The sequence below is a fragment of the Autumnicola musiva genome (assembly GCF_031846585.1).
GTDB classification, from domain to species: domain Bacteria; phylum Bacteroidota; class Bacteroidia; order Flavobacteriales; family Flavobacteriaceae; genus Autumnicola; species Autumnicola musiva.
Window position 1 is genome coordinate 1 of sequence record NZ_JAVRHK010000017.1, and the last position, 57671, is coordinate 57671.

Here is a 57671-nt window from a genome sequence, read left to right on the forward strand (position 1 = left end):
AAAATTGAAGAAAAGCAGGAGGGATCCTGCTTTTTTTGGTACAAATAATAGGATTATTCGTTACTTGTTTTAGATGTGTTTTTTCTGAGCAATTCTCTTCTTTCTTTATGTCTTGCCATTATGTTAATTTTTTTAATACTTTTGAAGCTTTAACAATCTAACTTTATAAAATGAAAAATTTAATTTTGGCAGCAATGCTGTTTTTTGCAAGTTTAAGCTTTATGCAGGCTCAGGAAGTCGATTTTGGACTTTCTGCGGGATACACCAGTATTACCGGAAGGTCTTCAAGTTCCACTTCTTCTATGGTGACTTCGGCGAGTTCTTCAGGATTTAATGTTGGGGCTTTGGCTGATTTTTCAATTTCTGAGAATTTTCATTTACAGCCGGAGGTGAATTTTGCAATTGCTGATGATGTTAATTTTCTGATAATTCCTGTGTTAGCACAATATTACATTGGTGATTCGCAATTCTATTTACAGGCTGGCCCTCAGGCAACCTTTCTTCTGGAAGACACTATGGGGATGTTGGATAATTTTGGTTTAGATTTAGCTTTTGGAGCAGGATACCACATAAATGAAAATTTCTTTCTACATGCAAAATATTCTTTTGAAATTACTAATCGATTATCTAATGATTTTATAGATATGCTGGAAAGCGAGGGGCAGGATGCTGATTCCGGATTTGATGCTTTCACTGTTGGAGTGGGGTATAAATTCTAAAACTCATATTATATTGTTATTAAAAAGCGGGCAGAAGCCTGCTTTTTTTATGAATGAAAATTGATACCTTTATATTCATGAAAATACTTATTATCAACGGCCCAAATTTGAACTTATTGGGCACCCGGGAACCTGAAATCTATGGAGGTAAAACTTTTGAAGAATATTTTTCCCATCTACAGTTTAAATTCAGGAAACTGGAACTCTCTTACGTGCAAAGCAATATGGAGGGGGAGATTATAAACCAATTGCACAGCGCAAATAAAGAATTTGATGGTATTGTGATGAATGCCGCTGCCTATACACATACCTCAGTGGCCATTGCCGATGCAGTAAAAGCCATTGAGATTCCGGTAGTAGAGGTTCATATTTCCAATATCCATGCCCGGGAAGAGTTCAGGCATAGGTCCTATATATCTCCTCATGCGAAAGGAGTAATTTTTGGTTTTGGTTTAAAAGGTTATGATCTGGCAATAGAAAGTTTTATAGAAGAAAAGGCATGAAAAAAGCTTATATAAACTGGAGCAGTGGAAAAGATGCTGCGCTTAGCTTGTATAAAATACGCCATGGAAATGAATTTTCTGTGGAAAAGCTGGTTACCACGGTTAATACAGAAGTTAATCGTATTTCAATGCATGGTGTCCGTATGGAATTGCTACACCGGCAGGCAGCCAGTTTGGGATTACCGCTCCAGCTAATTCCATTAAATGGGGCGGTTTCTATGGAAGAATATAATACTTCTATGAAAGAGGCAACTTACAGTCTTTTAAATAAAGGTTTTACCCATAGTATTTTTGGCGATATTTTTCTGGAAGACCTGCGGGAATATCGTGATGAACAATTGGAACTTACAGGATTGGAAGGTGTTTATCCGCTTTGGAAGGAAAATACCACAAGCCTGATGCAGGAATTTTTGAAGCTTGGTTTTAAAGCTATAGTTGTTTGCACTAATTCTAAGTTGCTGGATGATTCCTTCTGCGGAAGAATAATTAATGAGGATTTTATAAAAGATTTGCCTGAAGAAATAGACCTTTGTGGAGAAAACGGAGAATTTCACAGCTTTGTTTTCGACGGACCAATTTTTAAAAATCCTGTAGAGTTTTCAGTAGGAGAGAAGGTAGAGCGGAAATACACCGCAAAAAGTTCAAAAAAAGATAATTGTTTTAAAGATGAAGAGCATGACTGGGATACCGAATTTTGCTATTGCGACCTTCTTCCGGAGTAAACTCTTTTAGTGTATAAATACCTTTAGAACTCCCAACTCCAGAATTCAGATTTGCAGCTGGAACTTCAAACTACATACTTGAAAAACCACCCCGGCCTGTGGCCACCCCTCCTTGAAAAGTAGGAGAGCTGTAATAATAACAAAAATCCCGAATAACTATTAAAGTTTTCCGGGATTTGGTGTTTGTCTAAAGTTAAAGTCTTAGATATGAATTACTTCATCATAAGCTGCGGCTACTGCTTCCATAACGGCTTCACTCATTGTGGGGTGAGGGTGAACCGCCTTTAAAACTTCATGACCTGTAGTTTCCAGTTTTCGGCCTAATACAGCTTCAGCAATCATATCGGTAACGCCGGCGCCAATCATGTGGCAACCAAGCCATTCTCCATATTTTGCATCAAAGATCACTTTTACAAAACCATCAGATTTTCCTGCAGCCTTCGCTTTTCCTGAAGCTGAAAACGGGAATTTTCCAACTTTAATTTCATAACCGGATTCTTTGGCCTGTTTTTCAGTCATTCCAACCGAAGCAATTTCAGGAGTAGCATAGGTACAACCTGGAATATTACCATAGTCTAACGGCTGAACCTTCATACCCTTTATTTTTTCCACACAAAGAATACCTTCCGCAGAAGCAACGTGCGCCAATGCAGGGCCATGCACTACATCTCCAATGGCATAAACACCATCAGCATTGGTCTTGTAAAAATCGTCTACTACAATCTTATCTTTTTCGGTTTTGATTCCCAGCTCCTCAAGACCAATATTTTCGATATTTGTTTTAATTCCAACTGCAGAAAGAACAACATCGGCTTCAAGTGTTTCTTCACCTTTTTTGGTTTTCACTTTAGCTTTAACTGTTTTTCCGGAGGTATCCACACTTTCCACAGAAGAATTAGTCATGACCTTAATTCCAGCTTTTTTCACGCTTCTTTCAAACTGCTTGGAAACTTCTTCATCTTCCAGGGGAACAAGATTTGGCAGAAATTCCACAACAGTAACTTCGGTCCCCATAGAATTATAGAAGTGGGCAAATTCAACCCCAATAGCACCAGAACCTACCACTATCATAGATTTTGGTTGGGTCTCCAAAGACATTGCTTCACGATAACCAATTACTTTTTTCCCGTCCTGCTTTAGATTTGGCAATTCCCGGGAACGTGCGCCGGTAGCAACAATAATATGATCGGCCTCGTATTCTTTGGTCTTATCATCTTTTCCTGTTACGGCAACTTTTTTACCTTTCTTCAGTTTTCCAAAGCCCTCAATAACGTCAATTTTATTCTTTTTCATAAGGAATTGTACTCCCTTACTCATGCCGTTTGCCACATCACGACTTCTTTTAACTACAGCACCAAAATCTTTGTCGGCATTTTCCAATTTTAGACCGTAATCATCAGCGTGCTTAAGATAATCAAACACTTCAGCGCTTTTAAGAAGTGCCTTTGTTGGGATACAGCCCCAGTTAAGGCAGACACCACCAAGGTTTTCTTTTTCAATAATAGCTGTTTTAAAACCTAATTGCGAAGAGCGAATTGCGGTTACGTAACCTCCCGGGCCACTACCTAAAATTATGACATCGTATTTACTCATTTTAGTAATTTTTAGTGAGGGTTTAGAAGTTGCGAATTTAAGTAATTATAGCTTAAACTAAAAGGAATATGGCCTGGGTTTCCTTCAGCAACATAAGTAATGATGACTTTAGCTAAGGAAGGGCTATCATAAAATTTCCTATTGAATTATTCCTGTTCTTCTTGTTCAGAATAGAAAGTAAAAAAGGACCTATTATTAAAATAGGTCCTTATCATATTATAGCCAAGCCAGATTTATTTTTCAGGCTCTAATCTAAAAGCTTTTAAAACAGCTTCCATATTCTCTGGGTCTACTTCTGAAGAAGCAAAGGTATCTGATGGCACAACTACGATTCTGAAAGTTTGTCCTTCTGTGTAACCGGAATCAAGATTACTTAGATCGTAATTCCCCTCAATATAAATTCCAACATCTCCCACTGTATGGTTATAAACATACTGAATAGTTCCTTCTTCCAGAAAGAAGTTTTGTGGAATTAAACTCCAGCCATCTAAATCACCTCCATTTTCATCTTCAAGTATTTCCAGCCTGTACACCAAAACAGCATCTGCATCAGGATTTATAGTCTCTACATCTTCTGAAATATCTATCTCTACATAAAAACGATTTATATCTTCCAGATAATCGAAATTAACTGTCTCTTCAAAAGTATAACCTAAGCCATCCAATCCATCTTCGCCTGCAGGCCCTTCCGGTCCTCGCGGTCCTACTTCTCCATCATCTGAGCATGAAACAAATAAAAAGCTGCTCAGGAATAAAATTGATAATATTTTTCTCATAGTTATAGGTGTTAAATTATTTATCAAATTCAATACTTGCCGAATTTACGCAATATCGTTGCCCTGTATCGGTAGGGCCGTCATCAAAAACATGTCCTAAATGGCTGCCACAGTTAGCACATAGAATTTCTGTTCTAATCATACCAAAACTTTTGTCCTGTACGTATTCCACTTTACCTTCAATGGCTTCATCAAAACTTGGCCAGCCACAGCCACTTTCAAACTTGGCATCACTTTCAAACAGTTTAGTATTACAGGCCGCGCAGCGATATTCCCCTTCTTCAAAATGAAGATTGTATTTACCACTGTGTGGGGCTTCAGTCCCTTTTTCACGTAACACACGATATTGTTCTTCGGAAAGTTGCTCTTTCCATTTTTCTTCTGGTTTTTCTATAGCGTATTTTTTCATTTTTTATTGATTTTTAGCGGGTACAAAATCCATGGCCACTCCGTTCATACAGTATCTTTTTCCGGTAGTTTCTCTTGGTCCGTCATCAAAAACGTGGCCAAGGTGGCCTCCGCATTTGGCGCAATGTACTTCATCCCTGGTATAACCAAGCTTGGAGTCACGACCTAAAGATACACCTCCCTCTATAGGGCGGTCAAAACTTGGCCATCCCGTACCGCTCATAAATTTATATTCAGTTTTATAAAGCTCGTTTCCGCAGGCAGCACATACGAAAGTGCCCGGTTCTTTAATTTTATTTAAATCACTTGAAAAAGCAGGCTCTGTTGCAGCTTTTCTTAAAACCTGAAATTCAGCACTGGTCAATTCCTGTTTCCATTCTTTTTCTGATTTGCTGATTTCAAAATTTTCTGAAGATTTCTTCTTCTGGGCATTTCCGTTACAACTCATCATTAGCGTTGCAAGGAGTAAGAATATAAACTTTCTCATAGTTTTTAATATTTAAAGTACAAAGATTATACCGCGATGAACGTTGTGATTCTGTTAATAAGATCAGGGATCTTACAGATTAACGATGGTAAAGTTTGATATTGCTGTTTTTCAGTTTTTTACGATGCTATTTGTCAGGGTTTTTGGAAAAGTAGAAATATTGTTCAAAAAAAATAATGGGTTAAAACGCGCTGTTGAGTAATTAACCAATTGTTCTTCTTTTTATTATGAAGAAGATTGAGTAGGGCTTCTGGTATTATTATTGAATGCTGGTATTTGTTAAATCCTACTTAAACCCCTCAGGAAGAAGTTGCTGCTTTTGTAATTTTAACAAAAATAAATTCCAAATTATGAGAATCAAACCAATACTTGTTACAATAAGTGCAATGCTGCTAATGATAGTGGCTTGTAAAACCAATCCATTTACGGGAGAGAGAAATCTCAATTTTGTTTCTAACGACCAGTTGTTTCCATCCTCTTTTGAGCAATATAATCAGTTTCTGGATTCAGCCGAAGTATTACGAAACACTCAACAGGCCCAAATGGTTAAAAATGTAGGACAGGAAATAGTTACTGCAGCCGAAAGATATTTAAACGCGAACGGCTATCAGGGTTTTATGCAGGACTTTCAATGGGAATTTAGCCTTGTAAGAGATGACCAGGTAAATGCCTTCGCGATGCCGGGGGGTAAAGTAGTGGTGTACACTGGCATCCTGGATGTTACCGAAACCAGAACAGGACTTGCGGTAGTTATGGCTCATGAAATTGCCCATGCTCTGGCTGATCATGGTGCACAAAGAATGAGTGCTGCCCAGTTACAACAATTAGGAGCGGTAGCGGGTTCTGTTGCTTTAAGCGGCAAAAGTACTCAAACGCAGCAGATTTTCGCACAGGCATACGGGCTTGGTTCACAGGTGGGGGTAATGCTTCCTTTTAGCCGTGGCCATGAGGCCGAAGCCGACAGGATTGGCTTAACTCTTATGGCAATTGCGGGTTATGATCCTGATGAGGCTGCCGATTTATGGAGGAGAATGGCAGCGCAAAGTAGTGGTCAGGCTCCGCCGGAATTTCTTAGTACGCACCCTTCCAATCAGTCAAGAATTGAAAATCTTACTGCATGGGCACCTGAAGCCAAAGCAGAAGCAAAAAAATATGGGGTAACTTCCTTTTAATATCTAATTATTAAATTGTTTTAATATTGAAAAGCTGCCTTTTACGGCAGCTTTTTCTATTTTTAGCCTTATGAAACATCTTCCTAAGGGCAGCAAGAAGCTTTTAAATGCCTGGGCTTTCTATGATTGGGCAAATTCTGTCTATAGTCTCGTAATATCTTCGGCTATTTTCCCCATTTTTTATGGAGCGCTTACCATCGTAAAAAATGCTGATGGACGAATTGTTAGCGACAAAATAAGTTTCCTGGGAATTAGTTTTAATAATGATAGCCTTATAAGTTATGTAACTGCCGCTGCTTTTCTGGTGGTTTCTGTTTTAAGTCCTTTTCTATCCGGAATTTCCGATTACGTGGGGAACAAAAAGAATTTTCTTAAATTTTTCTGTTATCTTGGTGCCTGCTCGTGTATTGCTTTATTCTGGTTTAACCTGGAATACCTATGGTTTGGCTTGCTTGCTTATTTCCTGGCGCTTATTGGATTTTGGGCAAGTCTGGTTTTTTACAATTCTTATCTTCCGGATATTGCTTATCCCAATCAGCAGGATAAAGTTAGTGCCAGGGGGTTTTCCATGGGCTATATTGGAAGTGTAATTCTGCTTTTGCTCTGCCTTATTATGATATTGAAATATGACTGGTTTGGGTTTGAAAGTGAAGCTTTGCCTACGCGTCTGTCTTTTGTGCTTACGGGAGTCTGGTGGATTATATTTAGTCAGTACACCTATTATTACCTTCCGAAGGGAAATAAAAAAGCCCCGCTCACACGAAATGTCCTTTTTAACGGATTTAAAGAATTGAAAAAAATCTGGTATTCGCTGAAGCATAATGTGCAGCTTTACCGCTACCTGATTGCTTTTTTTGTTTACAGTATGGCGGTGCAAACAATTATGCTTATCGCCACTTATTTTGGAATTGAAGAGTTGGATTGGGGAGATCAGGATCCCACTACGGGATTAATTGTTAGTATTTTGCTTATTCAATTGGTGGCTGTTATTGGAGCTACTTTAACCTCCAGGCTGGCGATAAGAATAGGGAACATAAAAACCTTGATCTATATAAACCTTATCTGGATAGCCATTTGCGGGTATGCTTATTATATAGTCTCCCCGCTTCAGTTTTATTTTGCAGCTGCCTCGGTTGGTTTGGTGATGGGTGGAATTCAATCCCTGTCACGTTCTACCTATTCTAAAATGCTGCCAAAAAATGCCATAGATACTGCCAGTTACTTCAGTTTTTATGATGTTTCTGAAAAAATTGGAATTGTTATCGGAATGTTCCTTTACGGGATAGTTGCCGAAATCACCGGCAGCGTAAGAAATTCTATTCTATTCCTAGTGGTGTTTTTTATAGCCGGGGTCATCTTGTTGCTAAGGGTTCCGAAGAAAGAAACTAAAAATGAAGCAATATGAATGTCGCCGGATGAGATTACTTCGCCGCTAACAATGCCGTTGAGGTTATCATTTCGTCTCTCTGTAAAAATGAAGAGATACTCGGTAAACTTAATAACGGAATTCTTATATTAGTGATAATAACATTTTGGTACAATGGCGATCAGGGAAAAATTAATTAATGAAATCCAGCTCTCAAAAAATGAGGAGCTGTTGGAAGAATTATATCAGTTCTTGCATAAAGAAAACAAGACAGAAAATGTTTATGAATTGTGTGAGGAACAAAAATCAGCAATAGAGAAATCATCAGAACAAATTCAAAACGGTGAATATTTGACCAATGAACAGGCCAATCAGGAAATCGAGAAATGGCTAAACGGGTAATTTGGTCAAAATATGCTCAGGAGAACAGAAAAGATATTCTTGAATATTGAAACAAAAGAAATAGGTCCAGACGATACAGTAGAAAATTAAATCAGCTTTTTGTTGAAGCGGTAAAATTAATTGCCCTTTATCCTGAAATTGGTAAACTTACAGATCACCAGAACGTAAGAGTCAAAATTGTTCGTGATTACCTCATATTATAAAAAATAGAAATAAATCGTATAGTACTTCTAAGTTTTTGGAATAGCCGGCAAAATCCTGAGAAATTAAAGGAATCATCTCTATGAAAAAATTGCCACGCTCCGTTTCATGTAGTTTGCAATTACATTAACATAGTTAATGTGAAGCGCCGGCTGAAATTGTCCTTTACGGAGCGAAAGCTGAAGCAATCTGTTGTTGATTGTTGAGATTGCTTCGCCCCGTTTACTGCACTCGCATTGATAATTTGCTAATTTGAAGAAACACTCCCCGAGCCGGAAACTTTAAAATCTTCTTTCGCCGGATTCCCTTTATAAGTGATATCTCCGGAGCCGGAAACTCTTGCGGTTAACTTTTCTGAAGCGTATACCATAAGGTCGCCGGAGCCAGAAACTACAGCTTCTACTGTGTTGGCACGAAGCTCATAAGCTTCAAAATCTCCCGAACCGGTAACTTTGCACTTAAAGTGATTTGCGGTTCCTTTTAACACAATGTCACCGGAGCCGGTTACGCTGCCTTTTAAACCCCGTACCTCCAGGTTAAGGTTCATATCTCCAGAGCCGGTTAAAGAAGTGCTAAAATTTGAAGCGATAATCTTATCTGAATTCCACATATCGCCAGACCCTGTGAGTGAAACTTCTTCCAGGTCTTCAAAAGGTACGGTAATTTTAATCTCATTGTTTCCCGAAGGCCGCAGGTCAATTCCTTCTTCTACTGAAATTTTTAATTTTCCCCCCTGTACTTCGGTAAGAATATATTCCTGAAGATTGCTCTCGGCTTCCACTGTAAGTTTTCCCTCGCGGCCACTTACCAGCTCTACATTCATGGAGCCTACCAGCTCTACATTCATGGAGCCTACCAGTTGTACTTCATCATATTCTGAAGTGGAACGCTCTTTAGTTACCATTTTCCCGTTTCCTTTTATTTTTTCATTTCCCCACCATTGTGCGTTTGCTGAAGTAAAACCTAGAAAAATAGTTGCTAAAATTAAAATTGTTTTCATAATTGTAATATTTGATTGATGATTAATGTTGATTTATTGTTTTCTAAAAGAGACACTTCCATAGCTGGTACTTATATTTACATGATTTCCACTGCTGACTGATAAATGATACCCCTGATAGGTTTTCCTGGTTCCGGATTCGTGTCTTTTACTCACTTCAAAATCATTCACGCCATTCACATCCCCATAAGAGGTGGTAATATTAAAACTGAAAGGCTGTGCCTCATCATACCCGATTTTTATGCCGGTGTAATCACTTTCTATTTTAACTTCTTTCATGCCTTTCACCAGTTTTTCTATGGAAGCAGAGCCATAATCCAGATCCAGTATTACCGATGTAAAAACCCTGCCGATTTTAGTGGTTAAATAATCACCGTTTCCTTTGAGCCTTCTTACTTTTTCAATGCTAATGCTGCCGTAGTCGCAATTAAAAGTGGCATCTTCAACTTTTAAAATGTTAGAGCTGGTATAATCGGCATTAATGTTAAGCTTACCGGCTTCCTCTATTACATAATCTGAATAATCCGCATTTATTTCGGCATTTTTTACATAGCCAATGTGGCTGTTTCTGGTGTAATCAAAATTGATATCATTGGAATTCCCTCTTAATTCACCTATGTCTATTTTTCCGTAGTCACAGGAAATTTTCGAGTTTCCCAGGAGGCGGTCCAGGTAAATTCCACCGTAATCATTGCTTAGATTTACATTATTTCGTGCAGGGGCTTTTATAACATAATTTATCTGCATATTTACATTATTGCTGCTCCCAAATAACTGATTCCACCAGGATTGATCTTCCTTTGAAAAATGCGTTTTGGCACTCACTCCAGCCGAGGACTGGCTAAATTCGATATTAATGTTATTCAGCTTTCTTTTCACTGCTTCTTCATCATTCCCGTTGGTCTCAATAAATACTTCAATAACCACGCGGTTTTCGTCCCAGGTTGAAATATCTATATTACCGTAACTATTATCTATCATAAGGCTTGATGTTGCCGAAACCTTAAATTCCTTCGAAATCTTTTTCTTTTCGGTATGCTTATCTTTAAATTCATTATTGGAGAAAGCAAGGCTGGGAGCGATAATAGCCAGAAAAAACAGTTTATATAATGTTGTTTTCATGATTTTGATTTTTGATTGATCTAATTTCTTCAATTTGGGATAAAACGTTGTTTAATAAATCTATACGCTGCTGGAAATTGTTGATCATGGCATGGATTACCCTGTTATCCTTTCCGCTGTTTAAAAGATCTGTTTTAAGTTTTTCATATTCGGCGTCCAGTTTTTCCATTTGTTTTAGTGCATCTTTTACAATGGCGCTGGTTTCAGGGGAATTGATTTCCTGGATTTCCTTCAGCTCATTTTCAATTAAAGAGGTATAAAACTCCTGGGTCTGTTTCATTTCAGGAGAAACACTGGCCAGCTCTCCGGATTTATCCAATGCTCCGGAATTAAGAATATTTCCAGCCAGAAAGAATACAAGTGCAAGGGCTGCCGCAACTCCAATAAAAGGAGCCCAAAGGCTTCTTACTTTTGTTTTCTGTTTAGCTGAAGCGTTGCCAGAATTAAGCTTCTCCAGGAATCGTTCTCTGTGGCCTTCTTTAGGTTCCGAATGATCCAGGTTTATACCTCTGAACAGATCTTCTATATTATCATTCTTCATCATTTGTCAATTTTTTACGGAGACTTTCTTTAGCGCGTGAAATTGTAGTCCTGCAGTTAGCATAACTTATATTCATAATTTTACAAATCTCTTCATAGTCATAACCTTCAATTAAATACAACGTAAGGCACATCCTGTAATTTTCCTTCAGGGTATCTAGCTTTGTGAGCAGCAATCGTACTTTTTCGCTGGTATGCTCTTTATCTATAATGTAGCCGTCTGAATCATCCATTTTATTTTTAAGTTCATCATTGTAAGCCACTTCTTCATATTTCATTTTCCTGTTATAAACATTTACGCACTTATTAACCACAATTCTTTTTAACCAGGCTCCAAAAGTGGATTCTCCCTTAAAACTGTCAATTTTAGTAAAGGCGTTCAGGAAAGCCTCCTGCATAATGTCTTCGGCTTCAGCCGAATGTTTTACTATTCGCAGTGCGGTGTTATACATTGCTTTATAATAGCGATCGTAAATCTCCATTTGTGCACGCTGGTCACCTTTACGGCAAGCGGAAACAAGATTGTTAATATGTGTGATGGTTGGTGTCAAAAATTCTTGTTATCTATTTATAAAGATAGTGGTGATTTCAAATTGTTACACTTAGGAGAAAAATTCTTTTCAGAAAAGCATGGCATAAGAATTGAATAATTGTTATAAACTTGTTGTCCCCTTTGCTAATTGCCCGCTAATAAAGGGTTGGGGGCAAAACAAAGATGAAATAAAAATTCAAACTGTGGTGACAGTTTGACCTAAAATAAACTATGGCTAAAACAAAATTTAATAATCTTGACAACTTGTCATTACAGGGTATAGACGAAGATGCGGAACTTATACCTTTGATGACTCCTGAAGATGAAGAAGAAATAAACCGGGAAGATCTTCCTGAATCTTTGCCAATATTGCCCTTAAGGAATACTGTTTTGTTTCCGGGAGTGGTAATACCAATTACTGCGGGAAGGGATACATCTATAAAATTAATTAATGAAGCCAATAATGGAAATAAAATTATAGGAGTTGTTTCCCAGAAGGATGAAGAAGTAGAAAATCCTTCTGTTAAGGATATCAATCGTATTGGTGTAGTGGCCAGGATTCTTAGGGTGCTTAAAATGCCCGATGGTAATACCACCGTGATAATACAGGGAAAGAAGCGCTTTAAGATTTCTGAAATAGTTAGTGAGGAGCCATATCTTAAGGCAAGTATTGAAGAAGTGCCGGAGGCACGACCTGCAAAGGATAATGAGGAATTTTCAGCAATTACCGATTCTATTAAGGAACTTGCCCTTCAGATTGTAAAAGGCAGTCCAAATATTCCTTCAGAAGCTTCTTTCGCGATTAAGAATATTGAAAGTTCTTCATTTCTTATCAATTTTGTTTCTTCCAATATGAACCTTTCCGTAGAGGAAAAGCAAAAATTGCTGGAGACAAACGATCTTAAAGAGCGTGCGCTTGCTACCCTTAGATATATGAATGTTGAATTCCAGAAACTGGAACTCAAAAATGATATTCAAAGTAAGGTGCAGAGCGATATGAGTCAGCAGCAGCGCGAGTATTTCCTTCATCAGCAAATGAAAACTATTCAGGAAGAACTTGGCGGGGTTTCTCATGAAGATGAAATAGAGGAAATGCGCATTCGTGCGAAGGAAAAAACATGGAATGAAGATGTGCAGACGCATTTTGAGAAGGAACTTTCCAAAATGCAACGTATGAATCCGCAGGTGGCGGAATATTCCATTCAGCGGAATTACCTGGATTTATACCTGGATTTGCCCTGGAATGAATTCAGCGAAGATAAATTCGATTTAAAAAGAGCAAAGAAAATACTTGATCGTGATCATTACGGGCTAGACGACGTAAAAAGAAGGATAATTGAATATCTGGCAGTTTTAAAACTGCGTAATGATATGAAATCTCCAATTTTATGTCTTTACGGTCCTCCGGGAGTTGGTAAAACCTCTCTTGGAAAATCTATCGCGGAAGCCCTGGGGAGGGAGTATGTAAGAATTTCCCTTGGTGGTTTACGGGATGAAGCTGAGATAAGAGGACACCGTAAGACATACATTGGCGCTATGCCCGGTAGAATTATTCAGAGTTTGAAAAAGGCCGGAACCAGTAATCCTGTTTTTGTTCTGGATGAAATTGACAAACTTAGCATAGGAAATGCCGGGGATCCCTCTTCAGCCTTACTGGAGGTTCTGGACCCTGAGCAAAATAGCGATTTCCATGATAATTTCCTTGAGATGGGCTTTGACCTTTCCAAGGTAATGTTTATTGCAACCAGCAATACGCTGCAAACAATTCAGCCTGCCCTACGTGACCGTATGGAAATTATTAATGTAACTGGCTATACTATTGAAGAGAAGGTGGAAATTGCCAAAAGGCACCTACTGCCCAAGCAGTTGGATGAACATGGTATGACCAAGGAAGATATTAAAATTGGTAAGCCCGAACTGGAAAAAATAGTTGAAGGTTATACCCGGGAATCTGGTGTTAGAGGTTTGGAAAAGCAAATTGCCAAAATGGTAAGGTATGCTGCCAAAAGTATAGCAATGGAAGAGGAGTATAACAAAAAGGTGAAGCAGGAAGATGTTATTGAGGTATTGGGCAGCCCTAAACTGGAGCGTGATAAATATGAAAATAACGATGTTGCCGGAGTGGTAACAGGTCTCGCCTGGACCCAGGTTGGCGGAGATATACTTTTTATTGAATCTATTCTTTCTAAAGGAAAAGGCAATCTGAATATTACCGGAAACCTTGGAAAGGTTATGAAGGAGTCGGCAACTATTGCCATGGAATACATTAAAGCCAATGCTGAACAGCTGGGAATTATTCCATCAATTTTTGATCAGTATAATGTTCATATTCACGTGCCGGAAGGAGCAACACCAAAGGATGGTCCAAGTGCCGGAATTACCATGCTAACTTCTTTAGTTTCCCTGTTTTCTCAGAAAAAGGTAAAGAAGAGCATTGCCATGACGGGGGAGATTACATTGCGTGGAAAAGTTCTTCCCGTAGGAGGAATTAAGGAAAAGATACTGGCGGCGAAAAGAGCAAAAATCAAAGAGCTAATTTTATGTAAGGAGAATGAGCGGGACGTGAAAGAAATTAAGGACGAATATCTAAAGGGTCTTAAATTTCATTATGTAAATGAAATGAGTGAAGTAATAGATATTGCGATTACGCGGCAAAAGGTTACCAATGCAAAAAACCTGTAAACTGTCTTAAATATGCATAAAGGCCCTGTATTGTAAAGATGCAGGGCTTCTTTGTATTATTTTTTCCAGTTTAAAAAAGAGAAGGACAGGATTGCTAAAACAGGAAGCTAATTTATTCAGCTTAAAATTTCCTTGCTCTTTTAATTCCTTATTTTTGTGCATTCATTTATAATATGAATTTATGAGTAATAAAATAACCATTGCCATAGATGGCTTTTCTTCAACAGGAAAAAGCACTATTGCGAAACAATTAGCTAAAGAATTAGGTTATATATATGTTGATACCGGTGCCATGTATCGCGCAGTTACATTATATGTAATGCGCCATCTTTTTGTGACCGAATCTAAATTTGATGAAGAAGCCATTCTACGGCATTTACCATTTATTAACCTAAGATTTGTTTTTGATGAAAAGCTTGGCTATGGTGAAATCTATATGAATAAAGAAAATGTTGAAAAGGAAATCAGGCTTATGGAGGTTTCCAATAATGTTAGCAAAGTGGCAACCGTTTCTAAAGTAAGGGAGATGCTGGTAAAACAACAGCAGGAAATGGGGAAAGATAAAGGTGTGGTAATGGATGGCCGTGATATTGGAACCGTGGTATTTCCTGATGCCGATTTAAAATTATTTATGACCGCTTCTACCGAAACCCGTGCAGAAAGAAGATATAAAGAATTGTGTGAGCGGGGGGAGAATGTTGAATTTGATGAGGTACTTAAAAATGTAAAAGAACGGGATTATATGGATTCCACCCGTGAAGACTCTCCTCTTATTATGGCTGAAGATGCTATAGAAATTGACAATTCTAAATTAACTCTGGAAGAACAGTTTGAAAAAATTGTAAAACTTGCCAAAGATAAAATTGCGGCGGCACAAGAGTAGCAATTTGCCAGGAATGGAAGAAAATAGACTTTCCAATGCGGTGTTGTACCTTATGGCAGCCGGAGCAGGATTGGTGGTAGCCAACAACTATTATAACCAGCCTTTGCTTAATTTAATTGCCGAAACATTTAAGGTGTCGGAATCTGAAGTGAGCAATATTCCGCTTTTCACGCAGCTGGGTTATGCTTTCGGTTTATTATTTATTGTTCCATTGGGAGATAAATTTCCGCGGAAGAAAATGATCCTGATAGATTTTGTTGCAATTATAACTTCATTGTTAACCGCGGCGGTGGCACCTTCATTACTCATGCTGGGAATTGCCAGTTTTTTTATCGGCTTTTCCTCGGTAGTACCGCAGCTTTTTGTTCCCATGGCGGCACAATTGGCAGATGATAAACAAAGGGGAAGGGCTATAGGGATAGTGATGAGCGGCCTGTTAATTGGTATTTTAGGAAGCAGGTTTTTAAGCGGGATGATTGGGGAATATTTTGGCTGGCGCATCATGTATGTAATAGCCACAGGCCTAATGCTTATTTATTGGCTGTTACTGAAGTGGAAACTGCCCGAATTACAACCCGATTTTAAAGGTTCTTACACTGCCCTAATGAAATCTATGGCCCGTTATTTTAAAACCGAAAGTGATGTTAGGTTGGCAGCAGTTCGCGGTGGCCTTGGGTTTGCCGGTTTTAGCGCCTTTTGGACTACTTTGGTTTTCCTAATGGAAGAATCCTTTAATTATGGCAGTGGGATGGCAGGAGCCTTTGGGTTACTGGGAATAGGAGGTGCACTTGCAGCTACCTGGGCAGGAACATTAAGCGATAAAATAAACAGGAACAAGCTTATTACCATGGCCACCCTTCTAATGATTGGCTCCTGGATGATATTTGGGATTTCAGGCAGCTCATTGTGGGGCCTAATGCTGGGTGTTTTATTAATTGATATGGGGCTGCAATCCCTGCACATTACCAACCAAAATATCATTTTTTCCAAACATCCTGAAGCTCGTAATAGAATTAATACCATTTATATGGTGGGATATTTTATTGGAGGAGCGGCGGGAACAATTTCAGGGGCTTATGCCTGGGAAATGTATGGGTGGACAGGAGTTGCCGGCATTGGTCTTATATATTCCCTGTTAATTCTGGTTTTCCACCTGGCTTTCAAAAAACCAGACTTTTCAAAAGAGGTTTAAATGTCAACTTCAGTGGTTTGATATTAATAAATTAAGTTGTATTTTTGCACTCCTTTTTGGCAATTATCCGGAAGAACAAAAGGGATTGATAATCAAATACTATAATCACTTCTGTGTATTTTTAATTGCAGGACTTCTTCCGAAGAAACACGGGATACAAATATTTTAATCAGCAATGGCTGAAGAAACAAAAAATCAAGAAACTCAGGAAGAATCAAACACACCTGAAGTTCAGGAAGTAGCTGGAATGGCTACAGATTCACAACCTGAAGCTGTAGAGCAACAACAGGATCCTGAGCAATTCCTAAAAGAATTCAACTGGCACAATTATGAAGAGGGGATAGACCCAATTGATGACCAGAAGCTGGAAGAATTCGAAAAACTGGTAGAAGAGAATTTCGTAGATACTTTAAATGATGAGGTTGTTACGGGAACTGTGATTAATATTACAGATCGTGACGCGATTATCGATATCAACGCGAAAAGTGAAGGGGTTATTTCTTTAAATGAATTCCGTTACAATCCAGACCTTAAAGAAGGAGATGCGGTAGAGGTTTTAATTGATGTTCGTGAAGACGCTACAGGCCAATTAATCCTTTCTCACCGTAAAGCCCGTGTAATCAAGGCTTGGGAGCGCGTAAACAAAGCGCATGACGAAGGTCTAATCGTAAACGGATTTGTAAAATGTCGTACCAAAGGTGGTATGATTGTAGACGTATTTGGAATTGAGGCGTTCTTGCCAGGTTCTCAAATAGACGTAAAACCAATTCGTGACTACGATGCTTATGTAGGAAAAACAATGGAATTTAAGGTTGTAAAAATCAACCACGAATTCAAAAACGTTGTTGTTTCTCATAAAGCGCTTATCGAAGCCGATATTGAAGAGCAGAAGAAAGAAATCATCGGTCAGCTTGAAAAAGGTCAGGTACTTGAAGGTACTGTTAAAAACATCACTTCTTATGGTGTGTTTGTTGACCTTGGAGGTGTTGACGGACTTGTGCATATTACAGATCTTAGCTGGTCAAGAATCAACCATCCAAACGAGATTGTTGAGCTAGATCAGAAACTTAATGTGGTAATTCTTGACTTTGATGAAGCTAAGACAAGAATCCAGTTAGGTCTTAAGCAGTTGAGTCAGCATCCTTGGGAAGCGCTTGACAATGAGCTTAAAGTTGGAGATAATGTAAAAGGTAAAGTAGTTGTAATCGCAGATTATGGTGCATTTATCGAAGTTGCTGAAGGTGTTGAAGGTCTTATCCACGTTTCTGAAATGTCATGGAGCACTCATTTGAGATCTGCTCAGGATTTTGTAAATGTTGGAGACGAAGTTGAAGCGCAAATCCTTACTTTAGACAGGGAAGACCGTAAAATGTCTCTTGGTATCAAGCAATTGACTCCAGACCCATGGACAGATATTACTTCTAAATATCCTGTAGGTTCAAGACATTCAGGTATCGTACGTAACTTCACCAACTTTGGTGTGTTCGTAGAGCTTGAAGAAGGAATCGACGGATTGATTTATATCTCTGATCTTTCATGGACCAAGAAAATCAAGCATCCATCAGAATTCACCAATGTAGGTGATACTTTGGAAGTGGTTGTATTGGAACTTGATGTTGAAGGACGTAAACTAAGTTTAGGTCACAAACAAATCGAGAGCAATCCTTGGGATAAATACGAAGCAGAATTTGCCGTAGGAACTACTCATACTGCTGAAATTTCTGAAATCGTAGACAAAGGTGCTACTATCGACTTTAATGAAGATATTACCGCATTTGTTCCACAGAGACATCTTGAAAAAGAAGACGGAAACAAACTGAAGAAAGGGGAATCTGCAGAATTCCAGATCATTGAATTCAATAAAGAATTCAAGAGAGTGGTAGCATCTCACACTGCTGTTCACAGAGAAGAAGAGCAGAAAATTGTTAAGCAGGCCGCTAAAAAAGCCGCTGCTCAAAACAATGATAAAACCACTATTGGTGATATGAATGCCGATCTTCAGGCATTGAAAGATAAAATGGAAGGAAAATAATCCTCATTTTTATAAACATAAAAAGCTCTCCGGGAAACCGGGGAGCTTTTTTATTTTTAAACTATTCTTTCTCTATAGTTACCTGTTCATAATACAAGCCGGGGCCATCGCAAATTTGCCAGTCGCTCAACAAAGTCTGGCTTTCAAGATCAAGATGCAGATATTCTTCAGGTTTCCCGGAACAGCTTCCTATAAGGCCATTTTCGCGATTATAAACCAGATGATAGAGAATATGGTTGGAATTATTTTCCTGTTCAGAAATACTATAGGTTCCTGATGCTTCCTTTACTTCATTATTTCTTTCCCTGGTTTTTTTAAAAGCACCATCTGCATAAAAAATATAATTTTCCTGCCAGGCCATTTTATCTCCTCTTGTTTGAGAATCTTGAAGACTTCCGGTCATCATTACTAATTCCCATTTCTGAGGAAAGCGGGTAAGGCTTAAGCTGGCAATTAACACTTCTTCCTCTTCGTCTCCACATGAAATAAAAGTTAATAACAATAATAATATGAATGGATTTTTCATCATTTTGATCTAATAGTGTATTAGAAGATGATGAAATTGTTAAAAGGTTGCGTGTTATTCAGATAAAAATTGGTTATCTGCCGGATCAGAATTAATTGGCTAAGATTTTTTCAGCAAGCTCCGTTTAACTAAGCACTTATATTTCCCTGAATATGTAAAAACTATAAGGCTTAATATAATTAGCCAGTCTTCAAAAAATCCCTGCACAAAATATCAATTGGATCGTGATAAGGCAAGATTAATTTCTAATGTTTTAAAAATAGTTTAAAAGTTGTTCCTTTCCCCACTTCGCTTTGTACTTCAATTTTCCCGCCAATGGCCTCAACCTGATTTTTAGTAATAAACAAGCCGATTCCCCTCGCTTCTTTATGGCGGTGGAAGGTTTTATACATTCCAAATATTTTAGTGCCATACTTTTTGAGGTCTATTCCCAGGCCGTTATCTGAAATGTTCAGAATAATAAAATTTTCATTTCTTATGGCAGAGAGTTTAATGTAACTTTGTCTTTCATCTGACCTGTATTTTATCCCGTTGGTCAGGAAATTAAGAAGGATACTTTCCATATAAGCCGGAATTGCAACAACATTAAATTCAGCATCTACTTCGTTTTTGATCTCGATATCTACTTCTTTTGCAAGTGCGGAAACACTGCGTAAAGCTTTATTAACCGCTTCTCTTAAATTAACCTGGATAAGGTTTTCTGAAGTTTTGGTGTTGATGAGTACCACTTCATTTAGATGAGAAATTGTTTCTTCAAGATTTTCTGAAGCGGTTCCCAATAATTGAAATATCTCATTTTCAGTTGCCTCAGGTTGCTCCTGATTATATAACTGCAACAACATTTTTAAGTTTCCCGAGTGGGAACGCAAATTGTGGGAAACAATATGAGCAAAATTTTTCAGGCGCTGATTTTGTTCTTTGGTGACCTCCAAAAGAGATTTTATTTCCTTTTCAACGTTTTTTATTTTACTAATATTCGTAGCCACACCTAAATATCCAATTACCTCTTTGCTGCTCTTTATTGCAGTCATAGTAAGTTGTACGGGAAATTGACTGCCATCTTTCCTAATGTAAGTCCATTCCCGCGTGTCGTGTTTTCCACTTTCGGCTATTGCAGAAAGAATATTAAAATCTTTAGGAGCCAGGTGGCCGGTTTGCTCCAGTTCCTTTTTTCTAAGCTTTAGTTCCAGCGGTAAATGCAAGAGCAGGGGAGAAGCCTTTCCAATTAAATCCTGTCTGGAGTAACCAAGCAGGTTTTCAGCACCTTTGTTGAAATTGGTAATAATTCCGCCGGGATTGGTACTTATAACACTTACCTGTGTACTGGCTTCTAAAATTCCTTCAAGCTGTGCAATGGCTTCCTTTAGTTTTCTTTCTGCTACTTTCTTTCCGGTTACATCTATTATTTGTGAAATAAAGTAAAGCGGATTTTCATTTTTGTCGCGTACCAGTGAAACAGAAAGCATAACATAGAGAATATTACCGTTTCTATGGAAATATCTTTTTTCCCATTGATAATGTGCTCTTTTGCTATTTAAAAGTTCTTCCCTTAATTGCAGGTCGGAATACAGATCTTCAGGATGTGTAATTTCCTGAAAGTCGAGTTGTTTAAATTCTTCTTCAGAATAGCCTATAAGGTCACACAATGTTTTGTTCACTTCAAGCCATCGCCCCTTAGTGTCGAGAATAGCCATTCCCACCGCAGCATTTTCAAAATTTCCCCGAAAGGCTTCTTCGCTTATTCTTAGTTTTTCTTCGGTTTGTTTCCGTGAAGTAATATCGTGCATGGCTACTACCGCACCAAGAATATTGCCTTTGTTATCAGTTAACCGGGATCCATTAACATTTACTATTTTTGAATCACCGTTTTTTTGTTTGATAAGGATTTCCTCATTTGCTATTTTTCCGTTTTTCAGAGCTTTAACTAATGGAACTTCTTCCTCTTCCATGGGAGAGCTTTTATCACCAATTTTATAGACTCCGTAATTTTTTGAGTATTTTGAAGGAATAGTTTCTTTAGGAGAAATTCCGTGCCATTCTTTTGTAGTTTTGTTGAAGAGGGTGAGTTTTCTATTTTCATCACAAGCCACAATACCTACATCAACACTATTTAAAATTGTTTCCAGTAATACCTGTTTTTCGTGGTTTTCCCGCTCTATAATTTTAAGATTTGAAATATCGGCAGTGTGCATCAAAAGGCCTCCTACCTGGCCGGCATCGTTGTACCAGGGCCTTATTTCCCAGCTTAACCAGGTTTTGTCTCCATTTTCGGTTATAAAAGAATCTTCGTTGTTGCTTTTTACAGCACCTTTAAGACATTCCCTGTGAATTTGTTTCCATTTTTTGCTGATATTGGGAAAAATCTGGTAATGGTTTTCACCAATAATATTTCTCTTACCAATTTTATAATCTTTTAACCATCTTTGAGAAGCTGCAATGTAGTTCATACTGCTGTCAAACATGGCTATTGCAGTGGGAGCCTGTTCAATAAATAACCGGTTTCTCTCAAATTCCTTTTTTCTCTGAGTGATTTCTTCATGAAATCCGGTCATCCATTCAGGTTTACCATCGGCAGTCCAGCTTACAACTTTTCCTTTGTCCAGCACCCAAATCCATTCACCGGCTTTGTTAAGCATGCGTGCTTCACTTTCGTAAATTTTTGTTTTACCCGCAAAATGCTCCCTAAGCAAAGCATCACATTTCTCTTTATCTTCAGGGTTCGAAAATCTTTTCCAGGTGTATGGTGAAGTAGGTTGAATTTCTTTAAGACTGTAGCCAAGAACATTCGCCCATTGTTCGTTAAAAATGGTTTCCCCCGTTTGAATGTTCCACTCCCAGGTGCCAATGTTTGTACCTTCCAGAACATGCTCGTACCTCTCCAGAGTCTGGATTAGCGGTAATTCAGGTTTTTTAAATTTGGTAACATCAATAAAGCCGGCTAAAATCAATTCTCTTCCGCAACCGGCATATTCAAGATGTAAAAAGGTACCCTGCAGCCATATGGTGTAACCGGTAAAATGTTCAAACCTTAGAAGTTCAGAAAATTGTTTTTCATCATTTTGAAGATGTTTCTGAAATTTTTCAAAATCTTCAGGAAAAATATGTTTTTGCCAATCCTGAAATGAACGTGTGTCTTCTTCAGAAAAACCTAAAGCATAACATAAATTGGGATTGATCCAGAATTGGGCATAATCATTTGCATCAATCAGCAAAATGCCATCCCTGGCTTCATTTTGGGTAAAATTGAAGATATCAGGATTTTCCCTGATTACTTTCAGCAATTCATCTTTTAGTTGTGCGGCAGGAGATTTGCGGCGTGGGGGAGTAGGTACAGACATTAGATTTGGGGAATCTGAATTTGTTGGTAAAAATAAAAAATCCTTTGAACAGACCAAGCATTTCATAATTTATAAGCATCGCATAGAATTCAGCAGAAAAAAATATTACTTTTGCGTTTTAGTTACTTCATTCTTAAGAGAAAATATGAGTCAGAAAGTCTTATTGAATTCAAAAGAAATAGACATCATATTACATCGTTTGGCCTGCCAGCTGGTGGAGAACCATACCGATTTTAAAGAAACCATACTTATTGGTATCCAGCCCCGTGGAGTATATCTTGCCGCGAGAATTGAAAAAATATTAAAAAAAGAATACCAGATAAGCGATATCAAAAATGGCCAGCTGGATATTACCTTTTACCGGGACGACTTCAGGAGAAGTAATAAACCTCTTGAAGCAAATAAAACAAAAATAGATTTTGTGGTGGAAGATAAACGGGTGGTGTTTATAGATGATGTGCTTTACACCGGAAGAAGCATTAGAAGTGCTTTAACCGCAATACAATCCTTTGGCCGACCCAGAGAAATTGAATTACTCACTCTTATAGACAGAAGGTTTAGCAGGCATTTACCCATTCAGCCAGATTATAACGGGAGGCAGGTTGATGCCATAAATGAAGAAAAAGTAAAAGTAAACTGGAAAGAAAACGAAGGTGAAGATATAGTTTACCTGATTTCAAAATAAGCAGAAAATGAGCAGTGAATTAAGTGTAGATCACTTATTGGGGATAAAATATCTTAACAGGCAGGATATTGAACTTATTTTTAAGACTGCCGATCATTTTAAAGAAGTGATTAACAGGCCCATCAAAAAAGTCCCTTCGCTTCGGGATATAACCATTGCCAATCTTTTTTTTGAAAACAGCACCCGTACCAGGCTTTCCTTTGAACTTGCAGAGAAACGCCTGAGTGCCGATGTAATAAACTTTTCGGCGGCATCTTCTTCAGTAAAAAAAGGAGAAACACTTATAGACACCGTTAATAATATACTTTCCATGAAAGTGGATATGGTGGTAATGCGGCATCCAAATCCCGGGGCGGGAATTTTCCTTTCTAAACATGTTAATGCCCGGATAATCAATGCAGGGGACGGGGCTCATGAACACCCTACCCAGGCATTGCTGGACTCTTATTCCATCAGGGAAAAATTAGGTGGGGTAAAAGGAAAAAAGGTGGTTATTGTGGGTGATATTCTGCATAGTCGGGTAGCACTTTCTAATATTTTCGCTTTAAGGCTTCAGGGGGCGCAGGTAAAAGTTTGCGGCCCAAGAACTTTAATGCCCAAACATATCGAATCTCTGGGAGTAGAAGTAGAGACTAATATGAAAAAAGCTTTGGAATGGTGCGATGTGGCCAACATGCTTCGGGTACAAAATGAGAGAATGGAAATTAGCTATTTTCCCAGTACGAGGGAATATACCCAGCAATATGGTCTGAACAAGAAAATGCTGGATAGCCTTGACAGGAAAATTGTAATTATGCATCCCGGACCAATTAACAGGGGAGTGGAAATTACCAGTGATGTGGCAGATTCTGACCAGGCTATTATCCTGGATCAGGTTCAAAACGGAGTTGCTGTGAGAATGGCAGTAATCTACCTTTTAGCTTCTAAAATAAAACAATAAATACCTGAGGCTTTCCTTCTTCTTTGTTAACTTTAAAGTTAGAAAAAGAAAAATTATGAAAACAACAGAGAAAGATAAGTACCTGCTCATTGAAAATGATCAGGATTCTCTTACAGAATTTGCATCTGTGCTTACCCGGGAACATGCAGTCTTTGAAGATAAAAATGTTATTGTAGATTTAAAAAAATATGATGAATTGCAATTGCAGGATTTACTTGGTTTTTTAGAATTATCAAATACGCACCGGCAGCATAAAAAATCTTTTGTTATTGTGAACAATGCCTTACATGCCGATAAAATTCCGGATGAACTATTTGTTGCCCCCACCTTGCCGGAAGCAGAAGATATTGTTCAAATGGAAGAGATAGAGCGTGATTTGGGCTTTTAAAGTTTCATCCTCTATATTATGCAATAGGTTAAATTTTTCCTTTTCATGAAACTTACCATCCTTGGCTGTTATGCAGCCACGCCCAGATCTTTTACAAACCCTACTTCACAGGTTCTGGAAATTAAAAATCATATTTTTCTAATTGATTGTGCTGAAGGTACTCAGGTAGAGTTGAGGAGGAATAAAATTAAATTCTCTAAAATTCAGCATATTTTTATATCTCATCTTCATGGAGATCATTGTTTTGGACTGGTGGGGCTTATATCTACATTCCGGTTGCTTAACCGGGAAACAGAACTTCATGTCTATGGCCCAAAAGGAATAAAAGAAATCATAACACTACAGCTGAAGTTATCTAATTCCTGGACCAATTATGCTCTTTATTTTCATGAATTAGAAAGTAAATCTCCGGAATTGATCTATGAAGATGATAAAGTTACAGTGGAGACGATACCGCTTAATCACCGTATCTATACCAATGGATTTCTTTTTAAAGAAAAACCGGGAGATAGGAAATTGTTAATAGACAAAGCCGTTAAGTACAACATTGATGTCAGCCTCTATAAAAGTCTGAAAAAAGGCAAGGATGTAAGATCTGAAAATGGTGAGTTAATCTCAAATGCGGCGGTAACAGCCAATCCTCCTGCGCCTAAGAGTTATGCTTACTGTAGTGATACTGTATTTAGCCCGGGGATTATACCGCAACTTAAAAATACCACAGTACTTTATCATGAGTCCACATTTCTTGAAGACAAGAAAGATCTGGCAGCACCTACTAAACATTCCACTGCCAAACAGGCGGCTACCATAGCCAAAGAAGCTGGAGTGGGAAAGCTTCTCCTGGGCCACTATTCCACCCGCTACTCTAATATCAATCTTTTTAAAGAAGAAGCCACGGAAGTTTTTTCAAAAACAGAGCTGTCAGATGACGGAAAAGTTTTTGTCTTCGATTAAGCATGTAGTGCTTTAACTTTCCTACATATTTACAGGTATTACTACTTTGAATTCATTTATTTGTAAGATTTCTCCTATTGATTTGTTAAATATTTTATGATTTCGATCTTCATCAACCTCCTTTAATGTTGTTTATCGATTTTATATGTATTTTAACCCTCCCAAATCTTAATAACAACTTATGTTCAAAAGAGCTTTACGTTTTGTTATGGTACTATATTGTACTATATCATTAGTGTCCTGCAGCAAAAAGAGTATTGAGGAGGAAGTAAAATCCTACGATCAGGTAGCAGAAAATAAAATTTCCTACAATTATACTGAGGTAGAACTGGAAATTTTAGAAAGAATCAATGCTTACCGAACTAAATTAGGCTTAGGAAAACTTAATGTTCTGCATGAAGTTTCTGTTGAGGCAGAAAACCACACCGAATATATGATTTCTAAAGGGGAGGTAAGTCATGATAATTTTCCCGTTCGTTACGGTAATTTGGTAAATAAAGTGGGGGCCCGAGAGGTGAGTGAAAATGTAGCTTTTGGATATCACACTGCAGATGCAGTTGTTAAGGCCTGGACGAAGAGCGAAGGGCATCGCTTGAATATTGAAGGAGAACATACTCATTTTGGTATATCTGTAAAGGAAGATAGCGAAGGGAAAAATTACTATACTAATATTTTTATAACCAGGTAAGTATTTTCATTTACTATTTCAGCGCTTATTAACTATGTTTTGATTCAAAATAAGTTATTGATTTTTCATTATATTCATACTGGAACGTTAGTAAGATTTTAATGAAAATGAAGGATTTCTACAATAAGGAAAATAAGAAAATCACCGGGCTGAGCCTGGCAATTATACTATTTATACTAATTTTTTTAAAGTTCCTCTTCGGTTAGATTCATTTTAAAAAATAAAAAAGGTCCGGAAGCGATTCCGAACCTTCTTTTAAGAACAATTTGAATATGTATTTTTAATCTCCCATGCGAACCACTTCAAAAAGTGCCCGCCGGTTAAGCTGATGCTGCTCCCTTGTACATCTTTCGCACTCTATGGCGGGTTGGTTTTCCCCATAACCTTTAAAAGATTCTATACGGTTTTCATCTATGCCATTATTAACAAGATACTCGTAGGTGGACCTGGCTCTTCTTTCTGCCAGAATATCATTATATGCATTAGTTCCCCTTTTATCGGTATGGGCACCTATGGCAATCACCATCTCAGGATATTCATTAGTCATTAAATCAACTAATTTATCCAGTTCCCTTGCGGCGTCGGGCCTGATGTTATATTTATCGAAATCAAAATAAATAGTATCAATTTCTGCCAGATATTCCAGATCATTTACCGGTTGTAGTTGAATGTTATAGACAAGAGTGTCTTTGTCATCCGAATTGCGTGTATCTACAGTCCCGGTGAAAGTCTGGTATTCAATTTCTTTAGCCTCTATCGGAAATGTAGCATCCCGGTCTATCGGTGTCATAAAATTACCATCTTCGTCTGTTTCCATAAAAGCTAATTGTTTATTGGTGCTGTCCATTAGTCTTACCGTAGCCTTTGCTATGGGTTTTTCATTTACAGCATCTGTAACAGTGCCTTTCAGAATAAGTGGATTAAGCTGATTAAAGCTATAAATATCATCACTTTTGCCGTCACGATTAGATGAAATATAACCTCTATTATTAGTAGACATTTTAAAAAAAGCAAAATCATCAAGATTGCTGTTTATTGGTTCTCCGAGATTTTCTACTTCTGCTGCTTCATCCTTAAGATCAATTCTGAAGATATCCATTAATCCTAACCCGGCATGACCGGTAGAGGAGAAATAGAGCGTGCTGTCTTTATCCACAAAAGCAAAACTTTCTTCCCGCTCAGTATTAATTTTTTCTCCCAGGTTTTGAGGAGATTCATAGGTGCCATCCGGATTAATATTGACCATGTACAGGTCGCTTCCCCCATTTCCGCCAGGCATATCTGAAGTGAAATAAAGTATTGTTCCATCAGGGGAAAGTGCAGGATGGCCTACGGAATATGAATTATCGTTAAATGGCAATTCTTCAACATTGCTCCAGGTACTATTGGTTAAAGTTGCTTTATAGATTTTTAAATTATTGGTAGCCTCTTTGTCACGTTTGCCTTCTTTATTTCCAACGTAATTATTACGATTAAAATATGCCGATTTTCCGTCGGGAGAAATTACCATTGGGCCGTCGTGTAACCTGGTATTTATTTCTCCTGAAACAGGAGAAATTATCATATTTGTGGAATCCGTTTGATAAACATCCAGAAAAGGTTCACCGTTCCAGGAATAAATCCTGTCTTTTTCAGCCACAGCTTCAGCCCTTGCAGAAACAAAATATAAGATTCCTTCTTTTTCAAAAGTGCCAAAGTCACTAACTTCTGAATTGAAATCGGTTTTTTTTAGCTTATAAGTAGTTTTCGGCTCATATTCGTCTTTTTCAAGCGTTTCTTCAGCACTTACTGAAGTTGCCCCGGTTTCCAAATATTTTTTTAACCAATCCCTGGATTCCTGGTATCTTTTTGTTCCTCTTAAGGCCTGGGCGTATTTGTAGTAATATTCCGCAGAAATCCCGCTGCTGTCTATCACATCTCCGTAGTAAAAAACGGCATTTTCAGGACTTCTCAATTTCATATAAGCGTCGCCAAGCTTTAAGCTATTTTCCTGAAAATTATAATTGTTTTCAATAAGCTCCTTGTAAACATTTGTTGCCTCCAAATAAGCAAGATTATTGAATAATTTATCAGCTCTTTTCTGCTTTCCGTATTGCGCATGGCCTGCGGAACAAATTAGAAGCAGAAGTATAAAATATTGGTATTTTTTCATCATAAACCGGGTTTATATTAGAAAAATCTAGGTGATTTGTAACGTGTATTCTGAAATCTGAATTCATAGATTAACAGGATTTCATGTGAGCCCGAAGTGTAAGGCCGAATATCTGATATTGAATATTCATAGGCATAACCTGCCCTAAAGCCATCAAAAATTTCTACATCCATAAATGCTCCAACCGCATCGTCTATCCTGTAATTAGCCCCCAGATAAAATCGCTCATTAAAAATTGCAGTAGCAGAAAGGTCTACGGATAAGGGAGCTCCTTCGGTCATTTTAAATAAAGCAGTTGGCCTGAATTTCATATTATCGCTCACATTAAAAACGTAACCCCCGGTTAAATAATAATGAACCTGTTCCAAAGCCCGGAATTCTTCAAGCCTGTTGTTATCCTTATTAATAAGTTTTGGAGCTGAAAGTCCTATATACCAATCCTGCGCTGAAAGATAAAAACCCACCCCAAAGTTTGGTGTCCAACGGTTGAAGTTGTCCTGAAAGAAAGGATCTTCGCCCCCCGTTGGATCATTCAGGCCGTAGTAATATGCGCCGGCTTTTAACCCCATTCTAAGGGAGACTGCCTGGCTAAGATCTATTCGGTAGGAAAAATCTCCATATACATAGGTGGTGTTTTCATCTCCAATTTTATCATTAATTATTGAAAGTCCCAGCCCTATTTTGTCATTTTCTAGGGGAGAGTTTACAGAAAGGGTTTGCGTAACAGGAGCACCTTCAACGCCCACCCATTGATTCCTGTTTAAAGCAGTTATGGAAAACCCATCCCTGCTTCCTGCATAAGCCGGGTTAATAGAAATGGTGTTATACATATACTGCGTGAATTGAGGGAGCTGCTGCGCAAAAGCATGTGAGGCGACAAGCAAGACAATTATAGTTAGATAAACTTTTTTCATGGTTTCCCTTTTTTATTTTGTTCCTAGATAGATGTAACCTTGAATGGGTTCAAATCCGCTATTCCTTATTTCAAGGACGTAGAAATATGTTCCCGCGGGTAGTTGATTGGAGCTGGTGAAAGAATTGGTGGCAAAACCATCCCAGTTGTTTTGATAATCTTTTGCTTCAAAGACTTTGGCACCCCAGCGGTTGAAAATTTTAACGTCATAAACAAAATCGCATTCATTTTCAATATCAATTTCAAAATAGTCGTTGATACGATCATTGTTTGGCGTAACTGCTTTGGTAATGCTTTCTCTAATATCTCCAATACTACAAGGTAATACCACACAATCATCATTTATTGAAACAATTACTTCTGTAGTAGAAGGACACAGTCCTTCAGTTTCATATCTAAAAGTATAAGTACCTACTTCCAGCTGAGCAGGATCAATTATCCCCTGATCCAATGCTCCTGTATTTTCAGCATCTATCCATGTTCCTGAAGGATCATAATCGCCAATCAGTAAATCAAAAAGATCAAACATAGAGTCCTCAATACAGAGATCTATTGTGGTGGTTTCAATTACGGCAGCAACCGGTTCATTTATAATCACTGAGGTTGCTTCAGAAACCTGGCCGAATTCATCCATTGCTGTTACCTGGTAGGTCCCCGGAGCGACCTGGTTAAAAGTTCCGCTGGTTTGATAGTTTTCACCATCAATACTATAGGTTAGTCCTTCAATTATATCTACAAGGATAGTTCCTGTAGGCTCTGCGCAGATAGCATCTACAATGGTCACAACCGGCGCTTCCGGAGCGGGAGGAGTGGTATCGGGTTCCTCTTCCACAGTTACCGTAAAGCTACACTCTGCATTATTGCCGGCGGCATCAGTAGCGGTATAAGTGATTGTTGTTGTACCAACCGGGAACTGCGATCCTGAAAACGGTCCGGCAGTCTGTTCTACAGTCACTTCACAATTATCAGTTGCGGTGGCCTCTTCAAAATTAACCACAGCAAAAGATTCCCCTTCTTCAGTAGATACAGTAATGTTAGAAGGACAGTTGATCACCGGAGCCTCATTATCTTCCACAGTGATGGTGAAAGTAGTGGTGGCGGTATTGCCATTATTATCGGTAGCAGTATAAGTTACCGTAGTTGTTCCGGTTGGGAATTCTTCGCCGGGATCAAGCCCTTCGATAAGTTCCACGCTTTCTATTTGACAATTATCGGTAGCTGTAGGAGTTTGGTAATCCACAACAGCACCACAAATGCCTGCATCGGTATCTACAGTGATATCCTCCATATCTTCAATTACCGGAGCCTGGTCATCAGAAATTGTTACCGTAAAGCTGCATTCTGCAATATTTCCGGCTTCATCTGTCACGGTAAAACTTACGGTTGTAGTTCCCACAGGGAATATTTCTCCTGAAGCAGGTCCGGCGGTTTGTTCTACGGAAACATTTTCATTATTATCTAAAACTTGAGGCATTTCAAATTCTACCACGGCACCACAAATACCGGCCTCTGCATTTTCAGAAATATCTGATGGACAGCTCAGCTCAGGAGCTTCGTTATCTTCCACAGTTACCGTAAAGCTACACTCTGCATTATTGCCGGCGGCATCAGTAGCGGTATAAGTGATTGTTGTTGTACCAACCGGGAACTGTGCTCCTGAAACAGGGCCAGCAGTTTGTTCCACGGTAACCGAACATTTATCAGTGGCGGTAGCGTCTTCAAAATCAACTACAGCATACGCTTCACCTTCCTCAGTAGCAACAGTGATGCTCTCCTGGCAAACAATTACCGGAGCCTCATTATCTTCCACGGTGACGGTGAAAGTAGTGGTGGCTGTATTTCCTGCATTATCGGTAGCGGTGTAAGTTACCGTAGTTGTTCCGGTTGGGAATTCTTCACCGGGAGCAAGTCCTTCGGTGAGTTCCACGCTTTCTATTTGACAATTATCGGTAGCTGTAGGAGTTTGGTAATCCACAATAGCACCACAAATGCCTGCATCGGTATCTACAGTGATATCCTCCATATCTTCAATTACCGGAGCCTGGGTATCTATAACTTTTATTACCTGTGTACATGTTGCAGTATTTCCAGCAGTATCGGTTACTGTCCATGTTACTACAGTTTCACCAATGCTGAAGTTATCAGGAGCATCATTAGTAAAAATTAATTCCGATTCAGCAGTACAATTATCAGTAGCAGCCGGAATTCCAAGATCAATATTTGAAGCCTCACAACTGGCATTATCTGCAGCTACTTCCATTTGGTCAGAAGCACATGTAGTAAAGCTTGGGGCGGTGGTGTCATCTTCAGCAGGTACAGTAATATTAATATTTATCTGGCATACCCCATTACTGATTGTTAACTGGTAGGTACCTGAAGGAAGATTAGCAAAAACCCCATTGTTGTGAGTAAATTCTCCTTCGGAATTTGCCAAAGTATAAGTTAGTCCGTTTTCAACTGCGATTTCCAATTCTCCATTACTCTGTCCACAGAGTGTGCCGGTGACGGAAAGGATTTCCGGTTGTGCAGGAGTTTCCGGCTGTTCTTCAATAATAACTGAGGTTGCTTCAGAAATACATCCATCTTCGTTTCTGGCAAGTACGTAATAAGTTCCGGCAGCAAGATCAGCGAAAGTTGCAGCATTTTGAAAATTATTTCCATCGATACTATATGCAAATCCTTCCGCAGTATTTACAGAAAAAGATCCCGTAGCAATCTCACAGGTTGGCTGGATAATTTCAGCAACTACAGGTGTGGCAGGAGCATTTGGTTGTTCTTTGATAATAAATATTTCAGATACTTCTTCACAATCCTCATTGGAAACTTTAATACTATAGCTGCCCGGAGCCACATCATTAAAATTGCCATTTTCATAGGTATAGGTTGTAGCCTCACCCTCCTGATTTAGCAAAACATAGTTGAGATTATCTTCATTATTTTCAATAGATATGCTTCCACTGGCCAACTCACAATCTGGTTGAGTAACAGAAATTACCGGAGTTGCGGGGGCACCTTCATTTTCGTTAATAGTAAGAGTTGGAGAGACAGGTTTGCAATCAATATTAGAAGCCTGGATCCTATAAGTGCCGGGGGCAACGTTGTTAAACTGTCCGTCTTGATACTCATATCCTGTAGCCACACCATTTTCGTTCAAAAGCGTGTAAGAAATATCGGCAGAGGGATTTTCAACAGCAATGATTCCAAAAGGTTGCTCACACGTAGATTGTTGAACAATTACAGCTTCAGGATTGGCAATAACTGTTACAGTTAAGGTAGCTTTGTTAGGGCTAATACAACTGTTTGATGCTCCTTCAGCAACGTAATAGGTAAATTCCCCTGCCACGGAGGTACCAGGGATAATAGATTCCTGCGGGGCGGCATCTTCAGATTCATAGTAGAAAAGCTGGTACGCCGGATTGCCTGGCTGAGCGGTAAGCGGCTGAGCTTCAGAATTAATACAATATTCAATATTTTCCGTCTGGGGTACTGAAGTTATATTATTCACTTCTATACTAAAGGGAATATAGCAATTTTGAGTTCCCGGCAGCACTGCATAATAATCAGCAGAAACATTAGGAAAAGGATTACTAATATTGAATTCCGTAGAATTTGCTGTTACAGGAAATTCATTATAAAAACGCGTTCCCACCGGGAAAGCGGAATTCACATCGGTAATAGGAATAGGATTTTCCCTGTTGCAGTAGATAAATACGTTTTCTTCAGGAGTATCCCCACAATTATCCTGGATATATTGAGTGGCATCTATGGAAACACTCAGGGGTGAGGAAATAGGTTCTCCTTCGCAGGAGCCGTCATCATTATAGCCCTGGATTAGATCTTTGTTACTAACTTCTATTCCTGTTATTGCACCTTTTCCGCTTAGCGTTCCGTTAAACATTATATTGTATCCATCCCCGCAGCTGGAGCTCTTCAGGATAGAACAATCTTCGGTTATTCTGAAAGAAAGACTAATATCGGCCAGAACGGTATTTGTATTTTCGGGTACAGGAATAGTTCCAATATCCCAGATAACAGAACCCGTTGCGCCTAAAGAAGGGTCATAAGTTACATTGTTGGGAGAAGGGGAGGGAGAAAAGTAAATATTTTTTTCTGCCGAAGAATTGATGTATTCCACATTGTAAGCAACAGGAATAACCAGTCTCGCATTTTCTATGGGCTCGTTGCCTTTATTTTTAATTTCAACTTTATAGGTGATTTCATCTCCGGGAAATCCTGAATAAGGAGCAGAAACATTCTGTCCATTAATTTCTTCTATAGTACTTAAGCCTTCAATATCGGGGGCATATGCATCTACAGACATTACAAGATTGAAAATAACATACGTGTCCCGGGTAGAACCATAACGGAATTTTGTGGAAGACTGGTTATTTCCAACTACACTATTGTTAGGGTTTGGAATATTAAACATACTAATGTCCAGACCGGTGTTATTAACAAGTAGGGGATCCCGGTTGCCTTCAGTTACTATGGAAGAATTGAAGAAATTATTAGTAGAATTACCACTGTGGCTTAAATTTATCCATGTATTATCGCTATTTTTCTGAATTTCAAAGTAATCTCCACTAATGTCCCTGTCACCTTCGCCAGCCATTAGACCAAGCTTCATGTTCACGTCCCCGTTTTGTGCAGTATTGAAACCGGAAACAGGAAGTTCATAATTTGTCACCACGTTGCCTTCCACGTAAGCGTAGCCATCAAAAACAGTAACATCCCTAAGGTCCATTCTGGAATTTTCGTAAATAATAACCATGCCCCAGCCGCCATAGAAGCCGGTTGCTCCACCGTTTCCTTCAGTTAAGGCCATATCTGCCACCCAATAATCACCTGTTCCTCCGTTTCTTACAAGGTCTGTTACCTCGCTATAGGCAACATAGATATTATCTTCACCGGGAAACCTAATATCTGAAGAGTTAGCTGTAATACTTTGATAAGAGCCATTGGGAGCCTTAAATTTAACCGACTGTTTTTCGGCATCTGCAAAGTTGTTTTTCGTCCTTCCGGTCCAGTATAATCCGGCATAGATTACATTTGAACATTCAGGATTTGCATCATTTTCGGTAGAAAAATTAAGTTCTGCCTTAGATGAATTATGGGTTTGCGGGTCTCCATCTTCATCCACTTCCCGCATCAGGCTATTACTATTATTTTCGTCTTCTTCATAATATTGAAGCGTCATATTGGTATTCCCAATCATGGTAAAATCCCCGTGGATATTATAAACCTTTTTTGAAGGTGAATACTGGGAAGTACGCTGTGTAAAATCCTTACTAACCTGTGCATTTGCACTACCGGCTAAGGTCAGCAGCAGTATAGTTAAGAACATAAAGAATTTAGCAGATAAGCTGCAGTAGTAGTTTTTTTCCATAACTTCTTAATTAAAATATGGCAAGAATTATCTTTATCTGTTTCGAAATACTATTGTGGTGTAGTCACCAGATAAAATACGGTAATGTTTTTAGTGCTTCTGAAGATTTGCTCCACCTGGGAAGCTGTGCAGGTGCCGGTGCATTCAACAAAAATATAACTCAGACTATTAAAACTGCTTAATTCAGAAAGATCAAGTAATCCTGAAATGTTATTCACCTGTGGTAATTCAAGAGTTAAAAGCTCCACAGAATTAAAAATTGGATTTGTGCCAGTGAGCACATTCCACGAATCCGGTGTTACACGAAGCACGAGCGGATTTTCTTCTTGGTAGGATTTTATTGATTGATCTTTTACAAAAATAGTAGGATTAAGATCATATATAAGGGACCTGACTTTTTCAGTTTGTGCCACATCAAATAAAGTACCTGCTTTCCCTGCTGTATTCAGGATTTGATCCAGGTTATACGCCTTATAGTTTTGTGCAGATGAGGAAAAAGGAATCAAAAAGAAGAGAAATAACCATCCCATTAAAACAGAAATAGTAGTAATTTTCATATATAATAGATTTGTGACCTTCAAAAATTTAAAATGTATTAAACCTCGAAATCCGTGGGCAGGATATGATCTAATTTAGCTGATTTTCATACCTGGTGAAAATTGGGGGTTTTCACCTTTAGTTTCCTAACATGGAATGTATTAAACGATTTTCAACGATGTAAAATTACCAGAATAACAGCCTTAAAAAAGTTTTTAAGAACTTATTAGATGTAATGCCATGTATATTCGTTCAACAACAATATTTCCATTTTTAGGTGTAAAAGAGGTGAGAATTTGAGAGGGTAAATAAAATTTTCAGAATATTTTGAAGCTCTTAATACCCATGCTCCCTTTGTTGTCTAAAGGATTTATACGAAAATATGATTGAAAAAATTTGTAAGTAGTAGGGGGTTATGGGAGGCAAATAGAGGGATTCTATTTCAATTCATACATTATCATCCTGTGCTCTTCCTGTTCTACAAGAGGAAATTTTTCCAAATCTATTGAATAAATCCACCCTTCTTCTACAGTTTCAAATACGTCATAAGGAGAATTGGCGGTGTATCCAAGATCTTCCATGGCATATTGCAGCCAGGTTTTATAATTTGGAATATCCATGGGATTTTCATTTGCCGTCACTGTAAGGTGATCGTCAACAATGCTGATACTGAATTTTGAATTCTGGCCATTTTTAACTTCTCCTATGGAAATCCAATCACCTTCATCCATCTTGTAGATATCTATTCGGGTAAGATTTTCAGGATTAAAATCTACTGCATAAACGTTATGATTACGTTCATAGCTTTCCTTATTTGTCATTCCTGGCACAGAACAGCTTGTGCTTCCTGCCAGAAAAATCAGTAATAAAAAAAATATAGATAAATGGGCAGGATTCTTCCGGATCTTAAAAAATGGCTTATTCATTATACTACTTAATTTTAAAATATTCAAGCAGCAGGTTAAGTCATAATTAATTCCGAGGGGTGTAAGAATTAATTTTCAGCAATTTAAGAAGATTTATTCAACGGGATGAGTCTATATAACGTTTATAGATAAAATACCCTAAAATTAGATAAAATACACTGCTTTAACTTTTAGGTTGGTAGGAATAATAGATTTTCCTACTTATAGTTTCTGTCTACCTTAATGTGCAGGATTGATAGAAATCGTTGTAAAACTTGTAAATTGCGTAGAAATGATTTTGTATGGAAAAGAACCTTCAGGAATATAGAAAATCTTATGAAAGGGGAGAGCTGCTGGAAAATAGTATTCCTAAATTACCTTCTGCCTTATTTGAGAACTGGTTTCTTGCGGCAGAAGAATACCAGGTAGTGGAAGAGGTGAATGCGATGAACCTTTCTACTATTGGGGTAGATGGCTACCCTAAGAACAGGGTGGTGCTGTTAAAGAAATTTGATGAAAAAGGTTTTGTGTTTTTCACAAATTATAATTCTGAGAAAGGCATGGCTATTGAAAAAAATCCACATGTTTGCCTATCGTTTTTCTGGTCTGCCGTAGAGCGCCAGGTAATTATAAAAGGTATTGCTTCCAGAGTGTCTGAAGAAGAATCTACTACTTATTTTCATTCCAGGCCGCGGGGAAGTCAGTTGGGTGCTTTAGCTTCCCATCAGGGTGCAAAGATTGCCTCCAGACAGGTGCTGGAACAACGACTGAAGGAATTGGAAGAGGAATATAAGGGCCGTGAAATTCCGAAGCCGGAAGAATGGGGAGGATATCTGGTAGTGCCGGAAAGCTATGAATTCTGGCAGGGAAGGAAAAATCGTTTACATGACCGTATCCTCTACACCAGGTATAACAATAACTGGCAAATTGAACGTTTGGCACCTTAATTTATGAAGAGATTAATTTTAATAAGGCATGGTAAATCCTCCTGGAAAGAGAATCTGCCTGATCATAAGCGGCCTCTGAAAAAAAGAGGCTACCGGGATGGTGAAACTATTTCAAAAACCTTCCGGGAATTTTATACCGCTCCTGCTAGCTTTTGGAGCAGCCCGGCAGTGCGTGCTATGGAGACAGCAAAAATATTCCGGAAAAAACTGGAAGTGCCAGATGATCATTTCAAAATTGTAAAAGATCTTTATACCTTTAGTGAAGAACAGCTTTTGGAGGTAGTTAAAACCTGTCCGGATCATGTTGAAAAACTCGTGGTGTTTGGGCATAATCCGGCAATGACCAATCTGGTAAACCGGCTGGGAGATAATCCTATAGATAATCTTCCCACCACCGGACTTTGTGTGATAGATTTTGAAGAGGATAGCTGGCAAAATATTAAGAATGGAAAGACCATAATCACCTTATTACCTAAGAATTTGCGATAATCTATATGCAGAATAAAAAATATTTAAACCGGGAACTTAGTTGGCTTCAGTTTAATTCCAGGGTCCTTCAGGAAGCAGAAGATGAAACTGTTCCTTTAATTGAAAGGTTACGTTTCCTCGGGATTTTTTCCAACAATCTGGACGAATTCTTTAAAGTTAGATATGCTACAGTTAAGCGCATTGATCTTGCCGGTAAAACTGGAAAAAGTGAACTTGGAGGAATAAAAGCAAATAAATTGCTGGAGAAGATTACACAAATTGTAATCCGGCAACAGTCGGAAAGTCTAAAAATTTTAGACGATATCCAAACCCGTCTCAGGGACCATAACATCAATATTATTAAAGAAGATGAAGTTTCTGAATCCCAGCAGGATTATATCAGGAATTTCTTCCTTTCAAAGGTTAGTCCGGCGTTGGTAACTATCATTCTTAATGACCTTCCTGATATTCCAAGCTTAAAAGATAGCGCGGCATACCTGGCAGTAAAAATGGTGATGAAAGAGGAAGTGCCCAAACATGGTATTACCCAACTCATTGACAGATCGGTTAAAGAAAAGAAATATGTGCTAATCGAGATTCCCAGAAGTATTGAACGATTTGTAGTGCTTCCTGAAGAAAACGGGAAACAGTATATTATGCTGCTGGATGACCTGATAAGGTATAACCTGCATAGGATTTTCAATATTTTTGATTATGAGAGTATTACCGCTCATATGATAAAAATTACCCGGGATGCCGAACTGGATATTGACAGTGACCTGAGCAAAAGCTTTATAGATAAAATTTCCAGCAGCGTGAAGGATCGTATAAAAGGAGATCCCGTACGCTTTGTTTACGATATGAATATTGAAGAAGATACCCTTACTTATTTAATGAATAAAATGGGTATCGATTCTACAGATAGCATAATTCCCGGCGGAAGATATCATAATAGGAGGGATTATATGGATTTTCCAAGTGTGGGTTCCAAAGATCTTTATTATGAAGTTAAGGAGCCTTTGCCTATTCCGGGTTTAATTCTACAGGCAAGTCTTTTATCTGGAATTGCCAAAAAAGATTTCCTGCTTTACACTCCCTATCAAAGTTTTTCCTATACCGTGAAATTCCTTCGTGAAGCTGCTTTGGATCCAAAGGTAAAAACTATAAAAATCACCATATACAGGCTGGCAAAAATTTCCCATATTGCCAGTTCTCTTATAAATGCGGTGAAAAACGGTAAAAAAGTTACCGTGCAAATTGAACTTAGAGCAAGGTTTGATGAAGTAGCCAATATAAGGTATGCAGAACAAATGCAGCAGGAGGGGGTTAATCTTATCTTTGGTGTTCCCGGTTTAAAGGTGCATTGCAAAACCTGCTTAATAGAGCGGGAGGAGGAAGGAAAACTTAAGAGGTACGGATTTTTAAGTACGGGAAATTTTAATGAATCTACTTCCCGTGTTTACACAGATTATACTCTTTTTACCGCCAATCCTGAAATACTTAAAGAAGTAAATAAAGTTTTTGATTTTTTCGAAACAAATTATAAAGTAAGCAAATACAAACATTTGCTGGTTTCTCCACATTATACCAGGATTACCCTTATGAACCTTATTCAGAAGGAAATAGATTGCGCCAAAAAAGGTATTTATGCCGAAATTAAATTAAAGCTGAACAGCCTGTCCGATTATAAAATGATCGATAAACTTTACATGGCCAGCCAGGCGGGGGTAAAAATAAAACTGATTGTTCGGGGGATATGTTGCCTTATTCCTGGTGTTAAAGATATGAGCGAAAATATTGAAGCAATAAGTATTGTGGATAAATTCCTGGAACATCCAAGGGTTTATATTTTTGAAAATGCCGGAGATCCCAAAGTTTACATTTCTTCAGCAGACTGGATGACCAGGAATATGGATCAGCGGGTAGAGATTTCCTGTCCAGTTTATGATGAAGATATTAGGCAGGAAATACTGGATACATTTGAAATTAGCTGGAATGATAATGTAAAGGCACGGGTTTTTAATCCAGACAAGGAAAACATGTATCGAAAAAACAGCGAACCCGCCTTGCGCTCTCAATTTGCGCTTTATGATTATTATTTAAAGAAAATAGAAACAATAACAGAGTGATAATACAAAAAAAATACGCTGCAATAGATATAGGGTCCAATGCCGTAAGATTATTGGTTTCTACAATTACAGAGAAAGCAGGTAAAGAAACCAGTTTTAGAAAAACATCCCTAGTAAGGGTGCCAATTCGGTTAGGGGCTGATGTATTTCTTCATCAAAAAATTTCAGAAAATAATATTGCGAGAATGCTAGATACCATGCAGGCCTTTGATCTTTTAATGAAGTCTCATGGGGTTGAAAGGTATAAAGCCTGTGCTACTTCAGCTATGCGGGAAGCAGATAACGCGGAATGGGTAACCCAAAAAATCAGAGAAAAAACCGGCGTGGAAATCGAAATTATCGATGGCAGCCATGAAGCGGCAATTATCGCAGCTACAGATTTGCATGCGCTTATCCAAAATGATTGTAACTATTTGTATGTGGATGTTGGTGGGGGAAGTACAGAATACACACTTTACAGCAATGGCAAAACGGTTGCCTCAAAATCATTTAAGGTTGGAACTGTCCGGCTTCTAAACGATTTGGTTGAAAATAAAACCTGGAAAGAAATGGAAGCCTGGGTTAAAGATACTACCAGAGATTTTAAGGAAATAGATCTTATTGGTTCAGGTGGAAACATCAATAATATCTTTAAAACGAGTGGAAAGAAGGAAGGGAAACCTTTAAGCCTGGCATATTTAAAAAAATATGATGAATTGCTGAATTCCTATACCTATGAGGAGCGGATTACAGAGCTTGACCTTAAAAGTGATCGTGCCGATGTTATTATTCCTGCATCAAAAATTTATTTAAGATCGATGAAATGGGCAAAGGCACACAATATTTATGTTCCTAAAATTGGACTTTCTGACGGAATTATAAAGTCGCTTTATAATGAGGAAAAGGAAATTCAAAATGCTTCTGTTTAAAATCAGCAATTCCTTTCTTCATTTTTCAGCAAATGCTGAATTTAATTTGTTGTAAGGATTTGTATATAAACAGTTCATTTGGAGTAAACTGCTCCAGATGATACATGGAAATCGACATTGACCAAGATGATAATATTTATTTGAGCTTATTCCGGGAGTTTAGTTTTCTTCGGAAAATTTATTAAGATTTTCCCTTAAGACGTATAACAAGGAATCCAGGTTCAGCATGATGATTGGAAGTATTCCTACTTAAGCGCGTCTTACCCGTGAATGCTTTCGTTTTTGCCGAGCTCCTTTATGACTTCTGCTTCAAAATCAAGTAAATCCTGCCATTTCTGGTCTACTTCTTTACGGTCTTCTCCATATTGGCGGGCGAATTTAAGGAACATTGTATAATGGTTGGCTTCACTTACCATTAAACTGCGGTAGAATTCTGCCAGCTCTTTATCTTCCAGTTTTTCTGAAAGCAACCGGAATCGTTCACAACTTCTTGCTTCTATAAGCCCGGCTATCAAAAGTCTGTGAACCAGCTGCGTAGGCCTGCTGCCTCCTTTCGGAAAGTAATTTCGGAGTTGCAGTACATATTCATCCTTACGATCATACCCCATAACATATCCACGCTCCAGAATTCTATCATGCACCATTTTAAAGTGGCCCATTTCTTCCCGCGCCAGGGCAGTCATGGCCGTAACAAGTTCAGAATATTCAGGATAGGTTACAATTAGTGAAATTGCAGTAGAGGCTGCTTTCTGCTCACAATAGGCATGGTCAATGAGAATTTCATCAATATTTTTTTCAGCAATATCAACCCATCGTGGATCTGTAGGTAATTTTAATCCTAGCATAATTATACGTCTAAATCAAATGTGGTTCTTAATTTTTCAATCAGCGGGTTTTTTTCCTTCAGTTTATTATATTTTTCAATCGGGGTGAAGGCAAATTTTTTAGCGGAGCTTTCATTCACAACTATATTCAATGAAATTTGTGAATTATGGAGCTTATTTTTCAGGAAACCAACCAGTTTATTTTGAGCCCTTTCCAAATCCAGTTTCATGGTTTCGTTCGGTAATTCTATGGTGACTTCTTTTTCCTTTAAGCTGGGCAAATCGGTTTCTAAAATAGAAGCGAGAATTTTTTCACCATTTTTCTTAAGTCTCTGTACATATTCGTTCCAGGCGAGGTGTAGCTGATTTTCAGTAAAATCGCTGGTCATCTCTTTTTCCTTCGGAATATTCTCCTGCTGTTTTGCCTGAATTTCTTTCTTTGCACGGATACTCTTCAGCGAAAGGCCGGAAACTCTATCTTTTTTTATTGATGCATCATTTACCGGTGCTTTTACCGGTGCTTCCATGGAAACGGAAGCAGGTGTGGCAGGGGCCTGTTTCTTTTCTTCCGCAGGACTTTTTTCTGAATAGTATTCAGGATTTTTCTTTACCGGTTTGCAATCTCCATCCGGAGTTTTATTTCCTTCTGAAGGAAGTTGTGCTTCTTTAGGCGCGACAGAGTCATTGGAAGCATATTCGTTATTTTGAATAAGCTTTTTCTCTTCCGCAGAAAGGGGAGAAGGGGTATTTTCAAAATGCCCCGGGAGAATTATATTGCGTTCAGACTTTTTTTTTTCTCCATCAAAAGTGATAGAGGCAAGCTGCATGAGGCATAATTCTACCAGCAGTCGCTGGTTTCGGCTGCTTTTGTATTTTAAATCACAATCATTCGTTAATTCTATTCCTTCCAGTAAAAATTGGTGCGAAGCTTTTTGCGACTGCTGAAAATATTTTGTTTTAGTCTGTTCTCCCACCTCCAGCAGGGAAATTGTTTTTTGATCTTTACAAACCAGTAAATCCCGAAAATGTGAGGCAAGTCCCGCAATAAAATGATGACCGTCAAATCCATTGGAAAGTATATCATTATAGGTAACCAGCAATTCGGGTATATTGTTTTCAAGGACCAGGTCTGTCACCTTCATATAAGTATCATAATCCAGCACGTTCAGGTTTTCAGTAACCGCCTGACGGGTAAGTTCATTCCCGCTAAAACTTACAACCCTGTCATAGATGGATAACGCGTCCCGCATGGCACCATCTGCCTTTTGAGCAATAATCTGCAGCGCATCTTCATCGGCATTCACGCCTTCCTGTTCTGCGATATAGCCAAGGTAATTTTTGGCATCGGTGACTGTAATGCGCTTAAAATCGAAAATCTGGCACCTTGAAAGAATGGTAGGAATAATCTTGTGCTTTTCAGTAGTCGCAAGGATAAAAATGGCATGTCTTGGCGGTTCTTCCAGTGTTTTCAGAAAAGCATTAAAAGCCGAAGCCGAAAGCATGTGAACCTCGTCAATAATATACACCTTGTAATGTCCAACCTGTGGCGGAATTCGAACCTGGTCTATAAGATTACGAATATCGTCTACAGAGTTATTGGAAGCCGCATCAAGCTCAAAAATATTAAAAGCGAAATCTTCATCTGGAGAATGATGCTCATCCTGATTGATCATTTTTGCCAGAATACGGGCACAGGTGGTTTTACCCACTCCACGTGGGCCGGTAAACAACAATGCCTGCGCAAGGTGATTGTGCTTTATGGCATTGGCAAGAGTGTTGGTAATGGCCTGCTGGCCCACAACATCCTTAAAAGTTTGCGGTCTGTATTTACGGGCTGATACTACAAAATGCTCCATCAAAATCTATTGAAGCACAAATATAAAAATCACGAGCCTAAAGATGAAGTTTGTCTTGTTTATTTTTTAAACAAAAGAGGGCAAGACATCAACAATTTTATCCCGGTTTTTTGCATTACCTTTGCGGCAAAGCAGGTCGCCTTGTCGCTTGATCTATTATTCCGGCTTTTGCCGGGATGCGAGGTTGAGAGGAAAGTCCGGACACCATAGGGCAGCATAGTGGGTAACGCCCACCGGCCGTGAGGTTAGGACAAGTGCAACAGAAAGAAGGTACAGGTAATGCTGTAGTGAAACCAGGTAAACTCTATGCGGTGCAATGCCATGTAAACCGGTACTGCGGGCGGCCCGCCTGCTTCCGGAGGGTAGGCAGCTAAAGACCTTTGGCAACAAAGATTTCAGATAAATGATAAGGGCTTTCGAATTATTCGAGATGCACAGAATCCGGCTTACAGACCTGCTTTTTTTATTTCACCTGAATTTTCTCTGCTAATTCGGAAAACTGAACTTCGGATTATCTTATCTAATTTTCAAAAATTCTCCTTAACAAGAAATCAATAAAATTTTTAATCTTAGAAGAAGCATTTTTTACCTGAAAAAGCTGAAGGCAGAATTCCCGTAATTTCTTACTTCTTCAAAATTCTCAACTGTGGAAAGATCTGTTCTTTTCCAGTGCTCAATAATGAGAAGACCTTCCGGTTTTAAAATTTTATTGGCAAAAGTAAGATCGGCAATTTTGGCAAAACTCTCCTGGTCAAAATTATATGGCGGATCTGCAAAAACAACATCAAATTTTGCTGAGGATTTTTCTAAATATTTATATACATCACTTTTTATAACCGAAATATTAAAGTCCAGTTCTGCCGTTGTTTTCTTAATGAACTTTACACATTCAAAATTTTCATCTACGGCAGTAACCATTTCTGCGCCCCGGGAGGCAAATTCGTAAGAAATATTCCCGGTTCCGGCAAAAAGATCCAGAATGCTAATACTTCCAGGGTGAAATTGATTGGCCAGAATGTTAAATAGTGCTTCCTTGGCCATATCGGTAGTAGGCCTTACCGGAAGTTTTTTTGGAGCTGTGATTCTCCTGCCTTTATTTGTACCTGAAATAATGCGCATTATAATGATTTTAAAAGGATATACTCTTCGGTTTCGGTGGAAGGTTTATTAACATTATCCTTATAGTCAAAAGGAAAAAATACATTTAGAAAATCAATATTCCTGATATATGTGTAAGCAATTTTATACAATGGTGATTCTCTGTTAATATCTCCAAACAACATTAATTGCAATTCCATGGGATCAAGGTTTAATTGTTCGGCAGTAAAAAGAATGTAATAAAGAAAATCTTCCCTGGTTTCATACGAAAATGTATTGCAAAGAAGCAGTTTTTCTTTTTCTATAACCACCAGGTCATATTCTTTTCCCCGGTTATAAATGTACATCTTTGTTTCCTCTGCGGGTAATTTGAGAAGTTCCTCTACAAGGATACTTATACTATGCCTATATTCAAATTCGCCATATTTCTCAAAGAAGTAATTAATAATATTGGTAAATGGTATATAAACATTTACAATTTCATGCTTTTGAAGCTCGTCATAAGCAATAACATCTGTTTTTAATATCCTGGTGTTAAACTTTAGATAGCTGGAAGCATTTTCTTCCTGAAAAAAGGGAGAGGGAACCAAAGTAAAGAGTGCGTTGCTAAAAATCAGGTTTACTTCATCTACAGTCTGCTGCAAAACGGGTTCAGCACTATATATCTCTTCAATTTTTTCCAGCACCTTTACCGGATCCAGCCGGGTGGGAAAAGATTTTTTTAGGTAATATATAATTGTGTTTTCTTCTGTATTCAGGATACAAAAAGAAAGTCCATCCAGGCTAACCTGAATGGACATTTTTAAAAAAGCTTTTTTCTGACTATTCGTCGCCATAAACCTGTGGCCAATTTCCGTTTGTATTCACCTGTTGCATGGATCCTACACTAATATAACGGCCGTTCACATCATCTACCGAGACAATTTCATTTTCCTGTAAAACTAAAGTCCTGTCCTGATCGTAAAGAACCTCACTTTTTGCAATTTTTGCTTCAAAAACAGGAATTTGATTTCCTCCTTTATTGATAGTTCCTGCTTCCAGTTCAAATTGTGCATCCACACCTTCAATAGGAACGTTCATCATAGTCCTGTAACGTTCTTCATTTCCTTTAAACAAAGAATCCTTTACGGGAACAAAACCAAGCGTATCAATTACAACGTCTTCTATATATTGGTCCACTCCATATGTTGCTCTGTATTCTTCATCAAGGTATGTAGTATCCCGGCGTTGTGTAATGGCAAATTCAGCAGTATCGATAAAACTTACCAAATTGTCAAAATCACCTTCAAAAGATCCGGTTACTTCTTTGTGAGCAAGCTCGGCTGCCCTTATATCTTTAAGATTTTCAATTACCTTCGCATATCGTTTTTCTTTAATTTTATTAAATTGGATTGGTCTGTAAACCGCATCAAATGTAAGATAGGCCAGGAAAATGATCACCAACCAAAGGAGTAACTGAATTACAAGTCTCATGCTTTAATAATTTATTATATAAAATTAATAGTGTGTATGACAAATCTACAATTTTTTTTTATTCGTAAAAGTTTCTTCCCTAAAAATCCATGGCTATATTTGAGAATTCACGTATAAGCTATGGATAAACTAAATACTTCCTCCTTTTATAAACTACTTATTGGGGATTTAGGGTTTCCGGCAAAGGCTAAACAGGATCTTGCACTTCAGCAATTATCTGAATTTGTTACAACGGGGGGAGACCATTCTCTTTTTGTATTAAAGGGCTTTGCCGGTACCGGTAAAACCACAATTATCAGCACATTGGTGAAGAATCTCTGGAAAATTAAAAAATCCGGGGTTTTAATGGCACCTACCGGAAGAGCGGCCAAAGTTATTTCCAATTACTCAAAACAGGAAGCCTTTACCATTCATAAGAAAATCTATTTTCCTAAGAAATCCCGGGGGGGAGGCGGAGTGAGTTTTGTGCTTCAGCCAAATAAGCATAAAAACAGTATTTTTATTGTAGATGAATCTTCTATGATTTCAGATGAAAATTCCGACTCGAAAATGTTCGAAAACGGATCCCTTTTAGATGATCTGGTTCAGTATGTTTATTCCGGGCATAATTGCCAGCTTATATTAATAGGGGACACTGCGCAGCTTCCGCCGGTAAAAATGGAAATGAGCCCGGCACTGGAAGAGCAAAAACTTCAGTTTAGCTATAATATGGAAGTAAAACATATTGAATTGGACGAGGTGGTAAGGCAAAGTGAAGAAAGTGATATTCTCCTGAATGCCACCAGAATAAGAGAATGCCTGCAGGAAGAATTTTACAAAAGTTTCAAGTTCCAGCTCACCTCAAAAAAAGATGTGGTGCGGCTTACAGACGGCTATGATATTATGGAAGCTATCCAGGATGCCTACGATAATTTGGGAAATGAAGAAACCAGTATCATTGTAAGGTCTAACAAAAGAGCAAATCAATATAATCAGCAAATAAGAAACAGAATCTTATTTCAGGAAGAAGAAATTTCGGCCGGGGATTATCTTATGGTAGTGAAAAATAATTATTTTTGGATTAAACCCGCTTCTGAAGCTGGATTTATCGCAAATGGCGATATTGTAAAGGTTCTGGAGATCTTCGGAATAAAAGAACTTTACGGGTTCCGGTTTGCAGAAGTACAGGTGCAAATGGTGGATTATCCTAAAATGCGACCCTTTGAAACTGTGGTTTTGCTGGATACCCTTACCAGTAATTCTCCGTCTCTTTCTTATGAAGAATCTAATAATCTTTACCAGGAAGTAATAAAAGATTATGCCGATGAAACCTCCAAGTACAAGAAGTTTTTAAAGGTGAAGAACAATAAGTTTTTTAATGCGCTTCAGATTAAATTTTCATACGCCATGACCTGTCATAAATCCCAGGGGGGACAGTGGAATACTGTTTTTATTGAACAGCCATATTTGCCAAATGGAGTAGGGAAGGAATATTTGCGATGGCTTTATACTGCAGTTACCCGTGCAACAGATAAACTTTACCTGATTGGTTTTAAAGATGATTTTTTTCTGGAAGAGTGAAGCAATGATCGATTGAAAATGGACAATTTGAAAAATTCGAAATTGAAGAGAACAAATGTAGGAATGTAAATTCTATTCAAGATTTCACAAAGTTCAAACCGATAATCCAAATCGATAACAAATATTAAAATTAACTTGACCTAAACATGACGTCCTTCTAAAATTAGCTATTTTTGAGCAACTATAAAATATAAAATTTTGAACAGCACCCCACTTAAAATTGTTGCAATGATTCCTGCCCGTTATGAGGCCAGTCGCTTTCCGGGAAAACTATTGCAGGACCTTAACGGCAAAACAATTATTAGAAGAACTTATGAAGCCGCTAAAGAAACAGATCTTTTTGATGATATTTATGTGGTAACCGACAGCGATAAGATTGAAACTGAAGTAACCGGTTTTGGAGGAAAAATCATTAGGAGTAAAAAAGAGCATGAATGTGGAAGTGACCGCCTTGCTGAAGCGGTGGAAGACATGAATGTAGATGTGGTGGTGAATGTTCAGGGAGATGAACCATTTATAGACAGGAACAGTCTTGCCAAATTATTGCTTGTCTTTAGAGAAGATGAAGAAAAGGTTGTTGATCTTGCTTCTCTTAAGGTAGCACTTCATGAAAGTGATGAAATTACCAATCCTAATAATGTGAAGGTAATTACAGATAAAGATAATTTCGCGATGTATTTCTCAAGATTTCCAATTCCTTATCCACGGGATAATGAAGCACCAATGACGTATTTTAAGCATATTGGTATTTATGCTTTTAGGAAACAAGCTTTGAATGATTTTCATAATTTGCCAATGTTGCCACTAGAAGCCACCGAAAAAATTGAGGCTATTCGATTTCTGGAATATGGTAAGAAGATAAAAATGGTTGAAACTACCATGCAAACTATTGGCATAGATACTCCTGAAGATCTTGAAAAAGCAAAACAGCTATTAAAATCTTAAGTACTTACCGCTTCTTTGTAAACCTTTAAAGCCCGTTCGCGGGCTTCTTTATGGTCTACCATAGGATCAGGATAATCTTCTGTTCCATATTCTTTTACCCATTTTTTAATATATTTCCTGTTCTTATCAAACTTTTCAATCTGAGTTGTGGGATTGAAAATCCGGAAGTAAGGAACGGCGTCAACTCCGCTTCCCGCAATCCATTGCCAGTTCCCCACATTTGAAGACATTTCGTAATCCAGTAGTCTTTCAGCAAAATAAGCTTCTCCCCAACGCCAGTCAATTAAAAGATGTTTACATAAAAAACTTCCCACCAGCATTCTTATACGGTTGTGCATAAAACCAATTTCATTGAGTTGTCGCATTCCCGCATCTACAAGTGGATAGCCGGTTTTTCCTTCCTTCCATAATTGAAATTCCTCTTTATTATTGCGCCAGTTAATACGGTCATATTTCTGTTTAAATGCTTCGGTTACAGTTTGCGGATTATAATCCAGTACCTGCATAAAAAATTCCCGCCAGATCAGTTCATTCAGGAAGGTTTTATTTTTTTCAGAATTAGCTTTTTTAACCATCTTACGAATACTAACCGTTCCAAATCTTAGATGCGGCCCCAGTCTTGATGTGCCATTTTTACCGGGATAATCCCTTGTTTTTTCATAATCTTCGATTAGTGTGGGGGTAACATCATAATCAGGAACCTTTAAGGAGGAAGTTTTAAAGTCCATGTCACTAAGGCTTAGGTTTGGCAATTTTTTTTGTTGGATAAGATTATCCATATACCGACTTGTATAATGGATTTTCAGATCAAAATTTTGAAATTCCTGTTTCCAGCTTTTCATATATGGCGTGTAAACCACATAAGGACCGCCATCCTGTTTGGTAATTTCATCCCGCTCAAAAATCACCTGGTCTTTATAGGTGCTGAAATCAATTTCATTTTGAGAAAGCAGTTTACCTATTTCTTTATCCCTGTCTTTGGCATAAGGTTCATAATCGTGATTTGTAAACACTTTCCCCACGTTATAATCCTCAATAATTTTCTTGAAAATGGATAAAGGTTTGCCATGGTATATGGCAAGTGAACTATTATAGTTATTCTGTAGTTCCTGTCTCATATGCTGAAGGTTCTCATATATAAAATTCACCCTGGAATCATCTTCAGCGAGGTTATCGAGAATTTCAGTGTCAAATATGAAAATCGGCAAAACCGGATTTTCGCTTTTTAATGCTTCCAGGAAACCAACATTATCGTCCAGGCGTAAATCTCTTCGGAACCAGAAAATATTTATTTTTTTACTCATCTATTATAGGTTACGGATTTCAGTAGATAGCTTTAAATTGCAGATCCTATGAATGTCAGGTCAAGCGCAGTAGAAGCCTGTATTTGTATTTTGCAGACAAATTAATCTCGACGTTGCTCGAGCTGACTGAAAAAATAGTTAACAATGTTTATCATTTATGGTGTTGTGGATATGCATCTAACTACTTACCTTAAAGGTTTATATTCAATAAATCCGGTGTTCCGGATATTTTATTATTAGGGCTGTATTTATATGATAGCCTATTGATCCTGATTTTTCTCTTTAATTTCGGTTTGGGTTTCCGGTGTCGAAGGAAATTTACCAAAAAGTTCCACCAGCTTCTTCTGCCGGTAATCAAATATCTCTTTTAGTTTTGGTTTTACAAGAAAAGGGTGGGCCATTCTTCCAAAAATCCCCATAGGTAATTTATAGTCTACAACATCTTCCATTTCCACACCACCGTCTATTTCCTTTAAAAAATGTTTATGATGCCAAAGGGCATAAGGTCCAAACCGCTGTTCATCTACAAAATATTCCTTAGGTCTAACATGTGTAATTTCGGTTACCCACTTTGTTTTTAATCCGGCAACAGGAGTCACAATGTACTGTATAATTTGTCCTTCAAATATTGGCCTGTCTGCTCCGGAGATAATATCAAAACTCATATAATCAGGAGTAATGGTTTTAAGATTTTTTGGATCGGAAAGGAAATTCCATGCTTTTTCAACTGAAACTGGTATTTTTTGTTTACTGCTTAAGGTGTAAATTTTCATGGGAAAAATTTAGGATAAAAATAAAATCAATTTTGTCTAAAGAAAAATATATTAAGTTAAACAAATACCAATTCTTTTAATTCAAATGTTCCTGAAGAAATATTCTGCAACCTCATAAGCTTCTTCTTCCTATATTTATAGGACTAATTTTAAGCAAATCAAATTATGAAAAAATTATTCATCTTATTTTTTGTTTTGGCTACAGGCTTCGGCTTAAAAGCTCAAATACAAACACCCCAACCCAGTCCTTTAGCTAAAATTGAACAAAAGGTAGGACTTACTGATGTAATCCTTAAATATTCCCGCCCAAACATGCGCGGCCGCGAGATTTTTGGAAATCTTGTACCTTATAATGAATTATGGCGTACCGGGGCTAATGAAAATACTACAATCTCTTTTAATGATGAGGTGACGATAAATGGCAAAAAATTACCAAAGGGAGATTATTCAATATACTCAATACCTAAACAGGATGAATGGGAAGTAATTTTTTATAGTACAAACGATAACTGGGGAATTCCGCAGGAATGGGATGAAAATAATATAGTGCTTAAAGCCACGGCTCAGGTACAGGAATTACCTTTTGATATGGAAACTTTCACCATTATGATGGATGAATTGCATAATGACGGTGCAGTGCTCAACTTTATCTGGGCCAATACAGTTGCAAGCCTTCCTTTTGAAGTACCAACAGATGAAAAAGCCACAGCCAGCATAGAAAAAGTAATGAGCGGACAGCCAGAACAAAACGACTATTTTGCTGCCGCTAGTTATTATCACGACCAGAAGAAGGACATGGATAAAGCTTATACATGGATACAGAAAGCTGTGGAAGGCAATGAAAATGCATTCTGGATTTTAAGGAGAAAATCATTAATAGAAGCTGAAATGGGCAAAAAAGAGGATGCTATAGCTACCGCAAAAAAATCCCTTGCCGCTGCCGAAAAAGCCGGAAATAATGATTACATAAAAATGAACAAGGACTCTTTACAGGATTGGGGTGCAATGTAAAATAGGTATGATCTATAAAATTTAAGCCCTTTTCTTCGGAAGAAGTTAAGGGCTTTTTTTTATTTGATCCATCTCACTCCACACCTGAATAAGAAAAATATTATAAAAAAGAAAAAAGAGTGAAACAATATCACTCCTAAAGTCCATTGTAAACCAAGTTCACCGCTAAACAATACTTTAGCAATTATAAATGAATTTGGGTTGCTATAAACTTTGTATGCAAAGTATAATACCAAAAAGGAGGAGGTTATTAAGAGTACAATTCCGACAGCTTTTTTAATCATAATGGCCTTAAAATTCTGAAGATAAATTACTCCAAAATTAGATCACTCTCAATTTTAATACACCAAATCAATTTTTCTTCGTACTTCATCCAGAAGGCCAATTAGCTGAAGGCTTTTTTCAAAGGTCATCTGGTCACTTTCGATTTGTCCTTTTTGTAGCATTTCCTGCACGTGAGCTGCTTCAAAGTTATACCCATTGGCTGTTACACCAAATTCCTTTGTTTTTTCTCCTTCTTCAGTAGAGATTGTTACTGTTGCGGGTTCATGGAAGCGGGAATTTATTGTTACGGTTGCTTTTTCAAAGAGAAAAGTGGCGGTGGTGGGGGTTTCCCTTCCCACGGTGCTATGTAATTCGGCTTCCACACCATCTTTATAGGTGAATATCATTTCACATTCTTCGTCTACTTCTGTTTTCGCAAGTTTTGCCTTAGCCGAAATTTTTTCAGGAATTCCAAGGGAACTTAAAGCGGTAAAAACAGGATAAATACCTATATCCAACAAACTTCCGCCTCCCAAAGATTTATTATACAGCCTGTGGCTGGCATTAAAGGGGGAATGAAAACCAAAATCGGCTTTCATACTTTTTAATTTTCCAAATTTTTCGGTTGAAATAAGATTCATTACGAACTGGAAATGTGGTAAAAATTGTGTCCACAAGGCTTCCATAAGAAATACTTTTTTCTCCCTGGCAAGAGCAATCATCTCCTTTACCTGTTGAGTATCCATGGCGAATGGTTTTTCACACAATACAGCTTTCCCGTGGTTGAGGCATAAAAGTGTATTTTCATAATGAAATACGTGCGGGGTGGCAATGTAGACTACCTCCACATTTTCATCCTTTACTAGTTCTTCATAGCTGCCAAAAGCTTTATCTGCTTCGTATTCCTTTGCAAAATTTTCTGCTCTCTCCATAGAGCGGCTGGCAACGGCGTAAAGATTAGCGCCGGGAACTTCCTTTAAGCCCGTGGCAAATTTTCTGGCAATTTTTCCCGGGCCAATAATTGCCCAGTTTACAGATTTATTTTTCATTTTATGCTTTTTTCAGTTTTAGTGAATTGTTCAATGAGTAATGCCAGCAGCATAACAATAGCACAACCTAATAAATTTAGCCACAAATAAGGAATTATATCCAGTAGAAATATGCCAATTATTACCAATTGTGTAATAAGTGCTGCAATAAACGTTGGCGTACTGCTAACGCGCTTTACAAAAAAGGCGAGAAGGAACACTCCCAGTACATTTCCGTAGAAAATGGAACCTATAATATTAACCAGCTGAATGAGATTGTCAAAAAGATCTGCCACCGAGGCAAAGGTAATGGCAATACCTCCCCATAATAGGGTAAACCATTTTGAAGCTTTCAGGAAATGTTGATCTTTTTTGTCGGTTTTCACACCACGTTTATAAAGATCTATTGCAGTGGTGGAGGCGAGGGCGTTTAATTCTGAAGCGGTGGAAGACATGGCAGCAGATAAAATAACGGCCAGCAATAAACCCACGACTCCGCGGGGAAGATTATTCAGGATAAAGTGGATAAAAATATAATCTTTATCATTGCTTTCGGCATCTTTATCGGCTGCATCTATAAATGTTTTTGCCTCCTCCCGTATTTTTCTCTCTTCGGAATTCAGACTGTTTAATTTTTCCCGGAATTGTTCTTTTTCCTGTGGGCCTGCTTCAGCAAAATTTAGCACTACATCCTGCTTTTGCTTTTCGATACGTTTATGATCTGTCATTAGATCCTGATATTGTTCTGAATAATCAGAATTTAAAACAGTTTCTGTAGCAGCGGGATTAAAGTTTAGGGGTGTATCATTAAATTGATAAAATACAAAAACCATCACGCCCACCAGCAGGATAAAAAATTGTAACGGCACCTTTAGCAGTCCGTTGAAAATTAATCCAAGCTGACTTTCCCTAACCGATTTTCCAGTTAAATAGCGTTGCACCTGGCTTTGGTCTGTTCCAAAATAGGAAAGCATCAAAAAAGTCCCGCCTAACAATCCACTCCATAAGGTATAACGGTTTTCAAAATCGAATGAAAAGTCCAAAATTTCCATTTTTCCACTGGAGCCGGCAATTTCCAGGGCAGAGGTAAAATCTACATTTTCAGGTAAACTATAGAGAATGATAAAAAAAGTAGAAATCATCCCGGTTAATATTACCGCCATTTGTTGTTTATGGGTAATATTTACGGCTTTGGTGCCACCCGAAACAGTATAAATTATCACCAGGGTGCCAATTAAAATTATTAGGCCTGTAAGATTCCACCCCAGAACAGCCGAAAGCACAATAGCCGGGGCGTAAATTGTCAATCCGGCCGCAAGACCCCTCTGTATAAGAAAGAGAATTGCAGTGAGCGTTCTTGTTTTTCTGTCAAAACGGGATTCCAGATACTGGTATGCAGTATAAACCTTTAGGCGGTGATAAATGGGAATAAATACCATGCAGATAATAACCACGGCAATTGGGACTCCAAAATAAAACTGAACAAAGCCCATTCCATCATGAAAAGCCTGGCCTGGAGTGGAAAGAAAGGTAATAGCACTTGCCTGTGTTGCCATAACCGAAAGCCCGATAGTCCACCACTCGGCATCTCCACCACCTTTTATATAATCCTTTACATTTTGGCTGCCACGTGAGTTATAAACACCGTACCACACAATAAAGGTTAGGGTAAGAATAAGAACGCACCAGTCTATTATCTCCATATCAGGCGAAGGATTTCAAAAGGAAGTAAAACAGAGCTACATAAACTGCATTTGCGATAAGAACAAGCGTATAGCTTTTTTTCCAGGTGTACTTTTCAGGTTTCTCCATTATTTTCCTATTGAAATCATATTTGCGAAAAGTTTATAAGCTCCGGGAACTCCTGCCGGAAATTGCCTGAAAAAACTAAGGCCGGTATAAACATAATAGCCACTGCCGTACTTTGCTACCAGAAGGCTTCCATCTCTGGGTGGCTCATCTTTATCATTCATGGAAAGCACCGGGGTAAATTCATTGCCCCAGCTATCGGGAAAATACAATCCGCGTTCCTGCACCCAGTTTTCAAAATCGGCTTCAGTAATTTGGTTTGGAGAATTTAGCAATGGATTTTCCGGTGCCAAAAATCGTACTTCTGCAAATTCATCGGTAACACGGTTGCGCGATAATTGTAAATTATAAGGAGCAATGTTATTGGTAACTATCCCGCGATTAGTGTTGTATTGTGCTATAAGGGTACCGCCATTTTTTACATAATCAAGCAGAATTTCTTGTTTGTAAGCTAAATCATCCTGTACATTGTAAGCACGTATACCTATAACCACAGCATCAAAATCTTTGAGCAAAACTGTGGAAATTTGCGCGGGTGAAATCCTTGTAACATTATAGCCAATTTGTTCCAGGCTTTCAGCAACCACATCTCCCGCACCTTCTAAATAAGCAATATGTTGCCCTTTGGTTTTAATATTTAATTTGGCAACTTTTAATCGGGAAGGAAGTATTAATGTTTGGTAGGGGATATGTTCATAATCTATATGAACAGCTTTTTTTGAATAAGTTTTTCCTCCAATTTTTGCCTGTGGAACAATAATGGCTTCGCTTTCCTGTGCCGGAGGTGTTATGCTGAAATTGATTACAACAGAGCCTCCTTTTTGGCGAATATTGAAGCTTTCAGCAGCCGGTTCAATATTCCAGTTTTTAGCAGACTTCAGGGAAATTTGCCCCGAAATACTGTCTTTACCTGAAGTAATCTTTACTGAAATTTGTCTCTTTTCAGCATTGTCAAAAATTATAACTTTTTCATTAAAATCAACTGCAGCTGTAGGAATTATTTCAAAGGAACGATAGGTTTCTCCAAAAACATTGTCGTTGTATTTGTAAACTACTTCTCGGGAAAAAGGAATTTCCACTCCGTTAATATCTATATTGAAAATCGCTTTTGTATAATCAGGAGTTTCCGGAAGGCCAATTAATTCCTGGTTATCCACCCTGTACATTCCCACACTGCCCTGCTCATTAAGCCAGTAAGGAGAAGTTAAATTGCTTTCTGCAGGGATTTTTATACTTAGGCTCTCATGCCATCCCTGATTATTTTGAAGTGTTGCATTGGGCTGAATAGCAGAATTACCTGGAGATAATTCCACACTTTTCAGGCTCATTTTATTTTCACTACGATTAATGGCTTCAAGATTTATAGTAACTGTTTCCGAAGGTGTAGCGGTAGCACTTTGTGCCACGGCTTCAAGATATAAACCTGCAGCAGCCGCGATAATATTCTTAATTTGTTCCGATTTTATTTCCCGCCAGTGTTCATTTTCAAGTTTTTTGATAAGCTGATAAGCATTCACCAGTTTTGGAATACTGGTCGCGGGATTGGTAAAATCGTAATTTTCCTGAACGTCTTTAAGAATTTTGCCAATTTCTGCACCGCCTTTAATACGGTTCCAGGAAGTATCTATTCCAGCAAAAATATTTTCTTTAGCGGCCGGCATTTCTCCTTTTATCAATTCCAAATACTCCATTTGTGAACCGCGGCTTCCTGTACTGCCAAATCCCTGGGAGCGGTGTTGGCTGCGGCTAAGGGAAGCAATTTCAGGATTGGAAAGACCCTTCAGCGGAAAATAAACTCCGGTGTCAAACTGCAGAAATTTTTCTTTGCTTGCTTCTTCAAAAGCATCCTGGCTTCCGTAGAACCAGGGAGAGGTATTGAAGAATAAGCGTTTAGGCTGGAAAGTATCAATGAACTTTAGCTGTTCCGGAAATGCATTTTTATCATTGACGAGATCAAAAGCTTCCACACTTAAAATAGCTGAAGAAGTATGGTGGCCGTGCGTAGTGCCGGGAGTACGATGATCAAACCGGTTAATAACAACATCGGGCTGGAATTTGCGAATAATCCACACTACATCGTTCAAAACTTCATTTTTATCCCAAATTTGCAGGGTTTCTTCCGGGGTTTTAGAATAACCGAAGTCGTTTGCACGGGTAAAAAACTGCTGTCCCCCGTCAATTCTGCGCGCAGCCAGTAATTCCTGGGTACGAATTACGCCCAGTTCTTCACGAATTTGCGGTCCTATAAGATTTTGCCCGCCATCGCCGCGGGTAAGCGAAAGGTAAGCGGTACGTGCATTTACTTCATTTGAAAAATAGGAGATTAGGCGTGTGTTTTCGTCATCGGGATGTGCTGCCAGATATAAAACCGAACCTAAAAAATTCAGTTTTTCGATCTCATGATAAATTTCTGAAGCGGTTAACTTCTCTGGAGCCTGAGCCCTGACTGTACTAAATATAAAAAGTAATAGGAGAGATAGAAATTGACGCATTCCTGCATGATTTATAGGTAAAATCAAATATAGAAACTTTGCTGCCTCTTCTATGACTTTTAGCTGGGTTTAACTTTTAGAGCGCATCTTTGCCTTCATCAAAACGGGCATTCTTTTCTACCAGGGAAACTGCTTTTTGCAGTATTAGGTTATTCGGATAAGTTATAAGTTCCCCTTCCACTGTTCTTAAATGCAGGTGGAAGGCTTTTATATCTTCAATTATGGCCTCAATTGGCAAATCTTTATCATGAATTTTTATCTTATCTCCAATTTTGTACGGAAAAGAAAAAAACATTATCACGCCTGAAGTTATATTGCTTAGAATAGACCAGATGGCAAAAAGCGCTGCTCCCAAAATGGCAAATACCGATGAAAATATAAGGGCGAAATCTGCCCATTCCAATCCCCAGGCAACAGAGAAAAGTAATGTTGCCATGATAAAAATGAGGATATTGATGTATTTAAACATCAATTTTGTACGGGTAAGGTTTATTTCGGCACGTTCTCCAACCCTTTTCGCTGTTTGCTTCAGGATATATTGAATGATGAGCAACAGAACAAATATTCCTATACTGTAAAAAATTTCAATACGTATGGTGCTTAAAATTTCCGGCATTTTAAAGATTCAGATTTTTGGCAAATATAATGACAATAGCAAAACAGAAGCTAACGAAGTTAGGAATTTGCAAGCTCAAGGAGTTTATTGTAAACCAGGTGTGTAGGGAGCCCCACAACATTAAAATAGCTGCCTTCAATCCCGGTAATTCCTACTAAACCAATCCATTCCTGGATGGCATATCCACCGGCTTTGTCAAAAGGTTTGTAGCTTCGCACATAAAATTCTATTTCTTCAGAAGTTAATTCTCTAAAACTCACTTTAGTTTTAGAATTTACTGTTTCCTGTTTTTCTGATGTAGTAAAGCAAACAGAGGTAATCACCTCATGGGTTTTTCCTGATAAGGATTTAATCATGCTAACAGCTTCCTCTGCATCTGCCGGTTTTCCCATGGCAAGCCCGTCATTGGATACTATGGTGTC

At 38.2% G+C, this 57671-nt stretch carries 49 protein-coding genes and 1 other RNA gene (1 of these 50 running past the window's edge); 23 read left to right on the plus strand and 27 right to left on the minus strand.

Annotation, left to right across the window (positions count from 1 at the left end; all coding sequences use genetic code 11):
• The first annotated feature begins 170 nt into the window (after positions 1 to 170).
• The 3 genes from RM539_RS16545 to RM539_RS16555 all read left to right on the plus strand — a co-directional run bounded on the left by RM539_RS16545 (position 171) and on the right by RM539_RS16555 (position 1944).
• On the plus strand, positions 171 to 719 hold the full coding sequence (locus RM539_RS16545; protein WP_311504530.1) for an outer membrane beta-barrel protein: 549 nt from the start codon (positions 171 to 173) through the stop codon (positions 717 to 719).
• 77 nt (positions 720 to 796) lie between these two features.
• Positions 797 to 1222, plus strand: a complete 426-nt coding sequence (gene aroQ / locus RM539_RS16550) for a type II 3-dehydroquinate dehydratase (protein WP_311504531.1) — start codon at positions 797 to 799, stop codon at positions 1220 to 1222.
• Positions 1219 to 1944 (plus strand): Dph6-related ATP pyrophosphatase, encoded by a 726-nt coding sequence (locus tag RM539_RS16555; protein ID WP_311504532.1) that lies wholly within the window; start codon positions 1219 to 1221, stop codon positions 1942 to 1944. The genes aroQ and RM539_RS16555 overlap by 4 nt, the downstream gene beginning before the upstream one ends.
• Before the next feature lie 201 nt (positions 1945 to 2145).
• On the opposite strand, the gene lpdA is transcribed toward RM539_RS16555, so the two are convergent.
• The 4 genes from lpdA to msrB (RM539_RS16575) all read right to left on the minus strand — a co-directional run bounded on the left by lpdA (position 2146) and on the right by msrB (RM539_RS16575) (position 5208).
• Positions 2146 to 3537 (minus strand): dihydrolipoyl dehydrogenase, encoded by a 1392-nt coding sequence (lpdA, locus tag RM539_RS16560; protein WP_311504533.1) that lies wholly within the window; start codon positions 3535 to 3537, stop codon positions 2146 to 2148.
• Positions 3538 to 3770: 233 nt separating this feature from the next.
• The gene (locus tag RM539_RS16565) at positions 3771 to 4313 is read right to left on the minus strand and encodes a collagen-like triple helix repeat-containing protein (protein WP_311504534.1); all 543 of its coding nucleotides are present in this window, start codon (positions 4311 to 4313) and stop codon (positions 3771 to 3773) included.
• A gap of 16 nt (positions 4314 to 4329) precedes the next feature.
• Positions 4330 to 4722: a peptide-methionine (R)-S-oxide reductase MsrB gene (gene msrB, locus RM539_RS16570; protein WP_311504535.1), complete on the minus strand. Its 393-nt coding sequence runs from the start codon at positions 4720 to 4722 to the stop codon at positions 4330 to 4332.
• Between the two features lie 3 nt (positions 4723 to 4725).
• A complete protein-coding gene (gene msrB, locus RM539_RS16575; protein WP_311504536.1) occupies positions 4726 to 5208 on the minus strand; it encodes a peptide-methionine (R)-S-oxide reductase MsrB in 483 nt (160 codons plus the stop codon).
• A 350-nt stretch (positions 5209 to 5558) separates the two neighbouring features.
• On the opposite strand from msrB (RM539_RS16575), the gene RM539_RS16580 reads away from it, so the two are divergent.
• The 3 genes from RM539_RS16580 (at position 5559) to RM539_RS16590 (ending at position 8148) form a co-directional block, all read left to right on the plus strand.
• Positions 5559 to 6380, plus strand: a complete 822-nt coding sequence (locus RM539_RS16580; protein WP_311504537.1) for a M48 family metallopeptidase — start codon at positions 5559 to 5561, stop codon at positions 6378 to 6380.
• A 70-nt stretch (positions 6381 to 6450) separates the two neighbouring features.
• Positions 6451 to 7785 carry an MFS transporter gene (locus RM539_RS16585; protein WP_311504538.1) on the plus strand — a complete coding sequence of 445 codons (1335 nt, stop codon included), beginning with the start codon at positions 6451 to 6453 and terminating at the stop codon, positions 7783 to 7785.
• Positions 7786 to 7920: 135 nt separating this feature from the next.
• A complete protein-coding gene (locus tag RM539_RS16590; RefSeq protein WP_311504539.1) occupies positions 7921 to 8148 on the plus strand; it encodes a hypothetical protein in 228 nt (75 codons plus the stop codon).
• A gap of 448 nt (positions 8149 to 8596) precedes the next feature.
• Here the strand turns inward: RM539_RS16590 and RM539_RS16595 are convergent, their stop codons facing one another.
• Genes RM539_RS16595 through RM539_RS16610 form a run of 4 tightly spaced genes read right to left on the minus strand, consistent with a single transcriptional unit; the run spans position 8597 to position 11562 of the window.
• A complete protein-coding gene (locus RM539_RS16595) occupies positions 8597 to 9349 on the minus strand; it encodes a head GIN domain-containing protein (protein WP_311504540.1) in 753 nt (250 codons plus the stop codon).
• A 33-nt stretch (positions 9350 to 9382) separates the two neighbouring features.
• Positions 9383 to 10471 (minus strand): DUF4097 family beta strand repeat-containing protein, encoded by a 1089-nt coding sequence (locus RM539_RS16600; protein WP_311504541.1) that lies wholly within the window; start codon positions 10469 to 10471, stop codon positions 9383 to 9385.
• Positions 10452 to 11015 (minus strand): DUF4179 domain-containing protein, encoded by a 564-nt coding sequence (locus RM539_RS16605; protein WP_311504542.1) that lies wholly within the window; start codon positions 11013 to 11015, stop codon positions 10452 to 10454. Before RM539_RS16605 ends, RM539_RS16600 begins: the two co-directional genes overlap by 20 nt.
• Positions 11002 to 11562 (minus strand): RNA polymerase sigma factor, encoded by a 561-nt coding sequence (locus tag RM539_RS16610; RefSeq protein ID WP_311504543.1) that lies wholly within the window; start codon positions 11560 to 11562, stop codon positions 11002 to 11004. Before RM539_RS16610 ends, RM539_RS16605 begins: the two co-directional genes overlap by 14 nt.
• Before the next feature lie 212 nt (positions 11563 to 11774).
• Here RM539_RS16610 and lon point away from each other — a divergent pair, with 212 nt between their 5' ends.
• The 4 genes from lon to rpsA all read left to right on the plus strand — a co-directional run bounded on the left by lon (position 11775) and on the right by rpsA (position 18332).
• Positions 11775 to 14225, plus strand: coding sequence for an endopeptidase La (gene lon, locus RM539_RS16615; protein WP_311504544.1), 2451 nt, complete (start codon positions 11775 to 11777; stop codon positions 14223 to 14225).
• Between the two features lie 181 nt (positions 14226 to 14406).
• On the plus strand, positions 14407 to 15108 hold the full coding sequence (gene cmk, locus RM539_RS16620; protein ID WP_311504545.1) for a (d)CMP kinase: 702 nt from the start codon (positions 14407 to 14409) through the stop codon (positions 15106 to 15108).
• A gap of 13 nt (positions 15109 to 15121) precedes the next feature.
• The gene (locus RM539_RS16625; protein WP_311504546.1) at positions 15122 to 16300 is read left to right on the plus strand and encodes an MFS transporter; all 1179 of its coding nucleotides are present in this window, start codon (positions 15122 to 15124) and stop codon (positions 16298 to 16300) included.
• Between the two features lie 175 nt (positions 16301 to 16475).
• Positions 16476 to 18332 carry a 30S ribosomal protein S1 gene (rpsA, locus tag RM539_RS16630; RefSeq protein WP_311504547.1) on the plus strand — a complete coding sequence of 619 codons (1857 nt, stop codon included), beginning with the start codon at positions 16476 to 16478 and terminating at the stop codon, positions 18330 to 18332.
• A gap of 61 nt (positions 18333 to 18393) precedes the next feature.
• Here the strand turns inward: rpsA and RM539_RS16635 are convergent, their stop codons facing one another.
• Together RM539_RS16635 and RM539_RS16640 are read right to left on the minus strand one after the other, a co-directional pair.
• Positions 18394 to 18858 (minus strand): hypothetical protein, encoded by a 465-nt coding sequence (locus tag RM539_RS16635; RefSeq protein WP_311504548.1) that lies wholly within the window; start codon positions 18856 to 18858, stop codon positions 18394 to 18396.
• A 245-nt stretch (positions 18859 to 19103) separates the two neighbouring features.
• Positions 19104 to 22196 carry a PAS domain S-box protein gene (locus RM539_RS16640; protein ID WP_311504549.1) on the minus strand — a complete coding sequence of 1031 codons (3093 nt, stop codon included), beginning with the start codon at positions 22194 to 22196 and terminating at the stop codon, positions 19104 to 19106.
• A 145-nt stretch (positions 22197 to 22341) separates the two neighbouring features.
• Between RM539_RS16640 and pyrR the strand changes: the two genes are divergently transcribed.
• From pyrR to RM539_RS16665, 5 genes are all read left to right on the plus strand, one after another.
• Positions 22342 to 22881, plus strand: a complete 540-nt coding sequence (gene pyrR / locus RM539_RS16645) for a bifunctional pyr operon transcriptional regulator/uracil phosphoribosyltransferase PyrR (protein ID WP_311504550.1) — start codon at positions 22342 to 22344, stop codon at positions 22879 to 22881.
• A 7-nt stretch (positions 22882 to 22888) separates the two neighbouring features.
• Entirely contained in the window at positions 22889 to 23821 is a 933-nt protein-coding gene (locus RM539_RS16650; protein WP_311504551.1) for an aspartate carbamoyltransferase catalytic subunit, read from the plus strand.
• 55 nt (positions 23822 to 23876) lie between these two features.
• Positions 23877 to 24209 carry a ribonuclease Z gene (locus RM539_RS16655; protein WP_311504552.1) on the plus strand — a complete coding sequence of 111 codons (333 nt, stop codon included), beginning with the start codon at positions 23877 to 23879 and terminating at the stop codon, positions 24207 to 24209.
• A 45-nt stretch (positions 24210 to 24254) separates the two neighbouring features.
• Positions 24255 to 25163, plus strand: a complete 909-nt coding sequence (locus tag RM539_RS16660; RefSeq protein WP_311504553.1) for a ribonuclease Z — start codon at positions 24255 to 24257, stop codon at positions 25161 to 25163.
• Positions 25164 to 25344: 181 nt separating this feature from the next.
• The gene (locus tag RM539_RS16665) at positions 25345 to 25851 is read left to right on the plus strand and encodes a CAP domain-containing protein (protein ID WP_311504554.1); all 507 of its coding nucleotides are present in this window, start codon (positions 25345 to 25347) and stop codon (positions 25849 to 25851) included.
• 280 nt (positions 25852 to 26131) lie between these two features.
• Here RM539_RS16665 and RM539_RS16670 read toward each other — a convergent pair whose 3' ends face one another.
• The 5 genes from RM539_RS16670 to RM539_RS16690 all read right to left on the minus strand — a co-directional run bounded on the left by RM539_RS16670 (position 26132) and on the right by RM539_RS16690 (position 35660).
• Positions 26132 to 28006: an OmpA family protein gene (locus tag RM539_RS16670; RefSeq protein ID WP_311504555.1), complete on the minus strand. Its 1875-nt coding sequence runs from the start codon at positions 28004 to 28006 to the stop codon at positions 26132 to 26134.
• 14 nt (positions 28007 to 28020) lie between these two features.
• Entirely contained in the window at positions 28021 to 28917 is an 897-nt protein-coding gene (locus RM539_RS16675) for a PorP/SprF family type IX secretion system membrane protein (RefSeq protein WP_311504556.1), read from the minus strand.
• Positions 28918 to 28929: 12 nt separating this feature from the next.
• Positions 28930 to 34302 (minus strand): HYR domain-containing protein, encoded by a 5373-nt coding sequence (locus RM539_RS16680; protein ID WP_311504557.1) that lies wholly within the window; start codon positions 34300 to 34302, stop codon positions 28930 to 28932.
• A gap of 50 nt (positions 34303 to 34352) precedes the next feature.
• Positions 34353 to 34859: a hypothetical protein gene (locus RM539_RS16685; protein ID WP_311504558.1), complete on the minus strand. Its 507-nt coding sequence runs from the start codon at positions 34857 to 34859 to the stop codon at positions 34353 to 34355.
• Positions 34860 to 35276: 417 nt separating this feature from the next.
• On the minus strand, positions 35277 to 35660 hold the full coding sequence (locus RM539_RS16690) for a hypothetical protein (protein ID WP_311504559.1): 384 nt from the start codon (positions 35658 to 35660) through the stop codon (positions 35277 to 35279).
• A 386-nt stretch (positions 35661 to 36046) separates the two neighbouring features.
• Between RM539_RS16690 and pdxH the strand changes: the two genes are divergently transcribed.
• The 4 genes from pdxH to RM539_RS16710 are packed head-to-tail and all read left to right on the plus strand — an operon-like array spanning position 36047 to position 40196.
• Positions 36047 to 36691, plus strand: a complete 645-nt coding sequence (gene pdxH / locus RM539_RS16695; RefSeq protein ID WP_311504560.1) for a pyridoxamine 5'-phosphate oxidase — start codon at positions 36047 to 36049, stop codon at positions 36689 to 36691.
• A 3-nt stretch (positions 36692 to 36694) separates the two neighbouring features.
• A complete protein-coding gene (locus tag RM539_RS16700; protein WP_311504561.1) occupies positions 36695 to 37180 on the plus strand; it encodes a SixA phosphatase family protein in 486 nt (161 codons plus the stop codon).
• A gap of 5 nt (positions 37181 to 37185) precedes the next feature.
• Positions 37186 to 39288, plus strand: coding sequence for a polyphosphate kinase 1 (gene ppk1 / locus RM539_RS16705; protein ID WP_311504562.1), 2103 nt, complete (start codon positions 37186 to 37188; stop codon positions 39286 to 39288).
• Positions 39285 to 40196, plus strand: coding sequence for a Ppx/GppA phosphatase family protein (locus RM539_RS16710; protein ID WP_311504563.1), 912 nt, complete (start codon positions 39285 to 39287; stop codon positions 40194 to 40196). Before ppk1 ends, RM539_RS16710 begins: the two co-directional genes overlap by 4 nt.
• Before the next feature lie 260 nt (positions 40197 to 40456).
• On the opposite strand, the gene RM539_RS16715 is transcribed toward RM539_RS16710, so the two are convergent.
• On the minus strand, positions 40457 to 41041 hold the full coding sequence (locus tag RM539_RS16715; RefSeq protein WP_311504564.1) for a MiaE family protein: 585 nt from the start codon (positions 41039 to 41041) through the stop codon (positions 40457 to 40459).
• Positions 41042 to 41043: 2 nt separating this feature from the next.
• Positions 41044 to 42876 (minus strand): DNA polymerase III subunit gamma/tau, encoded by a 1833-nt coding sequence (locus RM539_RS16720; protein WP_311504565.1) that lies wholly within the window; start codon positions 42874 to 42876, stop codon positions 41044 to 41046.
• A 128-nt stretch (positions 42877 to 43004) separates the two neighbouring features.
• Here RM539_RS16720 and rnpB point away from each other — a divergent pair.
• Positions 43005 to 43341: RNase P RNA component class A (gene rnpB / locus RM539_RS16725), an RNA gene on the plus strand.
• A 120-nt stretch (positions 43342 to 43461) separates the two neighbouring features.
• Here the strand turns inward: rnpB and rsmD are convergent.
• From rsmD to RM539_RS16740, 3 genes are read right to left on the minus strand one after another with little or no spacing between them, the layout of a single operon-like run.
• Positions 43462 to 43995: a 16S rRNA (guanine(966)-N(2))-methyltransferase RsmD gene (rsmD, locus tag RM539_RS16730; protein WP_311504566.1), complete on the minus strand. Its 534-nt coding sequence runs from the start codon at positions 43993 to 43995 to the stop codon at positions 43462 to 43464.
• Positions 43995 to 44810, minus strand: a complete 816-nt coding sequence (locus RM539_RS16735) for a DUF3822 family protein (RefSeq protein WP_311504567.1) — start codon at positions 44808 to 44810, stop codon at positions 43995 to 43997. The genes rsmD and RM539_RS16735 overlap by 1 nt, the downstream gene beginning before the upstream one ends.
• Positions 44797 to 45447 carry a hypothetical protein gene (locus RM539_RS16740; RefSeq protein WP_311504568.1) on the minus strand — a complete coding sequence of 217 codons (651 nt, stop codon included), beginning with the start codon at positions 45445 to 45447 and terminating at the stop codon, positions 44797 to 44799. Before RM539_RS16740 ends, RM539_RS16735 begins: the two co-directional genes overlap by 14 nt.
• 120 nt (positions 45448 to 45567) lie before the next feature.
• Here RM539_RS16740 and RM539_RS16745 point away from each other — a divergent pair, with 120 nt between their 5' ends.
• Both RM539_RS16745 and kdsB read left to right on the plus strand, forming a co-directional pair.
• Entirely contained in the window at positions 45568 to 47007 is a 1440-nt protein-coding gene (locus tag RM539_RS16745; RefSeq protein WP_311504569.1) for an ATP-dependent DNA helicase, read from the plus strand.
• 228 nt (positions 47008 to 47235) lie between these two features.
• Positions 47236 to 47952: a 3-deoxy-manno-octulosonate cytidylyltransferase gene (gene kdsB / locus RM539_RS16750; protein ID WP_311504589.1), complete on the plus strand. Its 717-nt coding sequence runs from the start codon at positions 47236 to 47238 to the stop codon at positions 47950 to 47952.
• On the opposite strand, the gene RM539_RS16755 is transcribed toward kdsB, so the two are convergent.
• Positions 47949 to 49256, minus strand: a complete 1308-nt coding sequence (locus RM539_RS16755; RefSeq protein WP_311504570.1) for a cryptochrome/photolyase family protein — start codon at positions 49254 to 49256, stop codon at positions 47949 to 47951. The genes kdsB and RM539_RS16755 overlap by 4 nt on opposite strands.
• A gap of 260 nt (positions 49257 to 49516) precedes the next feature.
• The gene (locus RM539_RS16760) at positions 49517 to 50029 is read right to left on the minus strand and encodes an SRPBCC family protein (RefSeq protein ID WP_311504571.1); all 513 of its coding nucleotides are present in this window, start codon (positions 50027 to 50029) and stop codon (positions 49517 to 49519) included.
• 165 nt (positions 50030 to 50194) lie between these two features.
• Between RM539_RS16760 and RM539_RS16765 the strand changes: the two genes are divergently transcribed.
• Positions 50195 to 51040: a DUF2911 domain-containing protein gene (locus RM539_RS16765; protein ID WP_311504572.1), complete on the plus strand. Its 846-nt coding sequence runs from the start codon at positions 50195 to 50197 to the stop codon at positions 51038 to 51040.
• A 338-nt stretch (positions 51041 to 51378) separates the two neighbouring features.
• Here the strand turns inward: RM539_RS16765 and RM539_RS16770 are convergent, their stop codons facing one another.
• The 5 genes from RM539_RS16770 to RM539_RS16790 all read right to left on the minus strand — a co-directional run.
• Positions 51379 to 52353 carry a Gfo/Idh/MocA family protein gene (locus RM539_RS16770; RefSeq protein ID WP_311504573.1) on the minus strand — a complete coding sequence of 325 codons (975 nt, stop codon included), beginning with the start codon at positions 52351 to 52353 and terminating at the stop codon, positions 51379 to 51381.
• Complete coding sequence (locus RM539_RS16775; RefSeq protein ID WP_311504574.1) at positions 52350 to 54035, minus strand: sodium:solute symporter family protein; 1686 nt, start codon at positions 54033 to 54035, stop codon at positions 52350 to 52352. The genes RM539_RS16770 and RM539_RS16775 overlap by 4 nt, the downstream gene beginning before the upstream one ends.
• Before the next feature lie 108 nt (positions 54036 to 54143).
• A complete protein-coding gene (locus RM539_RS16780; protein WP_311504575.1) occupies positions 54144 to 56633 on the minus strand; it encodes a PIG-L family deacetylase in 2490 nt (829 codons plus the stop codon).
• Positions 56634 to 56709: 76 nt separating this feature from the next.
• Positions 56710 to 57249: a mechanosensitive ion channel domain-containing protein gene (locus RM539_RS16785; protein WP_311504576.1), complete on the minus strand. Its 540-nt coding sequence runs from the start codon at positions 57247 to 57249 to the stop codon at positions 56710 to 56712.
• 59 nt (positions 57250 to 57308) lie between these two features.
• A protein-coding gene (locus tag RM539_RS16790) for a Maf-like protein (RefSeq protein ID WP_311504577.1) crosses the window boundary here: on the minus strand, positions 57309 to 57671 show its 3' portion. 225 nt of this gene lie beyond the right edge of the window; only the last 363 of its 588 coding nucleotides appear in the window; its start codon lies beyond the right edge, outside the window — the gene reads right to left on this strand; the stop codon is at positions 57309 to 57311.

What these genes read in the sequence shown, in the direction of transcription:
- RM539_RS16545 (WP_311504530.1), top strand. Translation starts at nt 171, where the DNA reads ATGAAAAATTTAATTTTGGCAGCAATGCTGTTTTTTGCAAGTTTAAGC.
- aroQ (WP_311504531.1), top strand. Translation starts at nt 797, where the DNA reads ATGAAAATACTTATTATCAACGGCCCAAATTTGAACTTATTGGGCACC.
- RM539_RS16555 (WP_311504532.1), top strand. Translation starts at nt 1,219, where the DNA reads ATGAAAAAAGCTTATATAAACTGGAGCAGTGGAAAAGATGCTGCGCTT.
- lpdA (WP_311504533.1), bottom strand. Translation starts at nt 3,537, where the DNA reads ATGAGTAAATACGATGTCATAATTTTAGGTAGTGGCCCGGGAGGTTAC.
- RM539_RS16565 (WP_311504534.1), bottom strand. Translation starts at nt 4,313, where the DNA reads ATGAGAAAAATATTATCAATTTTATTCCTGAGCAGCTTTTTATTTGTT.
- msrB (WP_311504535.1), bottom strand. Translation starts at nt 4,722, where the DNA reads ATGAAAAAATACGCTATAGAAAAACCAGAAGAAAAATGGAAAGAGCAA.
- msrB (WP_311504536.1), bottom strand. Translation starts at nt 5,208, where the DNA reads ATGAGAAAGTTTATATTCTTACTCCTTGCAACGCTAATGATGAGTTGT.
- RM539_RS16580 (WP_311504537.1), top strand. Translation starts at nt 5,559, where the DNA reads ATGAGAATCAAACCAATACTTGTTACAATAAGTGCAATGCTGCTAATG.
- RM539_RS16585 (WP_311504538.1), top strand. Translation starts at nt 6,451, where the DNA reads ATGAAACATCTTCCTAAGGGCAGCAAGAAGCTTTTAAATGCCTGGGCT.
- RM539_RS16590 (WP_311504539.1), top strand. Translation starts at nt 7,921, where the DNA reads ATGGCGATCAGGGAAAAATTAATTAATGAAATCCAGCTCTCAAAAAAT.
- RM539_RS16595 (WP_311504540.1), bottom strand. Translation starts at nt 9,349, where the DNA reads ATGAAAACAATTTTAATTTTAGCAACTATTTTTCTAGGTTTTACTTCA.
- RM539_RS16600 (WP_311504541.1), bottom strand. Translation starts at nt 10,471, where the DNA reads ATGAAAACAACATTATATAAACTGTTTTTTCTGGCTATTATCGCTCCC.
- RM539_RS16605 (WP_311504542.1), bottom strand. Translation starts at nt 11,015, where the DNA reads ATGATGAAGAATGATAATATAGAAGATCTGTTCAGAGGTATAAACCTG.
- lon (WP_311504544.1), top strand. Translation starts at nt 11,775, where the DNA reads ATGGCTAAAACAAAATTTAATAATCTTGACAACTTGTCATTACAGGGT.
- cmk (WP_311504545.1), top strand. Translation starts at nt 14,407, where the DNA reads ATGAGTAATAAAATAACCATTGCCATAGATGGCTTTTCTTCAACAGGA.
- RM539_RS16625 (WP_311504546.1), top strand. Translation starts at nt 15,122, where the DNA reads ATGGAAGAAAATAGACTTTCCAATGCGGTGTTGTACCTTATGGCAGCC.
- rpsA (WP_311504547.1), top strand. Translation starts at nt 16,476, where the DNA reads ATGGCTGAAGAAACAAAAAATCAAGAAACTCAGGAAGAATCAAACACA.
- RM539_RS16635 (WP_311504548.1), bottom strand. Translation starts at nt 18,858, where the DNA reads ATGAAAAATCCATTCATATTATTATTGTTATTAACTTTTATTTCATGT.
- RM539_RS16640 (WP_311504549.1), bottom strand. Translation starts at nt 22,196, where the DNA reads ATGTCTGTACCTACTCCCCCACGCCGCAAATCTCCTGCCGCACAACTA.
- pyrR (WP_311504550.1), top strand. Translation starts at nt 22,342, where the DNA reads ATGAGTCAGAAAGTCTTATTGAATTCAAAAGAAATAGACATCATATTA.
- RM539_RS16650 (WP_311504551.1), top strand. Translation starts at nt 22,889, where the DNA reads ATGAGCAGTGAATTAAGTGTAGATCACTTATTGGGGATAAAATATCTT.
- RM539_RS16655 (WP_311504552.1), top strand. Translation starts at nt 23,877, where the DNA reads ATGAAAACAACAGAGAAAGATAAGTACCTGCTCATTGAAAATGATCAG.
- RM539_RS16660 (WP_311504553.1), top strand. Translation starts at nt 24,255, where the DNA reads ATGAAACTTACCATCCTTGGCTGTTATGCAGCCACGCCCAGATCTTTT.
- RM539_RS16665 (WP_311504554.1), top strand. Translation starts at nt 25,345, where the DNA reads ATGTTCAAAAGAGCTTTACGTTTTGTTATGGTACTATATTGTACTATA.
- RM539_RS16670 (WP_311504555.1), bottom strand. Translation starts at nt 28,006, where the DNA reads ATGATGAAAAAATACCAATATTTTATACTTCTGCTTCTAATTTGTTCC.
- RM539_RS16675 (WP_311504556.1), bottom strand. Translation starts at nt 28,917, where the DNA reads ATGAAAAAAGTTTATCTAACTATAATTGTCTTGCTTGTCGCCTCACAT.
- RM539_RS16680 (WP_311504557.1), bottom strand. Translation starts at nt 34,302, where the DNA reads ATGGAAAAAAACTACTACTGCAGCTTATCTGCTAAATTCTTTATGTTC.
- RM539_RS16685 (WP_311504558.1), bottom strand. Translation starts at nt 34,859, where the DNA reads ATGAAAATTACTACTATTTCTGTTTTAATGGGATGGTTATTTCTCTTC.
- RM539_RS16690 (WP_311504559.1), bottom strand. Translation starts at nt 35,660, where the DNA reads ATGACAAATAAGGAAAGCTATGAACGTAATCATAACGTTTATGCAGTA.
- pdxH (WP_311504560.1), top strand. Translation starts at nt 36,047, where the DNA reads ATGGAAAAGAACCTTCAGGAATATAGAAAATCTTATGAAAGGGGAGAG.
- RM539_RS16700 (WP_311504561.1), top strand. Translation starts at nt 36,695, where the DNA reads ATGAAGAGATTAATTTTAATAAGGCATGGTAAATCCTCCTGGAAAGAG.
- ppk1 (WP_311504562.1), top strand. Translation starts at nt 37,186, where the DNA reads ATGCAGAATAAAAAATATTTAAACCGGGAACTTAGTTGGCTTCAGTTT.
- RM539_RS16715 (WP_311504564.1), bottom strand. Translation starts at nt 41,041, where the DNA reads ATGCTAGGATTAAAATTACCTACAGATCCACGATGGGTTGATATTGCT.
- RM539_RS16720 (WP_311504565.1), bottom strand. Translation starts at nt 42,876, where the DNA reads ATGGAGCATTTTGTAGTATCAGCCCGTAAATACAGACCGCAAACTTTT.
- rsmD (WP_311504566.1), bottom strand. Translation starts at nt 43,995, where the DNA reads ATGCGCATTATTTCAGGTACAAATAAAGGCAGGAGAATCACAGCTCCA.
- RM539_RS16735 (WP_311504567.1), bottom strand. Translation starts at nt 44,810, where the DNA reads ATGGCGACGAATAGTCAGAAAAAAGCTTTTTTAAAAATGTCCATTCAG.
- RM539_RS16740 (WP_311504568.1), bottom strand. Translation starts at nt 45,447, where the DNA reads ATGAGACTTGTAATTCAGTTACTCCTTTGGTTGGTGATCATTTTCCTG.
- RM539_RS16745 (WP_311504569.1), top strand. Translation starts at nt 45,568, where the DNA reads ATGGATAAACTAAATACTTCCTCCTTTTATAAACTACTTATTGGGGAT.
- kdsB (WP_311504589.1), top strand. Translation starts at nt 47,236, where the DNA reads ATGATTCCTGCCCGTTATGAGGCCAGTCGCTTTCCGGGAAAACTATTG.
- RM539_RS16755 (WP_311504570.1), bottom strand. Translation starts at nt 49,256, where the DNA reads ATGAGTAAAAAAATAAATATTTTCTGGTTCCGAAGAGATTTACGCCTG.
- RM539_RS16760 (WP_311504571.1), bottom strand. Translation starts at nt 50,029, where the DNA reads ATGAAAATTTACACCTTAAGCAGTAAACAAAAAATACCAGTTTCAGTT.
- RM539_RS16765 (WP_311504572.1), top strand. Translation starts at nt 50,195, where the DNA reads ATGAAAAAATTATTCATCTTATTTTTTGTTTTGGCTACAGGCTTCGGC.
- RM539_RS16770 (WP_311504573.1), bottom strand. Translation starts at nt 52,353, where the DNA reads ATGAAAAATAAATCTGTAAACTGGGCAATTATTGGCCCGGGAAAAATT.
- RM539_RS16775 (WP_311504574.1), bottom strand. Translation starts at nt 54,035, where the DNA reads ATGGAGATAATAGACTGGTGCGTTCTTATTCTTACCCTAACCTTTATT.
- RM539_RS16780 (WP_311504575.1), bottom strand. Translation starts at nt 56,633, where the DNA reads ATGCGTCAATTTCTATCTCTCCTATTACTTTTTATATTTAGTACAGTC.
- RM539_RS16785 (WP_311504576.1), bottom strand. Translation starts at nt 57,249, where the DNA reads ATGCCGGAAATTTTAAGCACCATACGTATTGAAATTTTTTACAGTATA.